A 55,625-nucleotide genomic window follows, 5' to 3' on the forward strand; every position below is an offset into this window, starting at 1 on the left:
GCGCAGCAATGCGCTGAGCTGACCAGTACTAATCGCTCGATCGAGCTTGATCGTCTCTCATGATCCGTGTCCGGGCAGTCCGGAGCGGCACGCACAAAGACCAGACAACGCCGAACGCACGCACCGAATGCCGAGAGGCCGGGCGACGGGGGAGACACCCCCATTCGCCACTCGCCGCTCGCCATTCGCCCCCTGATCTTGGCCGGTCTGGTGGTCGATGCGGAGGAAGCTCCACCCGATCCCATCTCGAACTCGGCCGTGAAAGCCTCCAGCGCCCATGGTACTGTGTCCTAAGGCACGGGAGAGTCGGTCACCGCCAGACCTGCCAAGATCAGGTCAGCGAGCCCCAAGCGCTCGCCACGCAGTCCCTCGTCACGATCAGCGACCGCACCGGCCTCAGCCCCGGTGCCCGTCGCGGGGTGGAGCAGCCCGGTAGCTCGTCAGGCTCATAACCTGAAGGTCACAGGTTCAAATCCTGTCCCCGCAACCAGTTCACGAAGCCCCCGCCCTCGCAAGAGGGCGGGGGCTTCGTCGTTCGGGGCCCTTAATAGCCGAGGGCGCCGCCGTCCTTGCGCGGGTCCGATCCGGCGCAGAGCACGCCGCGGTCGTGGTCGATCCAGATCGCCTGCCCGCCCCCGAGCGGCACCGTCGCGCGGATCACCGGATGGCCGCGCGCCGCCAGCGCCGCCGCGGTGGCATCGGAGAAGCCTTCCTCCAGTTCGAGCCCGCCGCCATAGGCGAAACTGCGCGGCGCATCGAGGGCCTCCTGCACGTCGAGGCCGCGGTCGATCAGGCCGGTGAGCAGTTCGACATGGCCCATCGCCTGGTAGTGGCCGCCCATCACGCCGAAGGGCGCCACCGCCCTGCCGTCGCGCATCAGCATGCCGGGAATGATCGTGTGCAGCGGGCGCTTGCGCGGACCGATCGTGTTCGGGTGACCAGGTTCGATCCGGAAGGAGAACCCGCGATTGTGCAGGAGGATGCCGCTGTCCGGCGCCACGATCCCGCTGCCGAAGCCCTGGAAGATCGAGTTGATCAGCGAGATCGCGTTGCCGTCGCGGTCCACGACACAAAGATAGACCGTGTCCTTGTGGGCGACCTCCGGCCACAGGATGGGCGCCTGCGCGCGCGTCATGTCGATCGCGCCGCGGGCGCGCGCGCGCCACGCCTCCGACAGGAGATGCTCGACCGGGACGCGGGCCGTGACCGGGTCCGCGAACAGCGCGTCCCGGTGATGGTAGGCCTGCTTGCAGGCCTCCGCAAAGAGATGGACCCGGTCGGCCTCTCCGAGCGCGCCGATGTCGTCGCCCGACAGCACGTTCAGCATCATCAGGACGGCGAGCCCCTGCCCGCTCGGCGGACACTCGTAGACGTCGTAGCCCCGATACCGGGTCGTGACCGGCACCACCTCCTCGGGCGCGGCCTGCGCGAAGTCGTCGAGCGTGTGCAGCCCGCCGAGCGCGCGCAGCTTGGCGACGATGTCCTCCGCCACCGGCCCCTCGTAGAAGCCCCGGGGCCCCTCGGCCGCGATGCGGCGCAGCGTGCGGGCCAGGGCCGGGTGCCGCACGATCGTGCCCGGGGCGGGCGCCTCGCCGTCCACCAGGTAGGCGGCGGCCGATGCGGGATCGCCCGCCACGCGGTCCCGGTTGCGCGCCCAGTCCCACGCGACCCGCGACTGCACCGGGTAGCCGTTCTCCGCGTAGGCGATGGCCGGCAGCAGCATCTCACCGAGGGACCGGGTGCCGTGGTGCCGGAGGAGCCAATCCCAAGCGGCCACCGCGCCCGGCACCGTCACGGCGTGCGGGGAGGTCGGCGTGAGGGCGATTCCGCGCTCCAGGTACCACGCGTCCTCGGCCGCCGCGGGGCTCCGCCCAGACCCGTCGAGGGCGATCGGCCGCGTCGCCCCTTTCGGCAGGTAGAGCGCGAAGCAATCGCCGCCGATGCCGGTCATCAGCGGATCGACGACCCCCTGCACCGCCACGGCGGCGATGGCCGCGTCGACCGCGTTACCGCCTGAGCGGAGCACCTCGAGCGCCGCCGCCGTCGAGAGCGGATGCGAGGTCGCCACCGCAGCCTGCGACGCGTAGACCGGGGAACGACCGGGCCGCGAGAAATTCCTCATGAAGGTCCAACTCCTTGCGCCGCGCGGGTGTGGTGCCGGCAACGCACCGACCGGCATCAAACATGCCGGAATGGGGTATGCCAACCCTGTTCCACGAGCCCGGGAAGACACATGCCCATGGACGACATCGACACCGCCGCCTTCCTGCGCGACCTGCACGCCTTGCGGGCGATCGGCCGCTTCAAGACCGGCGTCCACCGACCGACCTACTCGGCGGCGGACATGCAGGCGCGAGGCTGGCTGATGGCGCAGCTGGAGGCGTGCGGCCTCGACGCGACGATCGACGGCGTCGGCACGGTGCTCGGCCGGCACAGCGGTGCCGGCCCCCACCTGCTGGTGGGCAGCCACATCGAGAGCCAGAACGAGGCCGGCTGGCTCGACGGCGCGCTCGGCGTGGTGGCGGGCCTCGCCCTCGCGCGCGCGGGGTTGCCGGTCGACGTCTGCGCCTTCGCGGACGAGGAGGGCCACTTCGCGGTCGGATTCCTCGGCAGCCGCTCGGCGATCGGCGAGGTGAGCGACGCGGAGATCGCCGCCGCCCGCAACGAGACCGACGGAACGCCCCTGCCGGAGGCGCTGCGCACCGCCGGGCTCATCGGCAAGCCGCGCTGGCGGGTCGATCCGGACCGCTACCGCGGCTTCCTGGAACTGCACATCGAGCAGGGCACGCAGCTGGAGGCCGCGGGCCTGCATCTCGGGATCGTCACCGGCATCGTGGCGATCTGGCAGTACCGGATCGTGATCGAGGGGCGCCAGGACCACGCGGGCGGCACCACCATGGCGGAGCGCCGCGACGCGGGCCTCACCGCGGTGCGCCCGCTCGCCGCCATCGACGACGCCTTCCCGCAGGTCTGCGGCGATCGCAGCACGTGGACGACGGGCCGGATCGCCCTCGACCCGGGGGCGTCGAGCATCATCCCCGGGCGGGCCGAGGTGCTGTTTCAGTTCCGCGACGTCGATGTGGCTGTGCTGGAGCGAATGGAGGCGACGCTGCGCGCCCTGGTGCGCGAGAGCAACCGGCGCGAGCGTTGCCCGGCGGAACTCGTCACCCTGTCGCGCCCCGCGCCGGCCCTCTGCGACCCGGAGTTGATGCGCGCGCTGTCGGACGCCGCCGAGGCGCTCTGTCCGGGCGGATGGCAGGCCATGCCCTCCGGCGCCGGTCACGACGCGCAGACCATGGCCCGGGTGATGCCGGCCGCCATGCTGTTCGTGCCCTCGATCGGCGGGATCAGCCATCACTGGGCCGAGGACACGGACGAGGCGGATCTCACCATGGGCGTGCGCGTGCTCGCGCAGGCGGCGCGCCGGATCCTCGCCGCCTGAGCCCGCGAGGGGCCTACTTGCGCCAGACGCCCAGCTTCTCCGTGCGGGCGTGGCGCTCCGCCTCCACGAGGTCGGAGGTCGCGTCCGAGGTGGCGCGGCCGCCGCCGTTGTAGAGGACGACCTCCGAGAGGTCGTGACCATCCACGTTGCAGAGGTAGCCCGCCCCCGCGGTGGACGGCTGGCAGGCCACCGGCCGGCCGGCCAGGTAGGTCGAGAGGTCGGTCGGCTGCGCGCCCTTGGCGGTCTCCACGCCGAACAGGCGGACCGTCCTCCCGCCGAGCCGCAGGGTTGCGGTGTCCACGACCTCGGCGACGCCCGCCAGGGATGTCGGCGCCGCTTTCGCCGCCGCCTCGCTCGGGACCAGGGTTCCGGTCTCGACCGGCTCCCGCCGCGGGTTGGCGGCGTTCTTCGCCTCCGTCGTCGTGCGCTTGGCGGCCGCCGCGGGGGCGGCCTCCGTCCGCTGCGGGGCCTTGTCCTCGCCGCCCGACAGCAGCCAGGCCCCGCCCCCCACCAGCAGCACGAGGCCGAGCGCCGCGTAGACCGGGCGGAGCGACCGCGGCCGGCGCAGCCGCACGCGCGGGCGGGTGATCGCGGGCTTCAGCCCGTCGCCCGGAACCGTAGCGGGGGTCGGTGCCGCGGCGGGCGCGGCCGGGACGCGGGTCGGCCGGTGGAGGACGCGGCGGACCTCCGCCAGGCGACCGCCCAGGAGCCCCGCCAAGTGCCCGGCCAAGCGCCCGGCCACGAGCCCGGCGCTGCGCCCCGCTCCGGCCCGCACCGTCGCCGGAGAGGGGGACGCCGCCGCGGGGCCGGACGCCGCCGCTGGGGAATCCGCCTGATCCGGCGCACCCTCGCTCCCGTCGGACAGCCGGATCCAGTCGCGGCTGACCGCCGGCGGCAGGCGGGGATCCGGCGCGGCGGCCGGCTCGGGCGCGGCGGCCGGCGCCGATGGGGGCAGAAACAGCGACGGATGCTGGGCGCGCAGTTCCGAGAAGAGGTCGGCGAGGGTGAAGGGCCGTGGTTCCGCGCCATCGCCATGCGTCCGGGGCGCCCCGTCGCGGCCCACGATCTCGTAGCCCGGCGGCGCCTCGATCGCGCGCACCGACGAGGCGGCCAGCAATTCGAGCGTGCGCCGGGCCACGTCGACCGGCCGCTGCCGGTCGATCTCGGCGCGGATCAGGGCCTGCACCTTCTCGCGGGACGTCATGTCTCTTCGTCTACCCCGGCAACCGATCGCACCCGATCCGTCCCCCCTACCCTTGTCCGACGGACCTGCGCGATCCTACCGCATCGGGCGCGGGCCGACAGGGGACCTGCGCCGGACGGGACGCCGCGGCGTCACGGGGCCGAGCTGGCGACCCGCTCGCGGGAGATGACGCGGCTCGTCTCGGACACGATCACCGGCCGGCCATCCGCGAAGCTGACGCCGAGCCGCACGGCGACGGTGCCCTGCGAGCGCGCGCCGCGCTCCGGGTTCATGGCGACGAAATCGACCGTGCTGTCCACCTGGCAGGTCGCGATGCCGCTGTTGCAGGCGGTGCGGATCGAGTCGGGCCGGGCCCGGTAGCGCCGTTCCGGCCAGCGCGCGAAGAAGCGGCGCTTCTCGGCGAGGAGGGCCGCCAGGGTCATGGGCTGACCGTGGAAAACCACTCGCTGCGCGTAGAAGCGCGGCTGCGTCGCGAAGGAGACGCCGTTCGGCTGCGAGAAGGTGGAGAAGTAGTCCCGCGTGAGATCCTGCGCGGCCACGGCCCAGCCGACCACGCGCTCGTTGGAGACGGGCGCCGGTGCGGGCAGGGCCGGCTGCGGCGCCGGGCGGATGGCGAGGCGGACCGGGCGGTGCGGCGTCTCGCGGCGCGCGACGCTCGCGGCCGGATGACGGGCCGCCTTCTCCGTGCGCGCGACGGTCTCGAGCTTGCGCGGGCTCGCGGCGGGATGCGCGGCGAGGTCCGGCTTGGGCCCATCCTTGCCCGGGGCGTCCCTGGCAACCTTGGCCGAATCCGGCTTCGCCGTCACCGCGGCGGGGGCCGCCACCTTGCTCGGGGGATCGACCCAGCCCGGCTTCGCCTCCTCGGCCACGGCGGGCACCGCGGCGCAGGCCGCGGTCAGGAGGAGGCCGGCGAGGGCGGCCGGAATGCGAGGGGCAGGCATGGCGGGACCCGGGAATGGGAGATCGATCAGGAAACGTCGACGGGTACGGTGACGGTTCCCACCCGGTCGCGCCAGCCGCTCAAGCGTGACGTTGGGGCTTGTCAACGCGATGCACAACCCCACCTGTGGATGAACCCGGGTCCGGGCCCCTCTGGCGGTCGAGGCGTCGACCGTGATGTCGGACCCCTTCCTCGCCATTGTGCTGACGCGGCACGATCGCACGGGAGGGCGCTCGCATGAGCGGTCCCGAACTCGCCGGCCCCGGCACGCCGCCGCGCGGAGGCGCCGATGTCCGCGGCTGACCGCCCGCGCCGGGCGCTGCTGGTCGTGAACCCGAAGGCCCGCAACGGGCGTGTCGACCTCGCCGCCGTCCGGGATGAGCTGCGCCGCGGCGGGATCGAGGCGGTGGATCCGCCCTCGCCCGAGCAGGAATGCAGCGCCCTGATCCGGGAGGCGGCCGATTCCGTGGACCTCGTGATCCTGGGCGGGGGTGACGGCACGCTCAACGCGGCGGCGCAGGCCCTGGCCGAGCGCAAGCTGCCCTTCGGCATCCTGCCGCTCGGCACGGCGAACGACCTCGCCCGCAGCCTCGCCCTGCCCGTGGATCCGGTCGCCGCCGCCCGGGTGATCGCGACCCTTCCGGCCCGGGCGATCGATCTCGGCTGCGTCAACGGCCACTATTTCTTCAACGTGGCGAGCGTCGGCTTCTCGGCCGATCTCGCGGGCGCGCTCACGGCGGATCTGAAGCGCCGCTTCGGCACGCTCGGCTACGGGCTCGCGGCATTCCGGCTGCTGCGCCGCTCGCGGCCCTTCACGGTGATCCTCGAGCACGACGGCATCCGCGAGACCCTGCGCACGGTGCAGGTCTCGGTCGGCAACGGCCGCCACTACGGCGGCGGCATGACCGTCGAGGAGAATGCCAGCATCGACGACGGGATGCTCAACGTCTACAGCCTCGAAGTCGCGCATTGGTGGCGTCTGCTGGCGCTGCTGCCGGCCCTGCGCCGCGGGACGCAGGGGAAGGCGGCGGATGTGCGCGCCTTCCGCACCACGGAGGTGGTGCTCACCACCCGCAAGCCCCGTCCCGTCAACACCGACGGGGAGATCGCCACGCAGACCCCGGCCCGCATCCACGTGGTGCCCCGCGCCGTGCTGATCCACGCGCCGGAGCCGGTGCGGCGGGCCGTGGCCTCCCTCCTTCCCTAGATCTGACCGAGCCTGCGAGACCGACCGTGGATTCCCTCCTCAGCCTCGCCGCGGACCCTTCTGCCTGGGCGGCCCTGGCGACCCTCGTCGTCATGGAAGTGGTGCTCGGGATCGACAACCTGATCTTCATCTCGATCCTGACGAACAAGCTGCCGCCCGAGCGGCAGGACTCGGCGCGCCGGATCGGCATCGGGCTCGCGCTCGTGCTGCGGCTCGCCCTGCTCGGCACCGTGGCCTGGATCGTCCATCTCACCCAGCCCGTCATCACCCTGTTCGGCCAGGCCCTGTCGTGGCGCGACCTCATCCTGATCGCGGGCGGCCTGTTCTTGCTCTGGAAGGCCACGAAGGAGATCCACCACACCCTCGACCCGGATCCGAGCGGAGACGCGGGCGGGGGCGCGACGCTGAGCTTCCCGGCGGCGGTCGGCCAGATCCTGCTCCTCGACCTCGTCTTCTCGATCGACAGCATCATCACGGCGGTCGGCATGACGGAGCACGTCGCCATCATGGTGATCGCCGTCCTCGCCGCGGTGAGCGTGATGCTGCTCGCGGCCGATCCGCTCTCGCGCTTCATCGCCGCCAACCCGACCGTGGTGATGCTGGCGCTAGGCTTCCTCATCATGATCGGCATGACGCTGATCGCCGAGGGGTTCGGCGCCCACGTGCCGAAGGGCTACGTCTACACCGCCATGGCCTTCTCGGCCGCGGTCGAGGCGCTCAACATCCTCCGGCGTCGCGCCCGGGACCGGCGGGCGCGCCCGCCCGGCGGAACGCTGGCCTGACCGGCTACGGCAGCGGCGCGGCGGCGGCGGCCTCCTCCAGCGCGCAGGCCGCTCCGTCCGGTGCCACTGTCGCCGCCGCGGCGATCTCGCCGCGGGCCCGGTCGAGGTCCGCCCGGAACTCCGCGCTCCCGAGCAGGCCGGCGACCACGGCCGCGCCGGTGGTGCGTCCCGCCTCGACGTCGCTGCGCCAGTGGACGCCGCAGACGAGGCGGCTCTCCCCGTAGATGCGCCCGCGGCGCAGGATGGCGGTCGCGTGGTCCGGCGCCGCGGCCGCCAGGATCAGCGCGAAGGTCCAGCCCTCCGTGGCGTGGCCGGACGGGTAGGACGGGCTCCTGGCCAGGGCCTCCGTCCGCGCCACGCAGATCGGCAGGTCGTTGCCGACCTGCGGTCGCACGCGCCCGAAATGCCCCTTCGGCCGTTCGACCGCCCGCACCACGTCGAGCCGCGCGCGCTCGAGGAGGGTCATCGTGGCGGGGAGCCGGGCCGGGTCGAGGCGCGTGCCGAGCGCGCAGGCGAAATCCGCCAGGAGGTGGACGGCGCCGCCCGCCACGTCCGCGGTGGCGAGCGTCCAGCGCGGGCTGCCGGCGAGCGCGCGGGTCGCCGCGTAGGTGAGCCGATCGGCGGCGGCGGCCTCGCTCCCGGCCTGGGGCGGCGGCGGCAGGAACCCGACCGGGTCGAGGGCGCCGGGCGCGAGGTAGGGTCGGCTGGCCGCGGCCGGGGCCGGCACCGGGTCGGCCGCGACCGGCGGCGCGCTCTCCTGCGCGGGGGCGGCGCCCGCGAGGAGGAGCGGCGCAAGGGCAAGCAGGCGACGGATCATCGGGGGGCGTTCCACAGGAATCCGCGCTGTCTAGCCGACGCGCCCGCCCGCGCCCAACCGCAACCTCGTGCCGTTCCCCCGGTTGGACCGGAGATCCCTGGAGCGACCGATGACGATGATCGACAACGCGGAGGCGTCGCGCTTCGAACTGGCGCAGGACGGGCAGATCGTGTTCGCGGATTACACCCGCCGCGACGGCGCGCTGGCCATCCGCCACGTCTACGCGCCCCCGTCCCTGCGCGGCACCGGGGCGGCGGGCCGGCTGATGGCGGACATCGCCGCCCATGCCCGACGGAACTCCCTGCGGATCGTTCCCCTGTGCGGCTACGCGGCGGCTTGGCTGCGCCGCCACGCCGAGCACCGCGACCTCCTGGGCTGAGCGGGCGCACCCTGGCGCGCCGCCCACTTCGCCGCCATGATGCGCGACGCCGCCGCGGGCCGGCGCCCCGCGACGCGCGGCGGACCGAGACCGCGGCCGAACGACGGCGCCCGCGAGGCGCCGCGCTCTGGGAGGAGGTCGGGCCGTGAGTCTTCATCTGACGCTGCGCGCGCGCGCCGAGGCCGGCAGGCCGGTTCGGGTGGCGCTGATCGGGGCCGGCAAGTTCGGCTCGATGTTCCTGTCGCAGGCCCCGCGGACACCGGGCCTCCACGTCCTCGGCATCGCCGACCTGCGGCCCGACCGGGCGCGCGCGGCGACGGAACGGGTCGGCTGGGCTCCCGAGCAGACCGCCGCGCGCTCCGCCGCGGAGGCGCTGGCGAGCGGCGGGACCTGGGTCACCGACGATTCCGAGGCGCTGATCGCGGCCGAGGGCGTCGACGTGGTGATCGAGGCCACCGGGCATCCGGGCGCCGGCATCCGCCACGCGCTCCTGTGCTGCCGGCACAAGCGCCACGTGGTCATGGTCAACGTCGAGGCCGATGCGCTCGCCGGGCCGCTGCTGGCGCGCCGCGCCGCGGAGGCCGGGATCCTCTACTCCTTCGCCTACGGCGACCAGCCGGCCCTGATCGCCGAATTGGTGGATTGGGCGCGCACGGCGGGATTCCGGGTCGTCTGCGCCGGCAAGGGCACCAAGTACCTGCCGGCCTACCACGCCTCGACCCCCGACACGGTCTGGGGCCATTACGGGTTCACGCCAGAGCAGGTCGCGGGGGGCGACTTCAACCCGCAGATGTTCAACTCCTTCCTCGACGGGACGAAATCCGCGCTCGAGATGGCCGCCGTGGCCAATGCCTGCGGGCTCGACCCGGCGCCGGACGGCCTCGCCTTCCCGCCCTGCGGGGTCGACGACTTGCCGCGCGTCCTGCGCCCGCGCGAGGAGGGCGGCGCCCTGCCCTTCCCGGGCACCGTGGAGGTGGTGTCGTCCGTAGAGAGGGACGGGCGCCCGGTCTTCCGCGACCTGCGCTGGGGCGTCTACGTGGTGATCGAGGCGCCGTCGGACTACGTGCGCCGCTGCTTCTCGGAATACGGCCTGCACACGGACCCGAGCGGGCGCTACGCCGCGATGTACAAGCCCTACCACCTGATCGGGCTCGAACTCGGCCTGTCCGTGGCCAGCCTGATGGTGCGGGGCGAGCCGACCGGGGCGACGCGGGAGTTCCGCGGCGACGTGGTGGCCACGGCCAAGCGCGACCTGCGGGCCGGCGAGCGCCTCGACGGCGAGGGCGGCCACACCGTCTACGGCCGCCTGATGCCGGCCGCCGCTTCACTCGCGGCCGGGGGCCTGCCGATCGGCCTCGCCCACGGCCTGCCCCTCACCCGCGACGTGAAGGCCGGCAGCCCGGTCCGCTGGGAGGACGTCGCCTTCGACGGGCAGGACCCGGCGATCGGCCTGCGGCGGGAGATGGAGGCGCTGTTCTCCCGCGAGATCGGCGTCAGGACCTGACATTCGCGGCGACCGGGCGCGGCGTCGCCCGGTCGAGGTCGTTGAACACCGCCTGGCAGCCGGTGCTGAGGTTCGCCCGCTCCCGCCGCAGGCAGGCCTTGATGCGATCGACGTTGGGGATCTCGCCGCTGCACAGCCGAAACACGTCCGGCGTGCAGGCGGCCCGCTGCGCGGCGGTGCCCTCGGCGTGACCGGCGCTCGCCGTGACGGCCGTGAGGAGGATGGCGCAGATTCCGATGACCGACTTGCTCATGGTTCGTCCCCGTCTCCGCAAAGCAGCGCCCAGACGTTCGATCGCTTGATCGAACGAGGAAACCTGTCGGGCCGCCCTTTCGTGTGAGGAAAGACTATGCTTGGTCGCCGAGGACGGTCAAGCGATCGAAATACGGATCCACCTGAACTTCGCCCGCCACGTGTGAAGAAGCACAAGAACAGACTTCCTTCGCCGCCCGGCGGTGTCGTCCCGACGATGTTCCGACGGTCAGGGGTGCTTCGAGGCCGCCTTCGGCGGCGCCTCGGCATGAGGGGCGTCGCCTCCTCGGGAAGCGCTCAGCCTCATCGAACGCCATCGCAAGGCACGGCCGTTGCTGCGAGATGTGAGGCAAGCCGTTGTGACGGTCATAGCGCAGGAAACCCCTCTCCCGAGTGGGCTACCGTGTGCACACAACTCCGAAAAAATCCATCTCTGTCAGTACGATAGATGAAGCCGTCGCAAGGCTTCCGACGAGCGCATCGGAGCCGATCCGCGAGCATGCCCTGACCACCTGACCGACAGTGCGGGACAAATTCTCCGCCGTACATCCTGGATACGCAGCAGATTTACTACAGCAATAAGAACGCAAAACAGAGCATAATATCCCATCAGTGGCAACAAACCCACCTCCTCATGCTGAGGTGCGAGCGGAGCGAGCCTCGAAGCACCCCAGAGCGTCTCATCCAAGGCGCCTTTTCTGTTGGATGAACGTTCTGGGTGCTTCGAGGCCGCTGCGCGGCACCTCAGCATGAGGATTGTCGCGCACTCGAGGCACGGTCATTTGATGAGCCGGCGATCAAGATGTGTGGACACGCTAGCCCGAGTGGGAGAGGGGATCCCGCGCCAGTCTTGATGTCCCGTCATGAAAGATGGGATGTCTTCGCCGCAAACCCGATCACTTGTCCGTCCGCAAGGGACGGCGAAGCCGATGAGGAACGGAGCCAGCGGTCAATTCGAATGACCGCTGGCTCCGTTCTCGAGCGGCCTCCCACTACTTCGGCAACGCGTAGATGTTCACCTCGAGGCCGGTATCGGTGGCGCTCTTGAGGTCGGTCAAATATTCCTCGACGAACTCGTCCTGCACGACGATGCCCTTGGCGTCGAGATAGGCCGTGACCGTCTCGTAGGTCTGATCGATCTCGTCGTAGGCGCCCTTGTGCACGAAGCGCAGCGCCTTGCCGCTCGGCGTCGTGCCGAAGCGCAGATCGGCCGGGAGGCCGGCGGGCTTGGGATCCGGCACCTGCTCGATCGGGATCATCGCGTCGAACTGGAAGCCGTCATCGTCGGTCCGGTTGAACACCGCGAGCGGCCGCCCCGTGGCCTTGATGCCGGCCTTGGCGAGGTCGCTCTCCATCCGCGCGAAGGCGTCCCGCAGCGAGGGGACCGCCGCGTCCCACTTGGCGCTGCCCGACAGGATGATGGTGGGTTTGGCCGGAAGCGTCACCTCGTCCACGTCGGAGGGGTCGCCCGGATTGGGCACGAGGGTCTGGCGCGGCCCGGCGAGGGCCGGCCCCGGCGGCACCGCCTTGTCGGACAGGGGCGGCTGCGGCGCCTCGCCGGGACCCGGGCCGGGTCCCGGCTGGGTGGTGGTCGGGAGCGGAGCCGTCTGCGCGGGGGGCTGCTGGGCGCGCAGCGCGCCGGCCCCCGCGGTCACGGCGAGCACGAGGCCGATCACGGTCAACGCGGGACGGGGGAGGATCACGGGGGGAGCGCTCCGGTCGGAAACGGGGTCGGGCCGGCGAGACGCGGCGCCCGCCGAACCGTCGAGACCGTAATCCGGTTCCGGCGCCCCGGCGAGAGCGGCGCTCGCCTGCGCGGGCGTTTGGGGCCATATACGGGCGACCTGAAGACGAGCCGCCACACCCGATGTCCCCCCTCGCGAACCGCCGCTTCCTGAAGATGAACGGTCTCGGCAACGAGATCGTCGTGCTCGACCTGCGCGGCAGCCCGCACGTCGTGCGGCCCGAGGAGGCGCGGGCGATCGCGGCCGATCCGCGCTCGCATTTCGACCAGTTGATGGTCCTGCACGATCCGGGCACGCCCGGCGCCGACGCGTCGCTGCGCATCTACAACACCGACGGGTCGGAGGCCGGCGCCTGCGGCAACGGCACGCGCTGCGTCGCCTGGGCGATGCTCGCCGACCCGGTGATGGGCCGGCCGGGCGACCGCCTCACGCTGGAGAGCCGGGCGGGCCTCCTCGCCGTGCGCCGGATCGGCGAGACGGAGTTCGAGGTCGACATGGGAGCGCCGCGCCTGCGGTGGGACGAGATCCCCCTGGCCGAGCCGTTCCCGGACACGCGCCGCATCGAGCTGCAGGTCGGCCCGATCGACGACCCGGTGCTGCATTCGCCCGGCGCGGTCAGCATGGGCAACCCGCACGCGGTGTTCTTCGTCGACCGCGACCCGGACAGCTACGACCTCGCCCGGGTCGGACCCCTCCTCGAGGCCCACCCGATCTTCCCCGACCGCGCCAACATCTCGCTGGCCCAGGTGCTGGACCCGGAGCACATCCGGCTGCGGGTGTGGGAGCGGGGCGCCGGCCTCACGCGGGCCTGCGGCTCGGCCGCCTGCGCGGCCCTTGTGGCGGGGGCGCGCCTGCGCCTCACGGCGCGGCGGGCGGTGGTGAGCCTGCCGGGCGGCGACCTCGTCATCGCCTGGGGGCCCGACGACCACGTGCTGATGACCGGGCCGACGGAGTGCGAGTGGGAGGGCAGCCTGTCCCCGGCGCTGTTCGCCGGGGCGGCCTGATGCCCGTGGAGGTGCTGAGCTTCGGCTGCCGCCTCAACGCGGTCGAGGGCGAGGCCGTGCGCCGCGCGGCCGAGGGCGCGCCCGGCACCGGCGACCTCGTCGTCGTCAACACCTGCGCGGTGACCGCGGAGGCCTCCCGGCAGGCCCGCAAGGCGATCCGCGGGATCGCGCGGTCGCGGCCGGGGGCGCGGATCGTAATCACGGGCTGCGGCGCCGAGGTGGAGGGCGCTGCCTACGCGGCGATGCCGGAGGTCGCCAGCCTCGTCGGGAACCACGCCAAGCTGCTCGCCGCGTCCTGGGCGCCGGGCGGGGCGCGCGAGCCGCCCGCGGACATCATGGCGGTGCGCGAGGCCGCGCCGATCCCGGTGCCGCGCCTGACCGGCCGCACCCGCGCGTTCCTGCCGGTGCAGAACGGCTGCGACCACCGCTGCACCTTCTGCATCATCCCGTTCGGCCGGGGCCACTCGCGCTCCCTGCCGCGCGACGCGGTGCTCGCCCAGGCCCGCGCCCTGCGGGAGGACGGGGCGCGCGAGATCGTGCTCACCGGAATCGACCTCACGGCCTATGGCCGCGACCTCGCCGAGGGCATCGGCCTCGGCGGGCTCGTCAAGGCGATCCTGCGCGCCCTCCCCGATCTCGACCGGCTGCGGCTGTCCTCGATCGATTCCGTCGAGGCGGACCGCGACCTCCTCGACGCCCTGGCCTGCGAAGAGCGCCTGATGCCGCACCTGCATCTCTCGCTCCAGTCCGGCGACGACCTCGTCCTCAAGCGGATGAAGCGGCGCCACGGCCGCGCCGACGCCATCGCCTTCTGCGAGACGGTGCGGCGCCTGCGGCCCGGGACGGTGTTCGGGGCCGACCTGATCGCCGGCTTCCCGACCGAGACGGAGGCGCAATTCGCCCGCTCCCTCGCCCTCGTCGAGGAATGCGGGCTGACGCAGCTCCACGTCTTCCCCTACTCGGCCCGACCCGAGACGCCCGCGGCGCGGATGCCGCCGGTGCCGCAGCCGGTGATCCGCGAGCGGGCGGCCCGCCTGCGCGCGGCCGGCGCGGCGGCGCTGGGCCGGACGCTCGACCGGGAGGTCGGGCAGGTCCGCACCGTGCTGGCCGAGCAGGGCGGCCTCGGCCGCACGGAGGGTTTCCTGCCGGTGCGGCTGCCGCCGGGCGTCGCCCCGGGGCACTTGGCGCCGGTCGCGATCGCCGGGCATGACGGACGGGTGCTGGTGGCGGCCTGAGCGCGGCCGCGAGAAGGGTCAGCGCGGTGCCGGGACCGCCCCGAAGCTGCGGATCACCTCCCCGGCCGCCGGCTCCCGCGCGAAGGCGATGAACCGCGCCGCATCCGGCGACAGCTGGCCCTCCATGTGCACGAGGGCGAGTTCCCCGGCGCTCGGGTAGCCCGGGTCGGTGGGGCGTCGGCCGTCCACCGCCAGGACCTGGGTCCCGACCTCCAGGGAGCGGCTGTAGGGGCCGAAGCCGATCGCGCCCTCGACCGACCGCACCGTTTCCACCGCCTCCTGGGTCGAGACCGCGGTCTTCGACCGCTCGGTCAGGGCGAGGTCGCGCCATCCGGGCATGCTCGCCCGCAGGATCCGCAGGGTGCTGTCGGCATCCTCGCGCCGCACGACACGGATGCGGAGATCCGCGCCGCCGACCTCCTTCCAGTTCGCCACCCGTCCCGCGTAGATCGCGGCCACCTGGTCGGCGGTGAGCGCCGTCACGCCGGTCCCCGGATGCACGAAGAAGGCCGAGGGCAGGCGGGCGATGGGCGTGTACACGAGCCCGCGCGCCACCTCGCCCTCCGTGAGCCGGCGCGCCACCCGGGCGAGCGCCGACTTGCCCGCTCCCACCGCCGCGATCCCGCCGTCCGAGCCGATGCTCGCCGGCACCACGACGTCGAGGTCCGGGGCCGCCTCGTGGGCCCGCGTGCCGAGCGCCCGCATCAGGTCGATGGCGTCCCCGGTCCCGACGATCGCCAGTTCCCCCGCGCCGGCCGGCGCCGTGAGCGCGAGGAAGCCCGTAGCGGTGAGGATGCGGAGCGTGGATCGCATGACGGTCGCAGCCGAAAGAAGCGTGGGCGATGAAGATGTCAGCACATCGGTGAAGAATCCTTGACCGTCCGGCCTCGCAATCGCCGTTTCACCGCGCCGACGACTGCGCAGTCGTGCAATTCGATTGCCGGCATCGCGATACGGGTGCCGCGTTACGCGAAGCGGGCGAGGCGGAACGGCGCGAGATCGATCCCGCTGCGCCCCGTCGCGAGGCGCTCCGCGACCGCCGCGCCGAGGCCGGCGGAGTGTTTGAAGCCGTGTCCCGAACAGGCGGAGACGACCAGGACGCGGTCGCAGGCCGGGTGCTCGTCGATGAGGAAGCCGCGGTCCGGCGTCACCGTGTAGAGGCAGGCCACGGATGCCAGCGCGCGGGGCGCGACGCCCGCGAGGCGCCCGGCCACGTGCTGCGCGTGGAAGGCGGCGGCCTCGCCGGGCGCCGCGTCGCGCGCGACCGCGTCCGCGCGCGTCGGCAGCGCGAACTGCTCGGTCCCGAGCTTCACCCGCGCCTCGCCCGGCATCGGCGGGAAACCGTAGAGGAAATCCGCCCCGCTGCGCTCCGACATCCAGATGAAGACCGGCGCGTCCTCGGGGATCGGGTCGGTGGGGTCGGTGGCGAACCAGTGCAGCACCTGCCGGTTCACAATCAGCAGCCGATCGAAGGGCGGCCCGAGCAGCGGCCCCGCCCAGGCCCCCGCCGCCACGACCGCCCGGTCGGCCCGCAGGGGACCCTCGGGCGTCTCGACCACCACGCCGCCGGATCCCGGCCGCAGCGCCAGGGCCGGGCAGTCGGGGCGAAGGACCGCCCCGCGCGCGACGGCCCGGGCGAGCTGAGCGGCGATGCAGCGCTCGGGCGCGACGAAGCCGCCGCCCGGCTCGTAATAGGCGCGCTCGCTGCCGTCGAGCCCGACCAGATGGGGGAGGAGACGGGCCGCGCCGCTTGCGTCGAGGACCTCGTGCGGGACGCTGCCGGAGCGGGCGGTGGCGGCGGAGCGGCCGACGAAATCCGTGCGGCCATGCGCCAGCGCCCGGTCGCCGTCCGGGGCCACCACCAGGACGCCGCAGGCCGTCAGCAGCCGCTCGCCGGTCTCCTCCTCCAGCGCGCGCCAGATGCGGTGGGACTCCCGGACGAAGGGGGCGTAGATCTCCCCCTCCCCGACGCCCTCCCGGGTGATGCGCGTCTCGCCGTGGCTCGATCCCATCGCGTGGGGCGGCGCGAAGCGGTCGAGGCCGACGACGCGCAGGCCGCGCCCGGCGAGCTGATCGAGAATGGCGGCGCCCACCGCGCCGAGGCCGATCACCGCGACGTCGATGGGAGGCGGGCTGTGCGTCATGACGGGGACGGCTCTCGGAAGGGATCACTCCCGCCCTGTTACGCCAGGGCCGACGCTCCGGCGAGCGTCGCGGCTCCCCGAGGAGCGTCCGCGCGGTGCCTAATGCCCGCGCCCGGTCCCGTCCGCCCCCTGGTCCTCGGGAGCGGTCTCGCTCTCCTGGTACGGGAAGCCGGCGAGGGGGCCGAGCGGCCGGAGGTCGCGGCGAAAGAGCACCTCGCTCTGCAGGTAGAGGCAGGAGAGTTCGGCGAGCGATCGCAGCGCGTTGACGTGGGTGCGCTCGTAGCCGTGCGAGGAATCGACGCCGAAGCAGATCAGCGCCGTGCGCAGGTCGTTGCCCGCCTCCAGCGCAGAGGCACTGTCGCTGCGGTAGAAGCGAAAGACGTCGCGCTCGTAGCGGATGTCGTGCGCCTCGCACAGCGCGATCAGCCGGCGCGTCAGGTGGAAGTCGAAGGGGCCGGCGGAATCCGCCATGCTGATCGTGACGCCGGATTCGCGGCTGCCCTGGCCCGGCGCCACGGTGCCGTTGTCGATCGTCACCATCTCGGCGATGTCGCCGTGCAGCACCGAGGAGGCGCCCACCCCGACCTCCTCGGCGATCGTGAACAGCATGTAGGTGTCGACGGTGGGCCGCGCGCCCGCATCCGCCATCGCCTTCATGGCGGCGAACATCACGGCGACGCCGGCCTTGTCGTCGAGGTGGCGCGAATTGATGTAGCCGCGCGGCGAGATCTCGGGGTTGGGGTCGATCGCCACGAAGTCGCCGACGTTGAACCCGAGCCGCCGCAGATCCTCCATCCGATAGGCGAAGGCGTCGACCCGCAGCTCGACATGGGTCCAGTCGACCGGCTGGGTGTCGACCTCCTCGTTGTAGGTGTGGCCCGAGGCCTTGAGCGGCAGGATCGTGCCCCTGTAGCTGCCCCGGTCGGTGAAGATCGTGCAGCGGGCGCCCTCCGCGAAGCGCGACGACCACGTTCCGATCGGCACGACGGCGAGGCGCCCGTTCTCCTTCAGCTGGCGGACCATGGCGCCCAGCGTGTCGAGATGCGCGACGATCGCCCGGGCCGGGCCGGGGCCGGCGCCCTTCAGCGTCGCCCGGATCGCGCCCCGTCGGGTCAGTTCGAAGGGGACGCCGAGCCGCTCCAGCTCGGCCCCGCAAAAATGCACCGCCTGGTCCGTGTAGCCGGTCGGGCTCGGGATCTCGATCAGGCGCCGCAGGACGTCCAGCATGTAGTCGATGTCGATCCGCACGGCGGCGGGCGAGGTCGAGACGGGCTTGTTCACGCTCAGGGCCTCCGGGTCCGCGCGGTGGCGATCGTCTGGGGGAAGAGCATGTCCACGAAACGCTCGGCGGTCGGCTGCGGTTCGTGATTGGCGAGGCCGGGCCGCTCATTGGCCTCGATGAACCAGTGCCGCGGTCCGCGCAGGTCCGGCACCATCAGGTCGAGCCCGGTGACCGGGATGTCGATCACGCGGGCCGCCTTGACGCAGGCGGCGACGATCTCGGGGTGGATCTCGTCGGTGACGTCGTGGATGGTGCCGCCGGTGTGGAGGTTGGCGGTCCGCCGCACCGCGAGCGTCTGCCCCTCCGCCAGCACGGCGTCGAGGGCGTGTCCGGCGCGCTCGACGCAGCGCCGCGTCTCGTCGTCGAGCGGGATGCGGGATTCGCCGCCGGTCGCCGCCGCCCGCCGGCGGCTCTGGCGCTCGATCAGGGCGCGGACGGTGTGGCGGCCCGTCCCAACCACCTGCGCGGGCCGCCGCACGGCCGCGGCCACCACCTTGAAGTCGATCACGATCACCCGCAGGTCACTGCCCTCCACGAATTCCTCGATCAGGACCGTGTCGCAGACCTTGCGCGCCTCCGCGATCGCCGCCGCGACCTCCTCGGGCGTCGTCAAGTTCACCGCGATGCCGCGCCCCTGCTCGCCGCGGGCGGGCTTCACCACCACTGCCCCGTGCCGGTCCAGGAAGGCGGCGGCCGCCTCGTCCGTCGCGACGGCCTGATCGGGGACGCGCAGGCCCGCCCCGGCCAGCAGGCGCCGGGTTAGGGCCTTGTCGTCGCAGATCGTCATCGCGGCGGCTGAGGTCGCCGAGGACAGGCTCTCCCGGCAGACGAAGCTGCGCCCGCCATGGCTCAGGCGGAACATCGAGGTCGGCTCGTCCAGCACCTCGACCGTGATGCCGCGGCGACGCGCCTCGTCGGTGATGATCCGCGCGTAGGGGTTCAGCGCCGCCTCCGGCGAGGGGCCGATATAGAGGCGCTCGTTGAAGGAGTTCTTGGTCTTGATCGTGAAGGTCGGCAGGCGCGTGAAGCCGAGCTTCTCGTAGAGTGCGATCGCCTGCGCGTTGTCGTGCATGACCGAGAGGTCCATCAGGGCGCGGCCGCGCTCCCGGAAATGGCCCGCGAGCGCCCGCACCAGCGCCTCGCCGACCCCCGGATGCGGCGTCTGCGGATCGACCGCCAGCGACCACAGGGACGAACCGTTCTCCGGATCGCGGAAGGCGACCGCGTGGTCGATACCGGTCGCCGCCCCCAGGATCGCGCCGGTCCCGGTCTCCTCCGCCACGAGGTGGGTGAGGATCCCGTCCGGACCCGGGGGCCAGGCGAGGGAGGCGTCGAGTTGCACCATGTGGCGGGCGCGGCAGATCCGGTTGATCTCCTCGATGTCGCCGGGACCCTCGACCGCGCGCACCCGGAATCCCGGCCGGGGCTCGGCCGCGGCGGCGAGGTCCGCGAGGACGAGCCGATAGGCGTGGGAGGGGTCGAGGAACAGATCCGTCGGCGCGAGGGCCAGGACGACGTGCGGTTCCGCCACGTAGAAGGCGACGTCGCGGTGGCCCGGCTCCTCCTGGAGCAGGCAGTCGACGAGGTCGGCCGGGTCCGAGAAGGTCTGGCCGAAGATCAGCCGACCCCAGCCGCAGGACACGGCGACGTTCGGCAAGGGCGGCTTGGCCGCATCGAGGCGGGCGGGCCGCGCGGGAGGTGGGGTCATGGGTCAGATCGCGTGGGTCTGGAGCCAGAATTCCAGCAGCGCCACCTGCCAGAGCTTCGACCCGCGCAGGGGGGTCATGTGCGCCTCCGGCTCGGCCAGCAGCCGGTCGACGTAGTCGCGCCGGAACAGGCCCCGCTCCCGGGCGGCCGGCGCGTTGAGGACGCCGCGCACGAGGTCGAGGAACGGGCCGCGCAGATACTTCAGCGCCGGGACCGGGAAGTAGCCCTTGGGGCGGTCGATAACCGCGGAAGGCACCACCAGACGGCCCGCCTCCTTGAGGATGTACTTGCCGCCGTCCCGGATCTTGAGCGCGGCCGGGACGCGGCCGGCGAGTTCGACGAGGTCGTGGTCGAGGAACGGCACCCGCGCCTCGAGGCCCCAGGCCATGGTCATGTTGTCGACCCGCTTCACCGGGTCGTCGACCAGCATGATCTCCGTGTCGATCCGCAGCGCCTTGTCGATCGGGCGGTCCGCCCCGGGACGGGCGAAATGCGCGGCCACGAAGGCGCGGCTCGCATCCGCGCCGAGGAGGTCGGGATTGAGCGCCTGCGCCATCTCGCCGTGGTCGCGGTCGAAGAACACGCGGGCGTAATCCGCGACCGCGTCGCGGGACTCCATCATCGGCGGGTACCAGTGGTAGCCGCCAAAGATCTCGTCGGCCCCCTGCCCGCTCTGGACCACCTTCACGTGCTTGGCCACCTCCTCGGACAGCAGGTAGAAGCCGATCGCGTCGTGACTGACCATCGGCTCGGACATCGCCGCCACCGCGCCGTGAAGGGCCGGCAGGGCGCGCGAGGAATCGATCCGGATCCGGTGATGGTCGGTGGCGAAGCGCTCGGCGATGATGTCCGAGTACTTGAACTCGTCGCCCTCCTCGTCCCCGACACTCTCGAAGCCGATCGAGAAGGTCTTGAGGCCCCGCTGGCCGGCCTCCGCCAGGAGCGCCACCACGATCGAGCTGTCGAGCCCGCCCGAGAGGAGGACGCCCACCGGCACGTCGGCGACGAGCCGGCGCTCCACCGCCTTGCGCAGGGTGGCGAGCACCGCGTCCCGCCAATCCGCCTCCGACAGGCCCCCATCCTCGGCCCGTTCGCCGACCGCCGCCTGCCAGTAGGTCCGCTCCCGCCGCGTCCCGTCGGGGGCGATGGTGATCGTCGTGGCGGGCGGCACCTTGCGCACGCCGCCCAGGATGGTGAGGGGCGCCGGCACCACGGCATGAAAGCTCATGTAGTGATGCAGGGCGGTCGGATCGATCGCCGTGTCGACATCCCCGGCGGCGAGGAGGGCCGGGAGGCTCGACGCGAAGCGCAGCCGGCCGCTTCTCTCCGTGAAGTAGAGAGGCTTGATGCCGAGGCGGTCACGGGCGATAAGTATCTGTCCGCTGTCGCGCTCCCACAGCACGAAGGCGAACATCCCGTAAAACCGGTCGACACAGCGTTCCCCCCAGGCATGGTACGCCTTGAGGATCACCTCGGTGTCTCCCTCGGAGAAGAAGACGTAACCCTTGTCTCGCAGTTCCTGACGCAGATCGCGGAAGTTGTAGATGCAGCCGTTGAACACGACGGCGAGGCCGAGGACCGGGTCGACCATCGGCTGCTGCGAGGCCGGGCTGAGATCGAGGATGCTCAGGCGCCGATGACCGAACGCGACGCTCCCCTGGGAGAAGCTGCCCCCGGCATCCGGCCCGCGCGGCCTCAGGGGCGCCGCCATGGCGGCCACGGCCGCCGCGTCGGGCGGCGCGCCGTCGAGCCGGATTTCGCCGCAGATTCCGCACATCCGATCGATCCTCCTGCCGCCGCTCCGGGTGCCGCCCACGGGGAGGCGCCCGGCGGGGCCGCCGCGACGCGCTCCGCCGGAGCCACGGGGCCCCGACGCTGCGGGCCAATGCGCTTCCGCGGACAAGGTTCCGCGTACGCAGGGTCCGGACGTCGGGGAAGCTCCTCCGCCAGCATTCGCCCTGTCGTCCGCAAGGAATCGGATGCGGGGACCGGGCGCGGGCCCGATCCTCGTGCGCCTCACGGACCGGCAGACCTCAGGTGACGTGACATGCTCGACTTCGTCGACCGGCTGCTCGAGACGGGGAGCCTTTCGCCCCACGGGATCTGCCTGCTCTGGCGTCCGGAGCTGATCTGGACCCACATCGTCTCGGACCTTTCGATCGGACTCGCCTACTTCTCGATCCCGGTCGCCCTCGCGACGTTCGTGACGCAGCGGCGCGACCTGGCGTTCGGCTGGATGTTCTGGTGCTTCGCCGTGTTCATCCTGGCCTGCGGCACCACGCACTTCATGTCGATCTGGACGCTCTTCGTCCCGGATTACGGCGCCGAGGCTCTGGTCAAGGTCGTGACCGCGGCCGCCTCCGTCACCACCGCCGCCGCGCTCTGGCCCCTGCTGCCGCGCGCCCTCGCGCTGCCCTCGCCGGCCGAGCTGCGCGCCGTCAACGACGCGCTGACCGCGCGGATCGCCGAGCGGGACGCCGCCCTCGCGGCCCTGCAGGCGGCGGTGGCGGAGCGCGAGAAGGCGGAGACGATGCTCCGGCAGATCCAGAAGCTGGAGGCGATCGGCAGCCTGACCGGCAGCCTCGCCCACGACTTCAACAACCTGCTCGGCATCATCGTCGGGAATCTGGAGCGGCTGCAGCGCTTCGTGCCGGAGCGCAGCGCAGGCGAGCGGCCTTTGCAGGCCGCCATGCAGGCGAGCGAGCGGGCGGCCGGGCTCGTGAGCGATCTCCTCGCCTTCGCGCGCCGGCAACCGCTGATCCCGGAGACGATCGACGCGAACGCACTCGTCCGGGACGTTTCCGACCTCGTCGCCGGGATCCTCGCCCCGACGGCGCGGGCGGTACAGGATCTCGGCGAAGACCTGTGGCCGACCAGCGTGGACCGAAATCAGCTCCAGAGCGCCGTCCTCAACCTCGCGGTCAATGCGCGCGACGCCATGGCCGAGGGCGGCACCTTCGTGATCGCCACGCGCAACCTGCCGCGCGAGGAGGCCTGGGCGGTGCCGCACCTGCGGGACGAGGACTACGTCCGCCTGACTTTCACCGATACGGGCTGCGGCATGAGCCCGGAGGTGGCCGAGCGCGCCGTGGAGCCCTTCTTCACGACCAAGCCGCAGGGCAAGGGGACGGGCCTCGGCCTCTCCCAGGTCTTCGGCTTCGTGAAGCAGTCGGGCGGCCACTTCGCCCTGCGAAGCGAGGTGGGCGCGGGGACCACCGTGGAGATGTATCTCCCGCGTGCAACACCCGCCGCGCAGGTTGTGGAGACACCTTTCCTCGCCGGGGCCGTGCCGCTAGCATCGCCCCTCGCCGGATAGGAGAGGCCCTGACATGGACCCGAGCGGGATCGCGAGCGTCCTCGTCGTCGAGGACGAGCTTCTGCTTCTCGATCTCGTGGCCGCCGAGCTGGAGGATGCGGGCCTGAGCGTGCTGCAGGCCTCCACGGCCGAGGAGGCCCTGGCGGTGCTGGGAGGGGCGGCGCGGATCGACCTCCTCTTCACCGACATCAGGCTGCCCGGCGGGATGGACGGGTGGCGCCTCGCCGAGGAGGCGCTGCGGCTGCGTCCGGCCTTGCGGGTGATCTACGCGACCGGTTTCTCGGGTGCCGCCCCGCGGCTCGCCCCCGGGAGCCTGTTCTTCACAAAACCCTACCGCCCGTCGGCCATCATCGCGGCGATCCGGTCCCTGCGGGAGGCCGCGCCCGGCTGAGCGCGGCCTCCGGACCGGACGCGCCCCCGACGTTTTGATCGGTCCCGCCCCGGCTGCTATCGTGGTGTGCCCCGCCGAGCGCAGGCGCCTCGGCACGGCGGTGGGCGTTCGATCGTGCGCAATCGACCGCATTGACAGGGGCATCGCCGTTGCGTCAAGTGGCGGACGGGACGCCACCGGCCGGCCTGGCGCGGCGGAGGGGGCGCCTGGGCGGCGCCGGGATGGTCAGGTTGGACGCAGACATGGCGCAGGCCGGCACCGGGGCCGAGGGGAGGACGCCGTACTCTCCCGTGAGCCGTCCGCGCGGCAGCCTTCCCGAGGCCGTCCCGGCTGGAGCCGGGCGCCGGTGGCCGGGATTCGGCGCCCTGGCGGCGGCGGTGAGGGCCCTGCTGCATTGGGGCGGGCCGGGACGGGGCGCGCCGGACCGCTCCGCCGAGCCGCGCAACGACGTCTCTCAGGACGCCGGGCGCCAGGCCGCGCTGCTCGGAAAGACCCTCGACTGCATGGACCAGGGCGTCATCCTGGTCGGCCCGGACCGGACCGTGCAGGTCGCCAACCGCCGCGCCCGCGAGTGGCTCGGCCTCTCCGAAGCCTACATCGCCGCGCGGCCGAGCTACCGGGATCTGCGGGCGCGGGCGCGCCTCAGCGCCAGCTGGGGGGTGCTCGTCGCGGACACGCCGCTGCAGCTCTCGGAGGAGGATCCGGACACGGCCCACACGGTCTCGGAGCGGCGCAACGCCGAGGGGCTGGTGCTGGAGATCCGCACCGTCCGGACGGAGGATGGCGGCCTCATCCAGACGCTCACGGACATCACGGACCGCCGCAGCGCCGAGGACCGCTACCGGCTCCTCGCCGAGAACGCGACCGACCTCATCGTGCTGCGCCCCCGCGGCGGCGGCGGCCGGGTCTACGTGTCGCCCTCCTCGCGCGCCGTGGTCGGGTGGGAGCCCGAGGAATTCGCGCAGCTCTCCTCCCATCAGCGCCTCCATCCCGACGACGTCGCGCCGCTGCGGCGGGCGGTGGCGGCGCTGACGCCGGAGGCGCCGCGGCGAACGAGCGAGCACCGCCTGCGCCACAAGGCCGGCCACTACGTGTGGGTCGAGGCGACGCTGCTGCTCACCAAGCCCGGCACGCCGGACGAGGCGGTGATCATCGCCTCGCGCGACGTCACCGCCCGCCGCGCCGCGGACGACGCCCTGCGGGAGAGCGAGGCCCGCCACCGGCTGCTGGCGGAGCGGACCGGCGACATCATCGCGCGGGCCGATCTCAACGGCCGGCTCCGCTACCTGTCCCCCGCGGTCGAGCGCGTGATCGGCCACTCGGCGGATCACCTCCTCGGCGGCTCGGCCCTCGCCCATGTCCACCCGGACGACCGGCCGATGGTGGTGCGCCGCTACGGCGCCCTGGTGGCGGCGGGGCCGGGGGCACGCGCCAAGTTCGAGTACCGGGTGCGCCATCGTGCGGGGCACGATGTCTGGCTCGAAGTCAACCCGACCGTCCTCTACGACGAGGCGTCCTCGGTGCCCCTGGGCTTCGTCGACGTCGCCCGGGACGTCACCTCCCGCAAGGCCGTCGACGCCGAACTGGCGGCCGCCCGCGAGCAGGCGGAGGCGGCAAGGATCCAGGCCGAGCAGGCGAGTCAGGCGAAGACCGACTTCCTCGCCTCCATGAGCCACGAGATCCGCACCCCGCTCAGCAGCGTGATCGGCTACACCGAGATGCTCCTCGACGACGCGGATCTGACCGGCCGCCACAGGCTCCAGGCGTCGCGGATCCGCTCGGCCGGCGCGGCGCTGCTCACGGTCGTCGACGACATCCTGGACTTCTCGAAGATCGAGGCGGGACAGGTCGATCTCGACCTCGTGCCCTTCGCCCTGGACGGCTTGATCGAGAACGCGGTGGCGATCGTGCGGCAGCTCGCCGACCGCAAGGGCCTCCAGATCCGGGTCGATCTCGATCCCGCCCTGCCCCGCACCCTGATCGGCGACCAGAACCGCCTGCGGCAGATCCTCCTCAACTTCCTGAACAACGCCCTCAAGTTCACGCGGCGCGGCCGCGTCGTGCTGACGGTGGAGAGGGCCGGCGAGGCGGTCTCCGGCTGGCCGATCCGCGTCTCGGTGACCGATACGGGGATCGGCATCGCTCCCGAGCAGCAGGCGCGGCTCTTCAAGCGCTTCAGCCAGGTGGACGGCTCGATCCGGCGCGAATTCGGCGGCACCGGGCTCGGCCTCGCCATCTCCAAGACCCTGGTCGAGCTCATGGGCGGCACCGTGGGCGTGCGCAGCAGCCCGGGCGAGGGTTCCACCTTCTGGTTCGAGGTGGTGCTGCCCGAGGCGCGCGAGGCTCCGCCCGCCGCGGCGGCGACGCCCCTGACGGCGATGCGGCCGGCGCGGATCCTCCTCGTCGAGGATCTCGTCGTGAACCAGGACCTCGCGCGGGCGGTGCTGGAGAAGGCGGGCCACAGCGTCGACGTGGCCAACGACGGCCTGGAGGCGATCGCGGCCGTCCAGGCCGCGTCCTACGACCTCGTCCTCATGGACGTGCAGATGCCCGGGATGGACGGGGTCACGGCGACCCGCCACATCCGAGCCCTGAGCCCGCCGGTGTCCCGCATCCCGATCATCGCCATGACGGCGAACGTCCTGCCCACGCAGGTGAGCGAGTTCCGCGCCGCCGGCATGAACGACCATCTCGGCAAGCCCTTCCGGCGGGAGGAGCTGCACGCGCTGATCGAGCGCTGGATCGGCCGCGGCGACGGAGCGCTGCACGACGCGGTGGACCGCACCGTGTACGACGACGTGGTCGGGCTGCTCGGCGAAGATCGGCTCGGCTACTTCCTCGACGAGCTCCGCCGCGAGATCCACGAGCGGCTGAGCGACGCCAACCTCGCGCAGGGCAATCCGGAGGGCCTCGCGCGGGACGCGCATGTCCTCATCGCCACCGCCGGGACCCTGGGCTTCGCCGAACTGTCGGGCCTGTGCAAGCGGCTCGAACTCGCCTGCCGCGTCGGCGGCGTCGAGCCGCTGCTGGCCGAGGTGCGCGCCGGCCGCGACCGGGCGCTGGGCGAGATCGACCGCCTCACCCGGGCCGCCTGAGCGGCGCGGGGCGGGACCTCATACCAACGGCCCAGGATGCTGACGCATCGGGCCGTTGACCATCTCGAATTTTCGACGCCAAGCCAGAGGCTTGGCGAAAATTCGAGAGCGCAACCAGCGGTCATTGGAAATGACCGCTGGTCTCAGCCCGCCTCCCCCGCGGGCGGCGCGGCCTTCAGCCCGTAATCCGCGAAGCGCAGGAGCACCGCGTCGATCTCGGCCCGGGACAGGATCACCGGACCGCCGTCGAGCTGCAGGCTGACCACGTACTGCCTCGCCAGGGCCTCGAGCTCGACGGCGCGCCACATCGCCTTGTCGAGGCTGTCGCCGACGGCGATGATGCCGTGGTTGGCCAGCAGGCAGGCGGTGCGGCCGTCGAGCGCTGCCAGCGCCGCGCGCGAGAGCGCCTCCGTGCCGTAGAGCGCGTAGGGTGCGCAGCGCACGTCGTGACCGCCGAAGGCCGCCACCATGTAGTGGCAGGCCGGGATGGACCTCCGGGTGATCGCGACCGCCGTGGCGTAGGTCGGGTGCGCGTGGACCACCGCCTCGGTGTCGGGCCGGCTGGTGAGGATGTCCCGGTGGAAGCGCCACTCCGTCGAGGGCTTGATCGGTCCCGTCCAGGCGTCGCCGTCGCCGTCGAGGGGCAGGGCGACGATCATCTCGGGCGTCATGCGGTCGTAGGGCGTGGCACTCGGCGTGAGGAGCATCCGGTCGCCGTGGCGCGCCGAGATGTTGCCGGAGGTGCCCTGGTTGAGGCCGCTGCTGTTCATCTCGCGGCAGAGCGCGACGATCCGCTCGCGTAGCCTTTGCTCCTGCGCGTCCATCGCCCCCCTCCGTCACCCGGTCGGCTTACCACGGGGGCCGGGCGACGGTCACCGGGCGTGGCGCGCCCGACACGGTGGAGGGTTTTTCTCGCGATCGTGTAGTATTGAGCCGGCTCATATCCTAGTGTCGCCCGATGATCTCCGGGGGCAGCGCCGTGATGGTACCGCCTCGCCGCTGTTTCCGGCGCTGAGGGAGGGCGGCTTCCGGCCCCGGATCTTGTGAAAGTTCGATGACGGTTTGCGGCGATCATGTGACGGCTTGAAGTCGTCATGTTTCTGTTAAGGACATCCACTACCGCTCTCAGCGCACGAGGGGGGAAGCGGCGGAGTTCCGGAACGGTGCGCCCACCTCGCCGCGCACCGCGTCCGCCGTGCGCGGGGCAACTCCCTCCCCATCCGGAGAGCCGATCGAATGTCCTCCATGCCGAACAGTCACGCCGCCACGGCGGATGAGATGCCCGGGCGCGACCTCGACACCGACGCGGTGGCGAAGGCCTACGGGCGCTGGGCGCCGATCTACGACGTGGTGTTCGGCCGCGTCTTCGCGCGCGGGCGCAGCCTCTCGATCGAGGCGGCCGAGCGCGTGGGCGGACGGGTGCTCGAGGTCGGCGTCGGCACGGGCATTTCTCTCCCGGCCTATCGCCGCTCCACCCGGCTGTTCGGCGTCGATATCTCCGATCCGATGCTGGAGAAGGCCCGGGAGCGCGTCCGCGACCTGCGCCTTCAGAACGTCGAGGGGCTCGCCGTCATGGACGCCGAGCACCTGGATTTCGAGGACGGCGCCTTCGACGTGGTCGTCGCGCAGTACGTGGTCACCGCCGTGCCGAACCCGGAGGCGGCCCTCGACGAGTTCGCCCGCGTGGTGCGTCCGGGCGGCGAGATCGTGATCACCACCCGCATCGGCGCCGAGGGCGGCCTGCGCGGCGTCCTGGAGAAGGCCTTCTCCCCCGTGGCCAACCGGCTCGGCTGGCGCACCGAATTCTCCTGGAGCCGCTACGCCCGCTGGGCCGAGGGCCATGGCGGCGTGTCGATCGTGGAGCGGCGCCCGCTGCCGCCGCTCGGCCATTTCTGCCTGATCCGGATCCAGAAGACCGCCCGCTGAGGCGACGATCCCGAGACGAGACCCCCGAGAGGAGACAGGTTCGATGACGAGCTTCCTGGAGACGCTGCGGGTGCAGCGCTGGGACGACCACCGCTACTACCACCACAGCCGGATCAACCAGGCGCTCCACCTCGTGAGCGCGATCAGCTTCCTCGTCGCCTACGCGGTCGCCTTCAAGGACCCGGCGACGGCGGCGCTGATCGGCTGGCTGATCTCGATGACCACGCGCCAGGCCGGCCACTTCTTCTTCGAGCCGCACGGCTACGACGAGGTCAACCAGGCCACCCACGAGCACAAGGAAGAGATCAAGGTCGGCTACAACCTGCAGCGCAAGGTCGTGCTGATGATGCTCTGGGCGCTGTCGCCGCTGCCGCTCTACTTCGACCCGACCTTCTTCGGCCTGTTCGCGGCGCCCGAGGGCATGGCGGACGTGGTGCGTCACGTCGGCCTGATCTGGCTGGTGATCGCGGTGGGCGGGCTGCTGTTCCGGGTGGGCCAGCTCTTCGTGCAGCAGAGCGTGCAGACCGGCCTCGTCTGGGCGACGAAGATCCTGACCGACCCCTTCCACGACATCAAGCTCTACTACAAGGCGCCGCTCTTCCTGCTGCAGGGCGAGCTGATCGATCGAAGCAGCCACATGGTGCACAAGCCGCACTGATCGCGGACCGAAGGCGAGAGCGGCCCCGGCCCGCGGCGGGCCGGGGCCGCTTTGCGTTGCGGGGCGCAATCTCTGCCCTCGGGACGGCACCATCCCGGCTGGGACGGATGTGGAGAGCGCCCCGCTCGTCATGCTGGGGTGCCGCCATCGGCGGCCTCGAAGCCACCCCTGGACGGGGCTCCGGGGCGCTCATTCTTCAGGATCTGCGGTCCGGGGTGCTTCGAGGCCGCTGCGCGGCACCTCAGCATGAGGAGCGTCGTGCCACCCCGGCCCCGTTCAGCCGCCGAAAGGGGCGCTCACACCCGCCGACCGCGCCGCCGCCGGCGCCTGCGTCCCGCGGGCGGGCTCACCCGCCTCGCGCTTGCCGAACCACTCGGCCCGCCGGGCCGCGAAGACCTCCCGCAGGATGCCCCGGCGGATCTGCTTGTCGGTGTGAGGGATCGGGTGCCACCAGCCGTCCGCCTCCATGGCCTTCGCCGCCGCCACGAAGCGGTCGGCGACGGCCGCGAACTCGGCCTCGCCGTAATTCAGGCTGAAGATCAGCCGGCCCGTCCCCACCCAGGACAGGGCCAGCCCCTCGGCGCGCAGGTAGTACTGGAGCATCCAGTTGTAGCGCGAGGGCCGCGTGTAGAGCACCGTCCAGATCGTCGAGAGATTGGCGACCCGCACCGGCAGGCCCTCCGCCTCCAGGCGCCGGTTCAGGGCCGCGGCGCGGCCGGTCCAGCGCTCCTCCAGCCCCTCGTAGAGCGCCTGCGCCTCCGCCCCGTCGAGGTAGTCGAAGAAGGCGTCCATCGCACCCATCACGTAGGGATGCGAGTTGAAGGTGCCGCGGGCAAAGCAGATGTCGACCGGGCGGTCGTCCCGGTAGCGGCGCATCAGGTCCCGGGTCCCGCAGAGCACGCCGATCGGCAATCCGCCGCCGATGGTCTTGCCGTAGGTGACCATGTCGGCCTTGACGCCGAAATACTCCTGCGCACCGCCTCGGGCGAGGCGGAAGCCGACGAAGACCTCGTCGAAGATCAGCACGATGCCGCGCTCCGTGCAGACCTCGCGCAGCCGCCGCAGCCACTCCGCGTAGGCGGCGCGGTCGGCACCGGCCTTGCGGGCGCTGTCGACGAGGGCGGAATCCGACGGGGCGCCGACATTCGGGTGCAGCGCCTGGAGGGGGTTCACGAGGACGCAGGCGATGTCGCGCCGGCTGCGCAGGACCGCGAGCGTCTTCTCGGACATCTCGCTCAGCGTGTAGGTGTCGCGGGCGGGGATTGGGTTGCCGATGCCCGGCTGCACGTCGCCCCACCAGCCGTGATAGGCACCGCAGAAGCGCACGAGGTGAGTGCGCTTGGTGTGGTAGCGGGCGAGGCGCACCGCCTGCATCACCGCCTCGGTGCCCGACATGTGGAACGAGACCTCGTCGAGGCCCGAGAGCGCCCGCAGGCGCGCGACGTTGCGGACGACGACCGGGTGAAAGGCGCCGAGCACGGGCCCGAGCGCCGCCACCTGCGCGGCGCCCTTGGCGAGGCACTCCTTGTAGACGTCGTAGCCGAACAGGTTGACGCCGTAGGAGCCGGTGAGGTCGTAGAGGGTGTTGCCGTCGAGGTCGGTGACGGTGACGCCGGACGAGGCGGCGAGGACGCTGCCGGCCCCGAGATTCTCCCGCGCCATCCGGGCGAACTGGAACGGCACCCGGTAGAGGCTGGTGAATTGCAGGTCGGAGAGGCCGTCGCGCAGCTGCGCGGTGACGCGGCGGGTCTCGGCGAAGCGGTCGCGGTAGAGGGCGGCGAGGCGCTCGAAGGCCGCGCGGCGGCGCTCGGCCACGTCGTCCGGCGCGCCGTCGGCCCGGAAGTAGCGCGCCGGCCCGTACTCGTAGAACGGGATCAGCCCGGCGACGCGGCGGGACATCCGCGCGTGGCCGGTCAGCGAGCGGTGCTTGGCCCGCGACAGCTGCAGGCGGCGGCGGACCTTCAGGGCCGCGCCGGTGGCGGCGGCGGCACCCAGAGGAGCGAGAGCGAGGAGGGACCAATGCGTCATCATGACCGGGCGGCGTACCGGGGCGAGTTCACGAGATGATGACACTGCGCTCGACACTGGCGCGCATCGCCGCGCAGGAGGATCTCAACTTCCTCCTGACGAACCGCATCCCGCGGCGCCTTGCCACGCGCTTCATCGGCTGGTTCAGCCAGATCGAGAACCCGCTGGTGCGCGACGCCTCGATCGGGATCTGGCGCCTGTTCTCGGATCTCGACCTGTCGGAGGCGAAGGAAACGCGGTTCCGCAGCATGCACGACTGCTTCATCCGCGAACTCAAGGACGGGGCGCGGCCGGTCGACCCGGATCCCGCTGTGCTGACGAGCCCCTGCGACGCCATCGTCGGGGCGAGCGGGCCGATCGAGGGCACCCGCGTCTTCCAGGTCAAAGGATTCCCGTATTCGCTGACGGACCTTGTGCCCGACGCGGCGACGGTGGCGCAGGTTCGGGACGGGAGCTACGTCACGCTGCGGCTCACCTCGAGCATGTATCACCGCTTCCACGCACCGCACGACTGCCGGGTCGAGTCCGTGACCTACATCGCGGGCGACACGTGGAACGTGAACCCGATCGCCCTCAAGCGGGTGGAGGCCCTGTTCTGCAAGAACGAGCGGGCGGTGATCCGCGCGCGGCTGACCGCGACGGGGCACCCGATCGCCCTGGTGCCGGTGGCGGCGATCCTGGTGGCCTCGCTGCGCCTGCGCTTCCTCGATATCGGCCTCGACCTGCGCCGGGCCGGCCCGCGCACGCTCGCTTGCGACGCGACGCTCGCGAAGGGCGAGGAGATGGGCTGGTTCCAGCACGGATCGACGATCATCGTGCTGGCGCCGCCGGGCTTCGCGCTGTGCGAGGGGGTCGCGGAGGGCAGCCGGATCCGGATGGGAGAGCCGCTGATGCGGGTGCCCGGGACGTAGCGACCACCCTCCCCCCTTTGCGGGGGAGGGTGCCCCACGAAGTGGGGCGGGAGAGGGGAACCACGCTTCCGGAGAGGTCGCGAGCGTCATGAAGGGCGCCAGACCTAGCAGCGTCGCGCCGGCCCCTCTCGGCGGGACTTCGTCCCGCTGCGCTCACTCCGTTCGCTACCCTCCCCCGCAGAGGGGGGAGGGTGAGCGCGCCCTGTTCGGCTGCGCCGCGAGGGTCAGCGGGTCCAGCTCACAACGAGACCGCATCCCCCTTGAGCGCCGCGACCAGCGCCCTCGCCTTCCCGGCCACCACCTCGGGCGTGTCGCCCGGCTTGTAGAGCGACGAGCCGCAGCCGTAGCCCGCCGCCCCGGCCGCGCGCCAGGCCGGCACGCTCCCCGCATCGACCCCGCCCACCGGCAGGAGCGGCACCTCCGGCGGCAGCACGGCCCGCAGCGCCCGCAGCATCGCCGGCCCGCCGGCCTCGGCCGGAAACAGCTTCAGCGCGTCGGTGCCGGCGTCGATCAGCGCGAAGGCCTCGGCCGGCGTGAGGAAGCCCGGCATGGTGATCATGCCGCGCGCCTTGGCCTCGCGCACGAGGTCCGGCGCCGCGTGCGGCGTCACCAGCAGACGCCCGCCCGCCTCGGCCAGGGCCGCGACCTCCGCGACCCGCCGCACCGTGCCCGCCCCGATGAGCGCCCGGTCGCCGTAGCGGCGGGCGAGCCGCGCGATGCTGACGAACGGGTCGGGGGAGTTCAGCGGCACCTCGATGATCGCGACGCCGGCCGCGATCAGCGCCTCGGCGATACCCTCGACCTCGTCCGGCCGCACGCCCCGCAGGATCGCCACCAGCGGGCAGCGCCCGAGCCACTCCGTCACGCCCATGCGATCAACTCCCCGATCTGCGCCAAGCCCCGCGCCGCGGCATCGGGGTCGCCGGCGCGCGCCGTCCCGCCGCAGGCCGCGATCGCCGGCCCGTAGAGATCCATCAGCGGCCCCGACCCGACGAGGTCGATGACCGCGCCGTCCGGCAGGTTCGCCCGCACGTCGTGCCCAATCAGCAGCCCCGACAGGTAGCTCGCCGACTCCGCGGCCGAGAGCCGGCCGAACAGGCCGAGCGCGCGGGTGCCGAACAGGTGGTGCAGCAGCCCTCCGGGCTCACCGGACCGCGCGACGCCCGCGTCGAAGGCGGCGCCGGGCGCGGGCGCACCCTCCATCATCCGGCCGAGGATGGTGTGGCCCTTGAGCGCCGCGTAGGCCTCGCCCGTGAGGCTGGTCGTGAAGGCGGCGATGCGTCCGCCCGCCACCCGCACCCACTTGCTGTGGCTGCCCGGCAGGCACAGGAGCCCCTCCGCGCGCCCGTCGAGGGTGCCGAAGACCTGCACCTCCTCGCCCCGCATCACCTCGGGCACGCCCGACGCATCGAGGGCGCTGAGACCCGGCACGACGCGGATCGCCAGGCCCGGGACGGGCACCGCGTCGACCCCCGCCGCAAGGTCGGCGAGGCTCGCCGGACACGCCCGGTAGGGGACCTCCCGCCAGCCCTGCCGGCTGCCGACCATGCCGGAGAGAAGCACCCGCCCCTCGCCCGCCTCGATCCAGTCGCCGGCCAGATCGCGCAGGGCCTCCGGGAACCCGCCCTCCGGCACCTGCAGGATGCCCTTGCCGGCCTCGCGCCGCGCCAGGACGGCGCCGTCCGGCGCCAGCCGGTACGCGCGGGCGCTGCTCGTTCCCCAATCGATCGCTATCATGGCCGGCACGCTGCACGCTCGCGCGTCGCAGCGCAACCGACAGGGCCGAACTTCTCCACGACGTCCTGACCCCTGGTCAATCCGCCACCGCGCGAGGTCCCCGCCATGATCCGAGCCACCGCCCCGACCATCGCCGTCATCGCGCCGGGCGCCATGGGCAGCGCCGTGGCGCATCGCCTGTGCGAGAGGGGCGCCCGGATCCTGACCTCGCTCGCCGGCCGCGGCGAGGCGACGGTCGCGCGGGCGCGGGCGGCCGGGATGCGGGACGCCTCCGACGCGGAGATCGCCGCGGAGGCGGAGATCCTGCTCTCGATCGTGCCGCCCGCGGAGGCGGCCGCCCTCGCGGCGCGGTTCGCGCCCGCGATCGCCGCCGCCGGGCGCCCGCTCGTCTTCGCCGATTGCAACGCGATCGGCGTCGAGACGGTGCGGGAGATCGGCGGGACGATCGCGGGTGCGGGCGGGCGCTTCGCGGATGGCGGCATCATCGGCCTGCCGCCGAAGCCCGGCGAGGCGGGACCGGTCCTGTATCTCTCCGGCCCGGCCGCGCCCGACCTCGCGCTCCTGTCGGATCTCGGCCTGCGCGTGCGGATCATGGACGCCCCGATCGGCGCCGCCTCGGCCCTGAAGCTCTCCTACGCGGGCATCACCAAGGGGCTCACCGCGGTGGCGAGCGCCATGGTGCTGGCGGCCGAGCGGGCCGGGGCCGGGCCGGCGCTGCGCGCCGAACTCGCCGAGAGTCAGCCGCAGCTCCTCACGCGGTTCACGAAGGCCCTGCCCGACATGGTGCCGAAGGCCTATCGCTGGGTTGCCGAGATGGAGGCGATCCGCGGCTTCATCGGCGAGGAGCGGCCCGAGGCCGCGATCTTCACGGGGGCGGCCGGGCTCTACGAGCGCCTCGCCCGCGATCACCGCGAGGGCGGGGTCGAGATCGCCGCGATCGACGCCTTCCTCAACCGGGACGGGTAGGTCGACGCAGGGCTGACATGTGGTCGACCTTGGCCTGAGTCTTGCGGACGTCGCGGCGGTGCCATGCCCTCGGGAAGATGCTCGCGATGATCAGGTCCCGCCTCCTCCCCGCTGCTATTTTCGCCCTCGCGGCGTCGTCCGCCCCGGCGCGCGCCGAGAGCGTGCTGCGGATCGCCATGACGGCCTCCGACGTGCCCACCGCGACCGGGATGCCGAACAACGGCTTCGAGGGCATGCGCTTCCTCGGCTACCCGGTCTTCGAGGGGCTGGTGCTCTGGGACCTCACCCGCACCGACCGGCTCGCTCCCCTGCGGCCGGGCCTCGCGGAAAGCTGGGAGCAGGCGCCGGACGACACGCGCACCTGGATCTTCCACCTGCGCCAGGGCGTGACCTTCCACGACGGCACGCCCTTCGGGGCCGACGCGGTGATCTGGAACCTCGACCGCTACTTCAAGGCGGACAGCCCGCAATACGAACTCCCCGCCGCGGGGATCAGCCGCGCGCGGGTGCCGCTGCTGGAGAGCTATCGCAAGATCGACGACCGCACCGTCGCCCTCACCACGACGAGCCCCGCCTCGTACTTCCCCTACATGGCGGTCTACCTGCTCTTCACCTCGCCGGCCTCGTTCGAGAAGGCCGGGCGGGACTGGGCGAAGGTGGCGTCCCTGCCGGCCGCCGGGACCGGGCCGTTCCGCATCACGAAGGTCACGCCGCGCGAGGCGGTCGAACTCGCCCGCCACGACGGCTACTGGGACGCGGCGCGCCGGGCGAAGGTCGACCGCGTGCGGCTGATGCCGATCCCGGAGGCGAATGCCCGCATCGCGGCCCTGCGGTCCGGCCAAGTCGACTGGATCGAGGCGCCGGCCCCGGACGGAATCCCGTCCCTGCGCGCGGCGGGCTTCTCCATCACCACGGGCTCCTACCCGCATGTCTGGCCGTGGTTCTACAACATCGGCGCGACGAACAGCCCGGTGAAGGACGTGCGGGTGCGCCGCGCGCTCAACTACTGCATCGATCGCGAGGCGCTGGTGGGGTTCCTCAACGGCACCGCCGAGCCGGCCGTGGGCTGGCTCAAGGCCTCCGACCCGAATTTCGGCGCGCCCGAGAACCGCTACCGGCTGGACCCGCAGAGGGGGAAGGCGCTGCTCGCGGAGGCCGGCTACACCGCGCAGACGCCGCTCTCCCTCAAGGTCATGATCTCGACCTCGGGCTCGGGCCAGATGCAGCCCCTGCCGATGAATGAGTTCCTGCAGGAGAACCTCAAGCAGAATTGCAACGTCGAGGTCACGTTCCAGGTGGTCGAGTGGCAGGTGCTGCTCAACGCCGCCCGGGCGACGCCGGACGCCCCCTCCCTCCAGGGCGCGACCGCGCTCAACGTCAGTTCCCCCTCCTCCGACGTCGGCGTGATGGCGCGCTACTTCTCGTCCGCGAATGTCTCTCCGAAGGGCTTCAACTTCGAGCAGTGGAAGGACGAGCGCTTCGACGCGGCCCTGCGGACCCTCGCCGAGGCCAGCGACCCGGACACGATCGCCGCGGCGACCCGGGCCGCCCACGAGCGCCTCGTCGACGACCCGCCCTGGCTCTACATCGTGCACGACCTCAACGCCCGCGCGCTGTCGCCGAAGGTGAAGGGGTTCGTCTCGCCGCAATCCTGGTTCGTCGACCTCACCCTCGTCAGCCTTCCGTGAGCCGGAGACCGCGCCCCCGATGATTGATGCCCTCCCGACGGACACCGATCCCGCCCTGATGTCCGCCGCCGGCCTCGCGCGGGCGATCGCGGCGCGGCGCCTCTCGCCCGTCGACGCGGTTGAGGCGCTGCTCGCGCGCATCGATCGGCTCGATCCGAGGCTCCGCGCCTTCGTGGAGGTCTACGCCGACGACGCGCGGCTCGCCGCCGAGGGCGCCGACCGGGCGATCCGCTCGGGCCACGCCGTCGGCCCGCTCCACGGCGTGCCGGTGGCGCTCAAGGACCTGATCGACGTCGAGGGCCGGGTCACCACCGGCGGGTCCATGACGATGCGCGAGCGGCGCGCCACCGCCACCGCAACGGTGGCCCGGCGCATGATCGCGCAGGGCATGATCCTGCTCGGCAAGACCCACACGGTGGAGTTCGCCTACGGGGGCTGGGGCACCAACCAGCGCATGGGCACGCCGCACAACCCGTGGGACCCGGCGGTGCCGCGCACGCCCGGCGGGTCGAGCAGCGGCTCGGGCGTCGCGGTGGCGAGCCGGATGGCGCCCTGGGCGATCGGCACCGACACCGGCGGCTCCGTGCGGCTGCCGGCCTCGTTCTGCGGCATCACCGGGCTCAAGGTCACGGTCGGGCGGGTGAGCACGGCGGGCGTGCTGCCGCTCTCCACCACTCTCGACACGCCGGGGCCGATGGCCCGCAGCGTCGAGGACGTGGCGCTCCTCTACAACGTGCTACAGGGGCCCGACCCCCTCGACCCGAACACCCGCGGCATCGCGCCCGTCGACCCTGTCCCGACCCTCGACCGCGGGGTGCGCGGCCTGCGCCTCGGCCGCATGCCGGCGGCCGAGCGCGAGGGCTGCGCCCCGGAGGTGCTCGCCGCCTACGACCGCGCCCTCGACGTCCTCGACCGGCTCGGGGCCGAGATCGTCGACATCACCCTTCCCTTCCGCTTCGCGGATTTCCTCAACACGTCGAGCATCGTCAACGCGGAGGCGTATTTCCACAACGGCGCGCTGGCGGAGGATTTCGCCGCCCCCCTCGACGAGGACGTGCGAGCGCGCATCCTGGCCGGGGCCGCGGTCTCGGCGCGCGACTACCTGCGCACGCGCCGCCTGCAGCAGGACATGAAGCGCAGCTTCGACCGGGCGATGGCGGATCTCGACGCGCTCCTCACGCCGACCACCGCCACCGCGGCCCTGCCCCTCGCCACGATCGACCAGGCGGTGATGCCCTCGCGCTTCACCCGCTTCGGCAACTTCCTCGAACTCTGCGCCCTCGCCCTGCCGAACGGCGTCACGGCGGAGGGGCTACCCCTGTCCTTGCAGGTGGTCTGCCGGGGCTACGACGAGGCCATGGCCTTGCGGATCGGACAAGCCTACCAGCAGGCGACCGACTGGCACGCGGCGGTACCGCCGGTGTGAGGAGGCGACCGGCTTTCGTTGTCGCTCAAGCTCCCCTTTCCCGGACGGCTGAAGCTACAGCGGAAGGAGATCCGGGAACCAGCGCAAGGACTCGCCGCGAAGCGGCTCCGGATTCCAGCACCGTTGCTGAAGTCAGTCGCTTCGCGTCTTCTTGTGCTGGTTTCCGGGTCGCATTCCGCTGGCGCTGCATCCGCCCGGAAAAGGGGTGGAACCGGGACAGGAAACTCCGGCGCCTCCCTCAACGCCCCGCGGCCCGCGCGGCGGCCTGGGCGGCCTTGGCGGCCTCCTCGGCCGCGTCCGCGGCGTCGACGGCCCGCGTCGCCCAGGCCCGGGCCTCGCAGCGCTCCCGCAGCTGCGTCAGTTCCTCCTCGGTCAGCTGCTCGATGCCGATATAGGCGTTCTGCGCGGCGCTCACGCGGATCAGCTCGTCGAGCTTCGCCTGGATCGCCGCCCCGTCCCGGTTCTGGGTGTTCTGGATCAGGAACACCATCAGGAAGGTGATGATGGTGGTGCCGGTGTTGATGATCAGCTGCCACGTGTCGGAATAGTGGAAGAATGGTCCGCAGACGGCCCAGACCGCGATCAGCACGAGGCTGATCGCGAAGGTGGCGGGTTTGCCGGCCGCCCGGGCGACGGCGGCGGCGAAGTCCGAGAAGCGACGGCCGGGTGCGATCCGAGCAGCCATCCGAGGCCCTCCGTGAAGCGGGATTGTTGCACCCGCGCGCAGGTTCAAAAATGATCGGTCGCCGAGGCGGTTCCCCCACTTGACGGAACGGTCGCCCGGGCGCAGGGAGCGTCGCGCCCGGCGGCGCGTCTCGCGCACCGCCGGCCCACCCCGAGATTCCCCACCCCATGCCGAGCGACAGTCACAGTCGACCGCCCGTGCCGTCCCCTGCCCGTGGGCTGACCGCTCGTTCCTGATGCGGCTCGCCGCGACCGGCCGGGGACGGCGGGTCGACAGGAAGGTGAGCCATGATCGATACCCCGACCCTCGACGGCACCGTCGAGCCGGCGGCACTGGCTGCGCGCCTCGCCGAGGAGAGCGCCCCGGACATCGTCGAAGCCCTGAACGAGGAGGCCCCGGAGGTCTCCGCGGCGATCCTGCTGAGCCTGCCGCACGACCGGGCGGTGGAGGTGCTCGACCAGCCCGCGCTCGACTGCGCGGCCGACATCATCGAGATGCTGCCCCGCGACCGGGTCGCCTCCTACCTCTCGGGCATGTCCGCCGACCGGGTGGCCGACATCCTGCTGGAGGTCGAGGAGCCGGGCCTGTCCGACCTGCGCGCGCGCCTCGATGCGGAGACCCGCGGCGCCGTCGACAAGCTGATGGCCTATCCGGAGGAGAGCGTCGGCTCGATCATGACGACGGAGTTCGTCTCGGTCCCGGCGACCTGGACGATCCGGCGCACGCTCGAGCACATCCGCGAGGTCGAGCGCACCCGGGAGACGGTCTACTCGATCTTCGTGCTCGACCCGCGCACGCGGGCGCTGACCAAGGCGGTCCCCCTGCGCCGCCTGCTCTCGGGGGAGCCCGGCGACAACATCCTGTCGGTGGCCCCGAGCCGGCGGCCGATCGTGGTGAGCGCGGATGCGAGCCGCGACGAGGCCGCGCGCCTGATCTCCAAGTACGACCTGCTGGCGATCCCGGTGGTGGACGAGTCGAACCACGTCATCGGCATCGTCACGGTGGACGACGTCATCGACGCCATGGTCCAGCGCCAGACCGAGCAGGTGCAGCGCTTCGGCGGCATGGAGGCGCTCGACGAGCCCTACATGGACATCTCGTTCTGGGAGATGATCCGCAAGCGGGCCGGCTGGCTCTGCGTGCTGTTCCTGTCCGAGATGCTGACCGCGAGCGCCATGCAGGGTTTCGAGGGGGAACTCGAGAAGGCGATCGTGCTGACGCTGTTCATCCCGCTGATCATGAGTTCGGGCGGCAATTCGGGCAGCCAGGCGACCTCGCTGCTGATCCGGGCACTCGCCCTGCACCAGGTCGCGCTGCGGGACTGGTGGCGGGTGGCCTTGCGCGAGGTGCCGGCCGGGATCACGCTCGGGGCGATCCTCGGCGCGCTCGGCATGGTGCGGATCATCGTCTGGCAGAAGACCGGGCTCTACGATTACGGCGAGCACTGGCTGCTCGTGGCGCTGACGGTCGGCTCGGCCCTGATCGGAATCGTGCTGTTCGGCTCGCTCACCGGCTCGATGCTGCCCTTCGTCCTGCAGCGCCTCGGCTTCGACCCGGCCACCGCCTCCGCGCCGTTCGTGGCCACCCTCGTCGACGTGTCGGGGCTCGTGATCTACTTCTCGGTGGCGCTGGTGATCCTGAGGGGGACGCTGTTGTGACCGTGTGCGGGGCGGTGTGCCAGCTTCGATCTTAAGCGCCCCTTGTCCCGGGCGAATGAGGCGGGAGCAGAGGGAGATACGGCAGACGCTACCTCCTGGTGAGCGGCACGGCCGTGATGAGCCGCCAAGCCAGACCCTCTTGCAACTGCCACACGGTCCTGATGCGCGGATTACGGCCGTCGGGCGTCCGCATGGGCGCCTCGACGATGAGCCGGTGCGTGCCGGCCGCCGCCTGCGCCCGGAGCATCCGATCGCCATCCGTGAAGTGCGTGATCAGAGCTTCAGCCATCACCTCGGGCCGAGCACGATCGAAGCCGAACGCCAGGAAGAAGCGCGCTTTCGGACCACCTTTCGGATGATCAACGTTCAATAGGTAATCCGCAAGCTTGCTGGCAGGAACCTCAACGGCAGGTTCCTCGCCTCCGTCGTTCAAGGCGCCGAGCGCCCGATACGCACGAGCTTGGCGGCCTCGATGGTTGAGAGAGCGCCCATGGGTTCGGGGAACTCGACGTCGTAGGCCGCGCCGCGGGGCCAGACCGCAACCACTGTTCCTTCGGTTCCGGCCGGGATCGTGTCGCCATCGTCGGTCATCACGTCGACGAGCACGCGGACGTCATCGAGCTCCCGGAGCGCGGCCCCGGGTTCGTCCTTCCGCAGCGTGTAGAGGACATCGATCGACATGGCGCGAGGGTAACGCAGGACGGTGGTCGAACGCCACCCTCACCATGCACCGCGTCAACCGCAGTGATGGCGGCCTTGGCGTCAGCGTCCCCCTCGGCGGCTTTTCGCCCGCTCGACCCGATCGGGTTTGGACCTACCCCCGCCCCCACCGCTCCCGCGCCCGCCGGTAGAGGTCGCCATCCGAGGCGTTGAGCCGCTCGATATAGACCCGCAGGGCCGGGTTCAGCGGTGGGGCCGGCGGCTCCTCCCGGTGGAGCACCTGGAAGGCGAGGCCGAATCGTCGGTTCAGAGCCGCCACGAAGGCCGCGTATTCCTCCGCGACGCCGACGAGCGCGAGCCGGTCGAGGTCGGCGCAGCCGAAGGCGCGGGTCTGGGTGTTCTGGTGGGCCTTGTCCTCGATGAAGGCCTCCAGGCTCTCGGCCCCGCTCTCTCCCCAGGCCGCCAGCACCTGCGCGACCGGCTCCCGGACCAGCGTGAAGGCCCGGTCCGGATCAAATCCCGGCAGGTAGGCGGCGCTGAGGTGGCTCGCGAAGACCGCGATCCCCGCCCGGGCGATGTGGTCCGCGATCAGCCGCAGCTTCTCCGGCGTCGGCAGGTCGGACCGCTCGTAGACGATCTCCCGGGCCACGGGATGCGTCTCGGGATCATCCCGGCCGTACAGGGTGAGGACGCGCCCGGGGAAGGCCGCGCGGGCCGCGTCGCGCAGGGCCGCGCCGCCGGTCCTCGGGAGGTGCAGGAAGTAGAGCGGCGCCATCGCCGGGATCCCTCGCGGACCGAGACCCACCCGCCTCTGGCGCCCCTTGATGGTCTTGGTGTGGCAGGTCGCGCGGCAAGGTTGTCCACAGCCGTCCACAGACGCCCAGGGTGAACCGCCTCACGGACTCGCGCATTGACCCGCCGCGGAGCTAGAACAAAGTAAGAACATCGACGGTCGGTTCGGTGATGGGCACGGGATGCATGAGACCGGACGAGAGCAACGGCTCGCGGCCCTGCGCGAGCGGATCGGCGGCCAGGACCGGCGCGCGGGCGCAGGCCCGGTCCTGGCCTTCGGTATCCCGGAGATCGACGGGCACCTGCCCGGCGGGGGCCTGCGCCGGGGGGCGCTGCACGAGGTGGTGGAGACCGGGGCGAGCGCCGGCCACGCGGCGCTGGCCGCCCTGTTCGTGGGCGGCCTCCTCGCCCGGCTCCCGGGGCCGGTCCTGTGGTGCCTCGCCGGCCGCGACCTCTTCGCGCCGGGCCTCGCAGCGGTGGGGCTGCATCCCGACCGGGTGCTCTACGCCGAGACGCATCGCGAGCCGGAGGTGCTGCCCGCCATGGAGGAGGGGCTGCGGCACGGCAGCCTCGCGGCGGTGGTGGGCGAGGCCGCGCGCCTGGGGCTCACCGCCTCGCGGCGGCTGCAGCTCGCCGCGGAGGGCAGCGGCACCCTCGCGCTGGTGATTCGCCGCTGGCGCGCGGGCGCCGGCACCGAGCCCAGCGCCGCCGCCACCCGCTGGGGCGTGGCGCCCGCGCCCTCCCCGCCCGCCGCCGCGCCCGGACTGACCCGGGCGCGCTGGTCCCTGGCGCTCCTGCGCGCCCGGGGCGCCGAACCCCGGACATGGCTCGTCGAGGCTCCCGATGCGAAGGGTCGTCTGCATCTTCCTGCCGACCTGGTCGACCGACCGCGTGCGGCGCCGGAGCGGGCGCGGGCCGGAGGGCGTGCCGCCGGATAGGCCCCTCGTCACCGTGACGACGCAGGGGCCGCGCCGGGTGGTGGCCGCCGCCGACGAGGCCGCCCGCCGCCTCGGCCTGCGGCCCGGCCTACCGGTGGCGCAGGCGCAGGGGATGGTGGCGGACCTCGCCCTGGTCGAGGCGGATCCGGAGGACGATGCGGCGGGCCTCGCCCGGCTCGCGGGCTGGTGCCTCTCCTATTCGCCCCTGGTCGCGCCCGACCCGCCGGACGGGATCTTCATCGAGAGCGCGGGCGCCGCGCATCTGCGGGGCGGCGAGGCGGACCTGCTCGCGGATCTGGCGCGCCGGATCCGCGGGGGCGGGTTCCGCGTGCGGCTCGGCCTCGCCGACACGCCGGGCGCCGCCTGGGCGGTGGCGCGGCACGCCCCGCGCGACCCCGTCGTGGCGCCGGGCGCGCAGGGCGCGGCCCTGGATCCGCTGCCGGTCCGGGCGCTGCGCCTGCCGGCGGAGACCGCCGCCGGGCTGGAGCAGCTCGGGATCGCCCGCATCGGGGACCTCCGCGCCCTGCCCCGCGCGCCCCTGCGCCTGCGCTTCGGCGAGGCGGTGACGGCGCGCCTCGACCAGGCGCTCGGCGCCGCGCCCGAGCCCCTCGCCTACCTGACGCTCCCCGAGACGCCGCAGGCCCGGCTCGCCTTCGCGGAGCCGGTCGGCGCGCCCGAGACCCTGGCGCGGGTGGTCGCGCGGCTCACCGCCCTCCTCGCCGGCGATCTGGAGCGGCGGGGGCTCGGGGCGCGCCGGCTCGACCTCGTCTTCCGGCGCGTCGACGGGCTGCCCCAGGCCCTGCGCATCGGCACCGCGCGGGCGAGCCGCGACCCGGCCCACCTCGCGCGGCTCTTCGGCGAGCGGCTCGGCACGGTGGATCCGGGCTTCGGCATCGAGGAGGCGTGGCTCGCGGCCAGCCGCACCGAGCGCCTGTCGGCCCGGCAGGTCGCGGCCTTCCGGGCGGCGGGAGAGCCCGACCCGGAGGCGATGGGCGAACTCGTCGACCGGCTCGCCTTGCGGCTCGGGCCGGGCCGGCTGTTCCGGGCCGCCCCGGTCGAGAGCGAGTGGCCGGAGCGGAGCGTGGCCCGGATCGCCCCCCTGGCTCCGGGAAGCGGCCTCACCTGGCCGCCCGACCTGCCGCGGCCGGGCCGGCTCGTCGACCCGCCCGAGCGCGTCGCGGCGATCGCGGCCCTGCCCGACGCCCCGCCGGCCCTGTTCACCTGGCGCGGCCGCCGCTGCCGGGTGGCGCGGGCCGACGGGCCGGAGCGGGTCTTCGGCGAGTGGTGGCGCAGCGACGCGGAGGTCTCGGCGCAGCGGGACTACTACCGGGTCGAGGACCCGGAGGGCGCCCGCTACTGGCTGTTCCGCGACGCGCCCGCGGCGGAGGGCGGGCGCTGGTGGCTGCACGGGCTGGGGGAGGCGTGAGGTGGCGTGGTTCGGCCGAACACCGGTGGTGGAGACGGGCGCCAGATCGATTTTTGTAAGCTTATCCTCAGATTTTTATCATAACATTTTGCAAATTGAATTTGATGTCAAAATATTAGATCAGCATCATCGTGCGCGCCAATTCGTCAATCGTGGCGCGGGATCCCCTCTCCCGAGTGGGAGAGGGGTAGGGGTGGCTCGGGTTCAGGATGAGTCTCTGAAGGTCGAGCTGCCAGCGGCACCGTTCAGTCCTCTTGCGGAAGCGTCCGTCCCTCACCCCTACCCCTCTCCCACCCGGGAGAGGGGATCCCGCGCCAATCCTACGGAGGCACCATCACTTCGATGGACCCTGGATGAACGGCCTGGGGTGCATCGAGGCTGCTGTGCGATGGCCCAGCGGGAGGCATTCAGCGGTGTCCAGGATCCTTCAGCCCGGGAGCTGAGCGCGGAAGCGTGCGCGAACGGCCTCCTCTTCAGCGACACCGTTGCCCGCTCAATGCGCCGCCCGGGCCAGGGCGACGATCGCCCCTACGATGACGATCGACTGGAACCCGATCGCCGAGAGCACCCACTTGATGATCTCGGCCTTTGTCGCCTCGATCCTCCCCTCCAGTCGAAGCTCGGTCTCGCGCAGATCTGCCTTCGTCGCTTCGAACCTGCTCTCGATGCGCAACTCGGCCTCGCGCAGATCCGCCTTCGTCGCTTCGAACCTGCTCTCGATGCGCAGCTCGGTCTCGCGCAGATCCGCCTTCGTCGCGAGCGCCTCCAGACCGGCATCGCGGCTGTCCTTCAGGACGCCGGTGATCGCCTCGGCCTGATCCTCGGAGAAGCCGGAAGCGCGAAGCTTGCGCAGGATCGCGAGGGTATCGAGGGCCAAGGCCATCATGGGAGGTCCCGAGAGCGCCGCGCGACGCCGGAAGCGATGCCGCCAGTCTTGCTCACGACGGCTTCGGGAACAAGCCATTCCTCAAGGGAATGCGACGTCACCGACCCGCGAGGCTGTGCCCGTCCCTTCGCGGCGCAACCGCTCTCCGCCCGGCCCGGTGCGCCATGACCGTCGAGCTCCAGGTCACCACCCACTACTCCTTCCTGCAGGGCGCCTCCTCGCCGGAGGAGCTGTTCGCGAGCGCCGCCCTCCTCGGCCTCACCGCGCTCGGGGTCACCGACCGCCACTCCGTGGCCGGGCTCGTGAAGGCGCACGAGGCCGCGCGGGCGACGGGCTGCCGGCTGGTGGCGGGCTGCCGGCTCGACCTGTCGGGGCCGGACGCGGGCACCGCCCTCCTGGTCTACCCCACCGATCGCGCCGCCTACGGGCGGCTCTGCCGCCTGCTCACCATCGGCAAGGGGCGGGCCGGCAAGGGCGGCTGCACCCTCGATTTCGGCGACGTGGCGGCGTGGAGCGAGGGGCTGATCGCGATCCTCCTCACGCACGACCCCGACGACTCGCTGTCCCGGCGGCTCGGGCGCCTGAAGGAGGTGTTCGGTCGGCGCGCCCATTGCGCCCTCACCCGCCGCTTCGGCGTGAACGATCACCTGCGGCTCGACCGGATCGCGGGGATCGCCCGCGCCGCGCGGGTGCCGACCGTGGCCACGGGGGACGTGCTCTACCACGTCCCCGAGCGCCGCCTGATGCAGGACGTGGTGACCTGCATCCGCCTCGGCACCACCATCGAGGCCGCGGGCTTCGCCCGGGAGCGCCACGCGGGGCGCCACCTGCAGCCGCCGGCCGAGACCGCGCGGCTCTTCGCCCGCCACCCCGAGGCGGTGGAGCGGGCGGCCGCCATCGCGCAGGACTGCCGCTTCTCCCTCGACGACCTCACCTACACCTACCCGGACGAGGTCGGGGAGGACGGCCGCTCGGCCCAGGAGCGGCTGGAGGCCCTGACCCTGGAGGGCGCAGCCCGGCGCTACCCCAACGGCGTTTCCGACGGCGTCCACCGGCAGATCCGGCACGAATTCGACCTCATCGCCCGCAAGGGCTACGCGCCGTACTTCCTCACCGTCGAGGCGATCGTGCGCTACGCCCGGTCCCAGGACATCCTCTGCCAGGGGCGCGGCTCGGCGGCGAACTCGGTGGTCTGCTACTGCCTCGGCATCACCGCCATCGACCCGGTGCAGCAGAACCTCCTCTTCGAGCGCTTCATCTCGGACAACCGCGACGAGCCGCCCGACATCGACGTCGATTTCGAGCACGAGCGGCGCGAGGAGGTGATCCAGTGGATCTACGCCACCTACGGCCTGCACCGCGCCGCGCTCACCGCGACGGTGATCCGCTACGGCGCCCGCGGCGCGGTGCGCGAGGTCGGCAAGGTGCTGGGCGTGCCCGAGGACGTGACCGGGTCGCTGGCCCGCCTCGTCTGGGGCTGGTCGCGGGAGGGCGTCGGCGAGCGGGAGGCGCAGACCCTCAACCTCAATCTCGCGGACCGGCGGCTGCGCCTCACCCTCGACATCGCCAGGGCCCTGATCGGCACGCCGCGCCACCTCGGCCAGCACCCGGGCGGCTTCGTGCTCACCCTCGACCGCCTCGACGAGCTCTGCCCGATCACCCCCGCCACGATGGAGAACCGCCAGACCATCGAGTGGGACAAGGACGACATCGAGATCCTGAAGTTCATGAAGGTCGACGTGCTCGGGCTCGGCATGCTGGGCTGCCTGCGCCGGGCCTTCGCGCTGCTGACCGAGCACCGCCCCGCCCCGGAGCCGCCCCGGGACATCGCCGGGATCCCGCACGACGATCCGGACACCTACGCGATGATCCGGCGGGCCGACACGCTCGGCGTCTTCCAGATCGAGAGCCGCGCCCAGATGGCGATGCTGCCGCGCATGCAGCCGCGGAACCTCTACGACCTCACCATCGAGGTCGCGGTGGTGCGGCCCGGCCCGATCCAGGGCGACATGGTCCACCCCTATCTGCGCCGCCGCCGCGGCCTCGAGACCCCCGAATATCCGAGCGAGGCCCTGAAGGGCGTGCTGCAGCGGACGCTCGGCGTGCCGCTGTTCCAGGAGCAGGCGATGCAGGTCGCCATCGTGGCGGCGGGCTTCACGGCGGCGGAGGCCGACGGGCTGCGCCGCGCCATGGCGACCTTCAAGGCCAACGGCAAGATCGGCTTCTACCGGGATCGGCTGATCGCCGGGATGATCCGCAACGGCTACGCGCCGGACTTCGCCGAGCGCACCTTCCGGCAGCTCGAAGGCTTCGGCTCCTACGGCTTCCCGGAGAGCCACGCGGCCTCCTTCGCGCTCATCGCCTACGCCTCGTCCTGGATGAAGTGCCACCACCCGGACGTGTTCTGCTGCGCGCTGCTCAACGCGCAGCCGATGGGCTTCTACGCGCCGGCCCAGATCGTCCGCGACGCGCGGCAGCACGGCGTGCCGGTGCGGCCCATCGACGTGAACGCCTCGCGCTGGGACTGCACGCTGGAGCCGGCCGAGGGGCGGTGGATGGCGGTGCGGCTCGGCCTGCGCATGGTCCGCTCCTTGGGCAACGCCGAGGGTGCGCGCATCGCCACGGTGCGGGAGGCCGACCTTTTTCGCTCGGTGGAGGATCTCTGGCGCCGCGCCGCGGTGCCGCTGAAGGCCCTGGAGAGCCTCGCGGCGGCGGATGCCTTCCAGTCGCTGGGCCTCGGGCGCCGGGAGGCGCTCTGGGCGATCCGGGGCCTCGCCCCGGTGCCGCTCCCGCTCTTCGCGGCGGCGGATGGCCGCGAGGCGATCCGGCCGGAGCGCGACGAGCCCGCGGTGGCGCTGGCGCCGATGCCGGAGGGTGCCCGGGTGGTGGCGGATTACCGGGCCGCGGGAGTGAGCCTCGGCCGCCACCCGGTCGCCTTCCTGCGCGCCGATCTCGCCCGGGACGGGATGAGCCCCTGCGCGGCCCTGCGGCGCCTGCGCGACGGGGCGCGGATCACCGTGGCGGGGCTGGTGCTGGTGCGCCAGAAGCCCGGCTCGGCCAAGGGCGTGATGTTCATCACGCTGGAGGACGAGACCGAGGTGGCGAACCTCGTGATCTGGCCTTCGCTCTTCGCCCGCCAGCGCGGCCTGATCCTCTCGGCCGGAATGATGGCGGCCCGCGGCCGGGTGCAGCGGGAGGGCGACGTGATCCACCTCGTGGCCGAGCACCTGATCGACCTCTCGGACCTGCTGGCGGAGGTGGGCGGGCGCGGCGCCGTCCTGCCGCCGCCGGGCGGGCGCGGGGACGAGGTGCGGACCGGGAGCGGCGACGCGCGCGGCCTCGCCCGCCCCGGCCTGAGGATCAGGACGCGGGACTTCCGGTGAAGGGCCTCGCCTCCGACCGACGCCGGACCTCGCGAGCCTCACCGGACGAGCCGGCACCGTTCTCCACGCCCGATATCCTGCTTCCTGGCCCGCATCAGCTCATTCGATAGAAACTCGCTATGCCCGCGTGAAAACCCTGATTGCGTGCACGCTCAGGTATCGTTCGCCAGGGTCCGCCGCGCCGGCGAGAAAACTCGCACCAAATCCGCGTGATCCCTCGGAGATTGCTGTCGCCATCGCCGAGGGATGGCGGTTTGTGATACGGGATCCACTTTGATCAAGTGGATCCCGTATCAAGCGGTCATTTCATCGACCTCGACGCCATGCGGCTCTTGTCCTTTCGTCATCGCTCGATATTCTCTCAATGACAATCCGAATGTCTCTAGAGCAGCAAGAATAGGCTGCAAACCCTCCCCTTGAATACTCAGCGAATATTCGACACGGACGGGCATCTCGGCGAATGTCCCTCGCACTACTAATGCGTTTTCCTCTAAAATTCTCAGCTCAGATGTTAATATTCTTTTTGATAATCCTGGTATTTCTCTAGCGATTTGCCCGAATCTCCGCGGACCACCCGATAAGGACAGCACGATCAACATCCTCCATCGCCCGCCAATTAGGTGCATGACTTCTCCTATGAGGCATCCAGAGACGTTTTTCTTCACGGCAAGACGCGATCCCGATCTTCTCAATCCCTAGGTTACAAAAAAATCCATACTTTACAAGCCAGTTCCAGGATGCAACATGCAGCCGGCTGCGAGATCAAACATAAATTATCTCTGTCATACTGTGCTTATTTAAGCATCAAAGACACATATTCTCACTTTATAACCACAAATATATTTATGACACATCACATATGAAGATATAATAATCTATTTATACACAGAATTTTGCGCTGATAGTAATTCATCATGTATGTAAAAAAATCACTCAACAAATCTATATGAATTAAATACGAGATACTTGACTGCCTTAAAACAATAAATATCTTACTTTATATATTAAACCCATCGATCCGCGACGGTGATTTCACTCTCATATACCGAAGGAAAATCGACATGAACACGGCCATCAAATTTAACACATCAACCGTGATTATGCTCGGCATCATCTACGTGTCTTTGTTCTTAATAGGCACAGAAACATACATCATATCACCTCTGCTTCCGGATATCGCCACGGATCTATCCACGACGATCCCGGTTGCGGCTCACGCGATCACATCCTACGTGCTGGTGTACGCGGTCTCGGCACCACTGCTCGGCTTCCTGGCCGATCGCCTCGATCGGCGGCACGTCCTGATGGCGGGGCTCGTGCTGTTCGCGGCGGGAAACGCCCTTGCCGCGCGGAGCTCCACCGTCGAAATCCTCATCGTCGCCCGCGCCCTGGGGGGGCTCGGCGGCGCTCTCGCAGGCCCGTCGATCTGGGCGGCGATCGTCGATGCGGTCCCTGTGGAGGCGCGCGGCCGAGCGGTCGGCTTGGGAATGGCGGCGTTCTCGCTGGGCCAAGTCGCCGGCGTCCCGATCGGAGCCGTGCTCGCTTCTGCCTTCGGCTGGCGGGCGCTGTTCCTCGCGCTCGCGGGGGCGACCGTCCTGGTGCTGGCCGGCGCTGCTCCGACTTGGCTTGGGACCCGCGAGCGGGCCGCCGCGGCCTCCCCGCGCCGGAGCGCGCCCGGGATCCTCCTGCCCTGGCGCATCCCGGAATCGGCCCGCATTCTCGCAGCCACCGGGATCTTCCACGCCGGCAATCTCGGCGCCTACGCGTATCTCGGCGCGATGCTGCACACCCGTTTCTCCTTCGGCGTGACGATGCTCGGCGCGGTCGGCGTCGCCGTCGGGATCGGCAGCATCGCCGGCGCGGTGCTGGCCGGCCATCTCAGCGACCGTGCCCGCCGCGCAGGCTCCTCGGAGGCCGGGCGCTTGCCGCTCTGGTGCGCCCTGCTCGCCGCCGCCCTGGTCGCGGTCGGCGTCGCACCGACCTCCCTCTCGGCGGTCCTGATCGTCGGCGTCTGGTTCGTCGCGAGCGGGGCCTATGTGACCGACAGCCAAGCCATCATCACCGGCGTCGTCGCTGATGCCCGCGCCCTGGCGAGCGCGTGGACGACGACGTCGATGTACGCCGGAACGGCGATCGGCGTGCTGACCCTCGGGACATCGACCGACGATTTGCGCCTGCTCTACGGTGCGGCTTCGGCCTTTCCGCTGACGGCCTTGTTCATCTGCCTGCCGTGGGGCGGGCGCTTCCCGGCGCCGTAGGATCGACGAGATGCAACGGTCGCCCGGCGGGACCGGCGGCGCGATCCCGAGGGACGTGTTCGTCGGGATCGCGCCCCGTCCGATCCATCGGGTCCCGCCAGCGCCCCGGCCTGAGGATCAGGACGCGGGACTTCCGATGAAGGGCTTGGAGCCGGCGAAGCGGGCCTGGTCGAAGGGCCGCAGCAATTCGGGGGTGCGGAAATCCTTGGGCGCCTCGAAGTCGCGACGGGCCACGCCCCGCATCGCCTGCGGCGGGCGCGGGAAGCCGCTGCGGTCGCCGAAGTCGCGGAACGGGCCGCGATGGGTCTCGCGCTGCTCCTCGAACGCCTTGGCGCAGAGCACGTCCGCAACCGTGACGCCGGCCACCGCCGCGAAGGCCACGAGGACGTGGGACTTCCGGGCGTTGTCGTCGTCGAGGCCGGTGGCGAGCGTGGCGAGATCGAGGGCGTCGCCCCCGACCCGGGTCCACAGCCAGGGCGCCGGGTCGTGCGTGACGAGGAGCGCGACTCCGTTCGCGATCTCGCGCACGCCGTAAGCCTGCACCACGCCCTCGAAGCCCGGCATGCCGAGGGTCCGGGTCAGCCGGCGCGGGGCCAGGAGTTCGACGAGGCCGAGCCCGATCGAGAACAGGCCGAGCCCCTTGGCGAGGGTGTCGGCCGTGCGGCGGGAGAGCAGAGTCTGGTCGGGGCGGGTGGCGGGCATGGGGCTCCTCGCGATCTGCGGGATGTCGCACCGGTTCCGCAGCGTTTCGGCACCGGCAGCTTTGGAAGGCGTCACGATCCTCATGCTGAGGTGCCGCCGGAGGCGGCCTCGAAGCACCGCGAACAGTTGATCCAGGCCAAAGATACGGGAGGACCGGACAGGGGTGCTTCGAGGCTCCCTAACGGTCGCACCTCAGCATGAGGGGCGGTGTGACCGCCGGAAACCGATGCGCCGCGAAGCTGCTCGCTTCCTACGGCTTCAGCACCACCTTGATGCAGTTGTCCTTCTTGTCCCGGAAGGTCCGGTACATCTCCGGGCCCTGCTCCAGACCGACCGTGTGGGTGATCACGAAGGACGGGTCGATCTGGCCCTCCTCGATCCGCCGCAGCAGGTCGTCGGTCCAGCGGTTGACGTGGGTCTGGCCGGTGCGGAGCGTCAGGCCCTTGTTCATCAGGGCGCCGAACGGGATCTTGTCGAGGAGCCCGCCATAGACGCCGGGCACCGACAGGATGCCGGCCGGGCGGCAGACGTAGATCATCTCCCGCAGCACGTGCGGCCGGTCGGTCTCCAGCATCGCCGCCTGCTTGGCGCGGTCGTATAGCGAGTCGAGCGTCGCCGTCGCGTGGGCCTCCAGGCCGACCGCGTCGATGCACTTCTCCGGCCCCTTGCCGTTCGTGAGGTCGTTCAGCCGGGAGACCACGCTCTCCTTGCGGAAGTCGATCGTGGTGGCGCCGCCCGCCCGCGCCATGCTCAAGCGCTCGGGCACGCAGTCGATGGCGATGACCTGGCGGGCGCCCAGCAGGATGGCCGAGCGGATCGCCATCTGGCCGACCGGGCCGCAGCCCCAGATCGCCACCGTGTCGGTCGGCTCGATGTCGCACTGCACGGCCGCCTGCCAGCCGGTCGGGAAGATGTCGCTCAGGAACAGGAGCTGCTCGTCGGTGAACGTCGAGGGCACCTTGATGTGGGTCTTGTCCGCGAAGGGCACCCGCAGGTACTCGGCCTGCCCGCCCGGATAGCCGCCGGTGAGGTGCGTGTAGCCGAACAACCCCGCCGTGGTGTGGCCGAAGACCTTGTCGGCGACCGACTTGTTGCGGTTCGAGCGCTCGCAGACGGAGAAGTTCCCGCGGCGGCACTGGTCGCACTCGCCGCAGAAGATCGTGAAGGGGATGACCACGCGGTCGCCGACCTTGAGCGCCGATTTCGCCCCCCGGCCCACCTCGACCACCTCGCCCATGGTCTCGTGGCCCATGATGTCGCCCTTCTCCATGCCGGGCATGAAGTGGTCGTAGAGGTGGAGGTCGGAGCCGCAGATCGCGCAGGTCGTCACCCGGATGATGGCGTCGCGATCATCCTCGATCCGCGGATCCGGGACCGTCTCGCAACGAATGTCCTGGGTTCCGTGCCAGACCAGAGCCCTCATGCCGGCACCTCCTTGTCCGCGCGCCGCGGGAAGGTCCGGGGCGTCGCGGACCAACGCGCGCCGTGCGGTCGGAGCCATGTCCTGCATACCTGGGGGGAGTTCCAAGCCCCGCGCTGGGGTCAGACCTCCCCGGGTGCGCCCCGGCGGCCGCCACGGCCGGTCCGCGCGCGGCGCCGGGGTCGCGCGCGTCCGCGACGCGCCTCCGTCAGGCCGCGAGCTTCGGGGGTTCGCCGGACAGGATCGTCACCAGCCGCCCCATCACGCTCTCGGCCTCGTCGTTCGGCACCTGGCAGGTGCCCGCCGCCCGGTGGCCGCCGCCTCCGAAGGACAGGCAGACCGCCCCGACATCCACCGGCGAGCCGCGGTCGAGGATCGACTTGCCGATCGCGAAGACGGTGTTCTGCTTCCTGAGGCCCCACATCACGTGGGCGGAGATATCGCAGTCCGGGAACAGCGCGTAGACCATGAAGCGGTTGCCCGCGTAGATCGTCTCCTCGCCGCGCAGGTCGATCAGCGCGAGCTTGCCGTGCCTGCGCGTGCAGCGGCGCAGCTGAGCCAGGAACGGCTCGCGGTGCGCCTCGTAGAGGTCGACCCGCTCGCGCACGTCCGGCAGCGCCAACACCTCCGCGACGGTGAGATCGCGGCAGCGCTCGATCAGCTGCATCATCAGGTCGTAGTTCGAGATCCGGAAGTCGCGGAAGCGGCCGAGGCCGGTGCGCGAATCCATCATGAAGTTCAGCAGCACCCAGCCCTGCGGATCCAGGATCTCCTCGCGGCTGAACTGCGCCGAATCGGCCTTGTCGACCGCCGCCATCAGGTCGGCGCCGATGCCCGGGAAGGCGGCGGCGCCGCCGTAATAATCGTAGACGACGCGCGCCGCCGAGGGCGCGGCGGGATCGATGATGTGGTTCTGCCGGCCCTGCCCGGCCCCGCGCGTCACCTCGCTCGCGTGGTGGTCGAAGGCGAGGTGGCAGCCCGGCACGTAGGGCAGGTTCGTGATGATGTCGCGGTCGGTGATCGGCACGATCCCGTCCTGCATGTCCTTCGGGTGCACGAACTTGACATCGTCGATCAGGCCGCGCTCCCGCAGGAGCATGCCGCAGACCAGACCGTCGAAGTCGCTGCGGGTCACGAGCCGGAATTTCTGGGACGTCATGGCCGGTCCATCCAGAGGCGATCGGGGGCGGAGCCTAGGAAGCAGAGTCTAAGGCTCTCTTATCGGCGCCCCCCGAACGGGACGATATCCCCAGATCGATCCCGCCCGGGAAAGGGTCTTCCCCTTCGCGTCGTTCTTCAAAAAGAACGTTTCGGTTGACAAGTCGGTCCCAGCGCGGTTCTGTCCGCGCCGTTTCGCGCTCGACGGATGACGATGCAGATCCCCTTCCCCCTCGCTCCGGGAGGCCGCCCGTGACGGCGCCCGTCCGCGTCCCCGCGCCGGCGGATCTCGGGATTCCGGCCTCCGACGCGCTGGTGCGCCTCGAAGGCGTCGCCAAGACCTACCCGGCCCGCCGCGGCGCCGTCCCGGTCGCCGCCCTCGACGGCATCGACCTCACGGTCCGGCGCGGCGCGGTACTGGGCGTGATCGGCCGCTCGGGGGCCGGCAAGTCGACGCTGATCCGCCTCGTGAACGGTCTGGAACGGCCGGACCGGGGCCGGGTGATCGTCGACGGGGCCGAGATCTCCGCTCTCTCGGAGGCCGCCCTGCGCCGCGAGCGGCGCGGCATCGGGATGATCTTCCAACACTTCAACCTGCTCTCGTCGCGCACGGTCGCGGGCAACATCGCCTTCCCGCTCGAGATCGCCGGCTACGACCGGGCGGCGATCCGCGCCCGCGTGGCGGACCTCGTCGCCCTGGTGGGCCTGGAGCAGCAGCGCGACCGCTACCCCGCCGAACTGTCGGGCGGCCAGAAGCAGCGGGTCGGCATCGCCCGGGCGCTCGCCACCAACCCGAAGGTGCTGCTCTCCGACGAGGCGACCTCGGCCCTCGACCCGGAGACGACCCGCTCGATCCTCGACCTCCTGGCGCGCATCAACCGCGACCTCGGGCTGACCATCCTGCTCATCACCCACGAGATGTCGGTGATCCGCGCCATCGCCCACGAGGTGGCGGTGCTCGATGCCGGCCGCGTCGCGGAGAGGGGCGAGGTCTTCGAGATCTTCACCCGGCCCAGGGCTGCCGTCACCCGCACCTTCCTCGACCGCGAGACCGGCCGCGCCCTGCCCCCGGTCCTGGCGGCCCAGCTGCGGCCCGAGGGCGAGGGCGACACCACCGTGCTGCGCATCACCTTCCGGGGCCCGCACGCCAAGGACGCGGTGCTGGCCCAGCTCGCCCACGAGGCGGGGATCGAGGCCTGCATCCTGTCCGGCACCGTCGACGAGATCGCCGGGCGCCCCTTCGGCATCTTGGTCGTCGGCGTGGCGGCGAGGCCGGGCCTCGTCGGGCGCACGCGGGAATTCCTCGCCGACCGCGGCCTCGACGTGGAGGTGCTGGGCGCGCTGCCCGCCTCCGCCTGGCCCGTTCCCCAATCCGCTCTGCACCTCTCCGGTCCGTCGCATGTCGCCTGAACTCCTGCGCCTCCTCGTCGCCGCCACCGCGGACACGCTGCGGATGGTCGCCGTCGCGGCCTCCCTCGCCACCCTGTTCGGGCTGCCGCTGGGGGTCTTCCTCGCCACCAGCGGGCGGGGCGAACTCTTCGCCGCGCCGCGCCTCAACCGGGCGCTCGGCCTCCTCGTCAACGCCACCCGCTCGACGCCCTTCATCATTCTGGTCGTGGCGATCATCCCGTTCACCCGTCTCGTCGCCGGCACCTCGATCGGGACCTCGGCGGCGACCGTGCCGCTCACCGTCGCGGCGACCCCCTTCATCGCGCGCCTCGTCGAGGGGGCGATCCGCGAGGTCGACGGGGGCCTCGTCGAGGCGGCCCGCGCCTTCGGGGCGAGCCCGCTCCAGATCGTCATCAAGGTGCTGATCCCCGAGGCGCTGCCGGGCATCGTGCTCGCGCTCACCCTCGCGGTCGTCTCGCTGATC

47 protein-coding genes, 1 tRNA gene and 1 rRNA gene (1 of these 49 running past the window's edge) are annotated in these 55,625 nt (G+C 71.9%); 25 read left to right on the forward strand and 24 right to left on the reverse strand.

The features are described from left to right. Window positions 1–206 precede the first annotated feature (206 nt). Both rrf and ACW9J6_RS05615 read left to right on the forward strand, forming a co-directional pair. A 5S ribosomal RNA gene (rrf, locus tag ACW9J6_RS05610) occupies window positions 207–322 on the forward strand. 91 nt (window positions 323–413) lie between these two features. Further along, window positions 414–490: transfer RNA gene (locus ACW9J6_RS05615), tRNA-Met, on the forward strand. 54 nt (window positions 491–544) lie between these two features. Here the strand turns inward: ACW9J6_RS05615 and ggt are convergent. Then, complete coding sequence (gene ggt, locus ACW9J6_RS05620) at window positions 545–2,122, reverse strand: gamma-glutamyltransferase (protein WP_457115463.1); 1,578 nt, start codon at window positions 2,120–2,122, stop codon at window positions 545–547. A gap of 117 nt (window positions 2,123–2,239) precedes the next feature. On the opposite strand from ggt, the gene ACW9J6_RS05625 reads away from it, so the two are divergent. Beyond that, the gene (locus tag ACW9J6_RS05625) at window positions 2,240–3,442 is read left to right on the forward strand and encodes a hydantoinase/carbamoylase family amidase (RefSeq protein ID WP_457115760.1); all 1,203 of its coding nucleotides are present in this window, start codon (window positions 2,240–2,242) and stop codon (window positions 3,440–3,442) included. A gap of 13 nt (window positions 3,443–3,455) precedes the next feature. On the opposite strand, the gene ACW9J6_RS05630 is transcribed toward ACW9J6_RS05625, so the two are convergent. Together ACW9J6_RS05630 and ACW9J6_RS05635 are read right to left on the reverse strand one after the other, a co-directional pair. Further along, complete coding sequence (locus tag ACW9J6_RS05630; RefSeq protein ID WP_457115464.1) at window positions 3,456–4,646, reverse strand: thermonuclease family protein; 1,191 nt, start codon at window positions 4,644–4,646, stop codon at window positions 3,456–3,458. 131 nt (window positions 4,647–4,777) lie between these two features. Then, the gene (locus tag ACW9J6_RS05635) at window positions 4,778–5,587 is read right to left on the reverse strand and encodes a hypothetical protein (RefSeq protein WP_457115465.1); all 810 of its coding nucleotides are present in this window, start codon (window positions 5,585–5,587) and stop codon (window positions 4,778–4,780) included. A 288-nt stretch (window positions 5,588–5,875) separates the two neighbouring features. Here ACW9J6_RS05635 and ACW9J6_RS05640 point away from each other — a divergent pair, with 288 nt between their 5' ends. After that, on the forward strand, window positions 5,876–6,793 hold the full coding sequence (locus ACW9J6_RS05640; RefSeq protein ID WP_457115466.1) for a lipid kinase: 918 nt from the start codon (window positions 5,876–5,878) through the stop codon (window positions 6,791–6,793). A gap of 26 nt (window positions 6,794–6,819) precedes the next feature. After that, window positions 6,820–7,575, forward strand: a complete 756-nt coding sequence (locus ACW9J6_RS05645; RefSeq protein WP_457115467.1) for a TerC family protein — start codon at window positions 6,820–6,822, stop codon at window positions 7,573–7,575. Window positions 7,576–7,579: 4 nt separating this feature from the next. On the opposite strand, the gene ACW9J6_RS05650 is transcribed toward ACW9J6_RS05645, so the two are convergent. After that, complete coding sequence (locus tag ACW9J6_RS05650; protein ID WP_457115468.1) at window positions 7,580–8,392, reverse strand: acid phosphatase; 813 nt, start codon at window positions 8,390–8,392, stop codon at window positions 7,580–7,582. 109 nt (window positions 8,393–8,501) lie between these two features. Here ACW9J6_RS05650 and ACW9J6_RS05655 point away from each other — a divergent pair, with 109 nt between their 5' ends. Together ACW9J6_RS05655 and ACW9J6_RS05660 are read left to right on the forward strand one after the other, a co-directional pair. Then, entirely contained in the window at window positions 8,502–8,771 is a 270-nt protein-coding gene (locus ACW9J6_RS05655) for a GNAT family N-acetyltransferase (protein ID WP_457115469.1), read from the forward strand. Window positions 8,772–8,916: 145 nt separating this feature from the next. Beyond that, window positions 8,917–10,275, forward strand: a complete 1,359-nt coding sequence (locus ACW9J6_RS05660; protein WP_457115470.1) for an NAD(P)H-dependent oxidoreductase — start codon at window positions 8,917–8,919, stop codon at window positions 10,273–10,275. Here ACW9J6_RS05660 and ACW9J6_RS05665 read toward each other — a convergent pair. Then, the gene (locus tag ACW9J6_RS05665; protein WP_457115471.1) at window positions 10,265–10,528 is read right to left on the reverse strand and encodes a hypothetical protein; all 264 of its coding nucleotides are present in this window, start codon (window positions 10,526–10,528) and stop codon (window positions 10,265–10,267) included. The two genes, ACW9J6_RS05660 and ACW9J6_RS05665, sit on opposite strands and share 11 nt — an antisense overlap. Before the next feature lie 991 nt (window positions 10,529–11,519). Next, window positions 11,520–12,230, reverse strand: a complete 711-nt coding sequence (locus ACW9J6_RS05670; protein ID WP_457115472.1) for a GyrI-like domain-containing protein — start codon at window positions 12,228–12,230, stop codon at window positions 11,520–11,522. 164 nt (window positions 12,231–12,394) lie between these two features. Between ACW9J6_RS05670 and dapF the strand changes: the two genes are divergently transcribed. Beyond that, the gene (gene dapF, locus ACW9J6_RS05675; protein ID WP_457115473.1) at window positions 12,395–13,276 is read left to right on the forward strand and encodes a diaminopimelate epimerase; all 882 of its coding nucleotides are present in this window, start codon (window positions 12,395–12,397) and stop codon (window positions 13,274–13,276) included. After that, window positions 13,276–14,511 (forward strand): tRNA (N(6)-L-threonylcarbamoyladenosine(37)-C(2))-methylthiotransferase MtaB, encoded by a 1,236-nt coding sequence (mtaB, locus tag ACW9J6_RS05680; protein ID WP_457115474.1) that lies wholly within the window; start codon window positions 13,276–13,278, stop codon window positions 14,509–14,511. Before dapF ends, mtaB begins: the two co-directional genes overlap by 1 nt. Window positions 14,512–14,529: 18 nt before the next feature. Here mtaB and ACW9J6_RS05685 read toward each other — a convergent pair whose 3' ends face one another. The 5 genes from ACW9J6_RS05685 to ACW9J6_RS05705 form a co-directional block, all read right to left on the reverse strand. Next, on the reverse strand, window positions 14,530–15,324 hold the full coding sequence (locus tag ACW9J6_RS05685) for a PstS family phosphate ABC transporter substrate-binding protein (RefSeq protein ID WP_457115475.1): 795 nt from the start codon (window positions 15,322–15,324) through the stop codon (window positions 14,530–14,532). 152 nt (window positions 15,325–15,476) lie between these two features. Continuing rightward, on the reverse strand, window positions 15,477–16,655 hold the full coding sequence (gene solA / locus ACW9J6_RS05690; protein ID WP_457115476.1) for an N-methyl-L-tryptophan oxidase: 1,179 nt from the start codon (window positions 16,653–16,655) through the stop codon (window positions 15,477–15,479). 99 nt (window positions 16,656–16,754) lie between these two features. Further along, window positions 16,755–17,882, reverse strand: a complete 1,128-nt coding sequence (locus ACW9J6_RS05695) for an osmoprotectant NAGGN system M42 family peptidase (protein WP_457115761.1) — start codon at window positions 17,880–17,882, stop codon at window positions 16,755–16,757. A 56-nt stretch (window positions 17,883–17,938) separates the two neighbouring features. Next, window positions 17,939–19,645 (reverse strand): N-acetylglutaminylglutamine synthetase, encoded by a 1,707-nt coding sequence (ngg, locus tag ACW9J6_RS05700; RefSeq protein WP_457115477.1) that lies wholly within the window; start codon window positions 19,643–19,645, stop codon window positions 17,939–17,941. A gap of 3 nt (window positions 19,646–19,648) precedes the next feature. Next, window positions 19,649–21,421, reverse strand: coding sequence for an N-acetylglutaminylglutamine amidotransferase (locus tag ACW9J6_RS05705; RefSeq protein WP_457115478.1), 1,773 nt, complete (start codon window positions 21,419–21,421; stop codon window positions 19,649–19,651). Window positions 21,422–21,691: 270 nt separating this feature from the next. Here ACW9J6_RS05705 and ACW9J6_RS05710 point away from each other — a divergent pair, with 270 nt between their 5' ends. From ACW9J6_RS05710 to ACW9J6_RS05720, 3 genes are all read left to right on the forward strand, one after another. Then, window positions 21,692–22,960 carry an ATP-binding protein gene (locus tag ACW9J6_RS05710; RefSeq protein WP_457115479.1) on the forward strand — a complete coding sequence of 423 codons (1,269 nt, stop codon included), beginning with the start codon at window positions 21,692–21,694 and terminating at the stop codon, window positions 22,958–22,960. A 13-nt stretch (window positions 22,961–22,973) separates the two neighbouring features. Further along, entirely contained in the window at window positions 22,974–23,351 is a 378-nt protein-coding gene (locus tag ACW9J6_RS05715) for a response regulator (protein WP_457115480.1), read from the forward strand. Between the two features lie 290 nt (window positions 23,352–23,641). Beyond that, a complete protein-coding gene (locus tag ACW9J6_RS05720; protein ID WP_457115481.1) occupies window positions 23,642–26,446 on the forward strand; it encodes a PAS domain S-box protein in 2,805 nt (934 codons plus the stop codon). Between the two features lie 143 nt (window positions 26,447–26,589). Here the strand turns inward: ACW9J6_RS05720 and ACW9J6_RS05725 are convergent, their stop codons facing one another. Next, window positions 26,590–27,270, reverse strand: a complete 681-nt coding sequence (locus ACW9J6_RS05725; RefSeq protein ID WP_457115482.1) for a class II aldolase/adducin family protein — start codon at window positions 27,268–27,270, stop codon at window positions 26,590–26,592. Between the two features lie 412 nt (window positions 27,271–27,682). On the opposite strand from ACW9J6_RS05725, the gene ACW9J6_RS05730 reads away from it, so the two are divergent. Next, window positions 27,683–28,372, forward strand: coding sequence for a class I SAM-dependent methyltransferase (locus ACW9J6_RS05730; protein ID WP_457115483.1), 690 nt, complete (start codon window positions 27,683–27,685; stop codon window positions 28,370–28,372). Window positions 28,373–28,415: 43 nt separating this feature from the next. Continuing rightward, window positions 28,416–29,030, forward strand: coding sequence for a hypothetical protein (locus ACW9J6_RS05735; RefSeq protein WP_457115484.1), 615 nt, complete (start codon window positions 28,416–28,418; stop codon window positions 29,028–29,030). A 276-nt stretch (window positions 29,031–29,306) separates the two neighbouring features. On the opposite strand, the gene ACW9J6_RS05740 is transcribed toward ACW9J6_RS05735, so the two are convergent. After that, window positions 29,307–31,061 (reverse strand): aminotransferase class III-fold pyridoxal phosphate-dependent enzyme, encoded by a 1,755-nt coding sequence (locus tag ACW9J6_RS05740; protein ID WP_457115485.1) that lies wholly within the window; start codon window positions 31,059–31,061, stop codon window positions 29,307–29,309. Window positions 31,062–31,096: 35 nt separating this feature from the next. Between ACW9J6_RS05740 and asd the strand changes: the two genes are divergently transcribed. Beyond that, window positions 31,097–31,969 (forward strand): archaetidylserine decarboxylase, encoded by an 873-nt coding sequence (gene asd, locus ACW9J6_RS05745; protein WP_457115762.1) that lies wholly within the window; start codon window positions 31,097–31,099, stop codon window positions 31,967–31,969. Between the two features lie 238 nt (window positions 31,970–32,207). On the opposite strand, the gene ACW9J6_RS05750 is transcribed toward asd, so the two are convergent. Together ACW9J6_RS05750 and ACW9J6_RS05755 are read right to left on the reverse strand one after the other, a co-directional pair. Next, on the reverse strand, window positions 32,208–32,840 hold the full coding sequence (locus ACW9J6_RS05750; protein ID WP_457115486.1) for a 2-dehydro-3-deoxy-6-phosphogalactonate aldolase: 633 nt from the start codon (window positions 32,838–32,840) through the stop codon (window positions 32,208–32,210). Further along, the gene (locus ACW9J6_RS05755) at window positions 32,831–33,706 is read right to left on the reverse strand and encodes a 2-dehydro-3-deoxygalactonokinase (RefSeq protein WP_457115487.1); all 876 of its coding nucleotides are present in this window, start codon (window positions 33,704–33,706) and stop codon (window positions 32,831–32,833) included. Before ACW9J6_RS05755 ends, ACW9J6_RS05750 begins: the two co-directional genes overlap by 10 nt. A 105-nt stretch (window positions 33,707–33,811) precedes the next feature. Between ACW9J6_RS05755 and ACW9J6_RS05760 the strand changes: the two genes are divergently transcribed. From ACW9J6_RS05760 to ACW9J6_RS05770, 3 genes are all read left to right on the forward strand, one after another. Then, on the forward strand, window positions 33,812–34,672 hold the full coding sequence (locus ACW9J6_RS05760) for a DUF1932 domain-containing protein (RefSeq protein WP_457115488.1): 861 nt from the start codon (window positions 33,812–33,814) through the stop codon (window positions 34,670–34,672). Between the two features lie 86 nt (window positions 34,673–34,758). Then, a complete protein-coding gene (locus ACW9J6_RS05765; RefSeq protein WP_457115489.1) occupies window positions 34,759–36,360 on the forward strand; it encodes an ABC transporter substrate-binding protein in 1,602 nt (533 codons plus the stop codon). Window positions 36,361–36,379: 19 nt separating this feature from the next. Then, a complete protein-coding gene (locus ACW9J6_RS05770) occupies window positions 36,380–37,786 on the forward strand; it encodes an amidase (RefSeq protein ID WP_457115490.1) in 1,407 nt (468 codons plus the stop codon). A 238-nt stretch (window positions 37,787–38,024) separates the two neighbouring features. On the opposite strand, the gene ACW9J6_RS05775 is transcribed toward ACW9J6_RS05770, so the two are convergent. Next, complete coding sequence (locus ACW9J6_RS05775; RefSeq protein WP_457115491.1) at window positions 38,025–38,471, reverse strand: low affinity iron permease family protein; 447 nt, start codon at window positions 38,469–38,471, stop codon at window positions 38,025–38,027. Window positions 38,472–38,758: 287 nt separating this feature from the next. On the opposite strand from ACW9J6_RS05775, the gene mgtE reads away from it, so the two are divergent. After that, window positions 38,759–40,129 carry a magnesium transporter gene (gene mgtE, locus ACW9J6_RS05780; RefSeq protein WP_457115492.1) on the forward strand — a complete coding sequence of 457 codons (1,371 nt, stop codon included), beginning with the start codon at window positions 38,759–38,761 and terminating at the stop codon, window positions 40,127–40,129. A gap of 88 nt (window positions 40,130–40,217) precedes the next feature. Here the strand turns inward: mgtE and ACW9J6_RS05785 are convergent, their stop codons facing one another. The 3 genes from ACW9J6_RS05785 to ACW9J6_RS05795 all read right to left on the reverse strand — a co-directional run bounded on the left by ACW9J6_RS05785 (window position 40,218) and on the right by ACW9J6_RS05795 (window position 41,564). Beyond that, entirely contained in the window at window positions 40,218–40,562 is a 345-nt protein-coding gene (locus ACW9J6_RS05785; RefSeq protein ID WP_457115493.1) for a DUF6883 domain-containing protein, read from the reverse strand. Further along, on the reverse strand, window positions 40,559–40,810 hold the full coding sequence (locus ACW9J6_RS05790) for a DUF4926 domain-containing protein (protein WP_457115494.1): 252 nt from the start codon (window positions 40,808–40,810) through the stop codon (window positions 40,559–40,561). The genes ACW9J6_RS05785 and ACW9J6_RS05790 overlap by 4 nt, the downstream gene beginning before the upstream one ends. A 133-nt stretch (window positions 40,811–40,943) precedes the next feature. Then, a complete protein-coding gene (locus tag ACW9J6_RS05795; protein ID WP_457115495.1) occupies window positions 40,944–41,564 on the reverse strand; it encodes a hypothetical protein in 621 nt (206 codons plus the stop codon). Window positions 41,565–41,763: 199 nt separating this feature from the next. Here ACW9J6_RS05795 and ACW9J6_RS05800 point away from each other — a divergent pair, with 199 nt between their 5' ends. Both ACW9J6_RS05800 and ACW9J6_RS05805 read left to right on the forward strand, forming a co-directional pair. Then, complete coding sequence (locus ACW9J6_RS05800) at window positions 41,764–42,519, forward strand: ImuA family protein (RefSeq protein ID WP_457115496.1); 756 nt, start codon at window positions 41,764–41,766, stop codon at window positions 42,517–42,519. After that, window positions 42,425–43,945 (forward strand): DUF6504 family protein, encoded by a 1,521-nt coding sequence (locus tag ACW9J6_RS05805; protein WP_457115497.1) that lies wholly within the window; start codon window positions 42,425–42,427, stop codon window positions 43,943–43,945. Before ACW9J6_RS05800 ends, ACW9J6_RS05805 begins: the two co-directional genes overlap by 95 nt. Before the next feature lie 493 nt (window positions 43,946–44,438). On the opposite strand, the gene ACW9J6_RS05810 is transcribed toward ACW9J6_RS05805, so the two are convergent. Beyond that, window positions 44,439–44,831 (reverse strand): DUF1640 domain-containing protein, encoded by a 393-nt coding sequence (locus ACW9J6_RS05810; protein WP_457115498.1) that lies wholly within the window; start codon window positions 44,829–44,831, stop codon window positions 44,439–44,441. Window positions 44,832–44,995: 164 nt separating this feature from the next. Here ACW9J6_RS05810 and ACW9J6_RS05815 point away from each other — a divergent pair, with 164 nt between their 5' ends. Next, window positions 44,996–48,214, forward strand: coding sequence for an error-prone DNA polymerase (locus ACW9J6_RS05815; protein WP_457115499.1), 3,219 nt, complete (start codon window positions 44,996–44,998; stop codon window positions 48,212–48,214). A gap of 293 nt (window positions 48,215–48,507) precedes the next feature. Here the strand turns inward: ACW9J6_RS05815 and ACW9J6_RS05820 are convergent, their stop codons facing one another. After that, window positions 48,508–48,840 carry a winged helix-turn-helix transcriptional regulator gene (locus ACW9J6_RS05820; protein ID WP_457115500.1) on the reverse strand — a complete coding sequence of 111 codons (333 nt, stop codon included), beginning with the start codon at window positions 48,838–48,840 and terminating at the stop codon, window positions 48,508–48,510. Between the two features lie 435 nt (window positions 48,841–49,275). Between ACW9J6_RS05820 and ACW9J6_RS05825 the strand changes: the two genes are divergently transcribed. Further along, a complete protein-coding gene (locus ACW9J6_RS05825; RefSeq protein ID WP_457115501.1) occupies window positions 49,276–50,472 on the forward strand; it encodes an MFS transporter in 1,197 nt (398 codons plus the stop codon). A 117-nt stretch (window positions 50,473–50,589) separates the two neighbouring features. Here ACW9J6_RS05825 and ACW9J6_RS05830 read toward each other — a convergent pair whose 3' ends face one another. From ACW9J6_RS05830 to ACW9J6_RS05840, 3 genes are all read right to left on the reverse strand, one after another. Next, the gene (locus ACW9J6_RS05830) at window positions 50,590–51,174 is read right to left on the reverse strand and encodes a DUF4267 domain-containing protein (protein ID WP_457115502.1); all 585 of its coding nucleotides are present in this window, start codon (window positions 51,172–51,174) and stop codon (window positions 50,590–50,592) included. Window positions 51,175–51,424: 250 nt separating this feature from the next. After that, entirely contained in the window at window positions 51,425–52,597 is a 1,173-nt protein-coding gene (locus ACW9J6_RS05835) for a zinc-dependent alcohol dehydrogenase (protein ID WP_457115503.1), read from the reverse strand. 205 nt (window positions 52,598–52,802) lie between these two features. Continuing rightward, window positions 52,803–53,753: an exopolyphosphatase gene (locus ACW9J6_RS05840; RefSeq protein ID WP_457115504.1), complete on the reverse strand. Its 951-nt coding sequence runs from the start codon at window positions 53,751–53,753 to the stop codon at window positions 52,803–52,805. A 251-nt stretch (window positions 53,754–54,004) separates the two neighbouring features. On the opposite strand from ACW9J6_RS05840, the gene ACW9J6_RS05845 reads away from it, so the two are divergent. Then, a complete protein-coding gene (locus ACW9J6_RS05845; RefSeq protein WP_457115505.1) occupies window positions 54,005–55,162 on the forward strand; it encodes a methionine ABC transporter ATP-binding protein in 1,158 nt (385 codons plus the stop codon). Further along, a protein-coding gene (locus ACW9J6_RS05850) for a methionine ABC transporter permease (protein WP_457115506.1) crosses the window boundary here: on the forward strand, window positions 55,152–55,625 show its 5' portion. It continues 192 nt past the right edge of the window; the window shows 474 of its 666 coding nt (coding positions 1–474); the start codon lies at window positions 55,152–55,154; its stop codon lies off the right edge, out of view. Before ACW9J6_RS05845 ends, ACW9J6_RS05850 begins: the two co-directional genes overlap by 11 nt.

Source organism: Methylobacterium sp. JK268 (assembly GCF_054052225.1).

Excerpts from the sequence above, each read along its gene's own strand:
- ACW9J6_RS05695 (WP_457115761.1), bottom strand. The coding sequence starts at position 17,882 with ATGCTGGACGTCCTGCGGCGCCTGATCGAGATCCCGAGCCCGACCGGC.
- mtaB (WP_457115474.1), top strand. The coding sequence starts at position 13,276 with ATGCCCGTGGAGGTGCTGAGCTTCGGCTGCCGCCTCAACGCGGTCGAG.
- asd (WP_457115762.1), top strand. The coding sequence starts at position 31,097 with ATGACACTGCGCTCGACACTGGCGCGCATCGCCGCGCAGGAGGATCTC.
- ACW9J6_RS05790 (WP_457115494.1), bottom strand. The coding sequence starts at position 40,810 with ATGTCGATCGATGTCCTCTACACGCTGCGGAAGGACGAACCCGGGGCC.
- ACW9J6_RS05760 (WP_457115488.1), top strand. The coding sequence starts at position 33,812 with ATGATCCGAGCCACCGCCCCGACCATCGCCGTCATCGCGCCGGGCGCC.
- ACW9J6_RS05730 (WP_457115483.1), top strand. The coding sequence starts at position 27,683 with ATGTCCTCCATGCCGAACAGTCACGCCGCCACGGCGGATGAGATGCCC.
- ACW9J6_RS05825 (WP_457115501.1), top strand. The coding sequence starts at position 49,276 with ATGAACACGGCCATCAAATTTAACACATCAACCGTGATTATGCTCGGC.
- ACW9J6_RS05705 (WP_457115478.1), bottom strand. The coding sequence starts at position 21,421 with ATGTGCGGAATCTGCGGCGAAATCCGGCTCGACGGCGCGCCGCCCGAC.
- ACW9J6_RS05765 (WP_457115489.1), top strand. The coding sequence starts at position 34,759 with ATGATCAGGTCCCGCCTCCTCCCCGCTGCTATTTTCGCCCTCGCGGCG.
- ACW9J6_RS05810 (WP_457115498.1), bottom strand. The coding sequence starts at position 44,831 with ATGATGGCCTTGGCCCTCGATACCCTCGCGATCCTGCGCAAGCTTCGC.
- ACW9J6_RS05805 (WP_457115497.1), top strand. The coding sequence starts at position 42,425 with ATGCGAAGGGTCGTCTGCATCTTCCTGCCGACCTGGTCGACCGACCGC.
- ACW9J6_RS05835 (WP_457115503.1), bottom strand. The coding sequence starts at position 52,597 with ATGAGGGCTCTGGTCTGGCACGGAACCCAGGACATTCGTTGCGAGACG.
- solA (WP_457115476.1), bottom strand. The coding sequence starts at position 16,655 with ATGACGCACAGCCCGCCTCCCATCGACGTCGCGGTGATCGGCCTCGGC.
- ACW9J6_RS05630 (WP_457115464.1), bottom strand. The coding sequence starts at position 4,646 with ATGACGTCCCGCGAGAAGGTGCAGGCCCTGATCCGCGCCGAGATCGAC.
- ACW9J6_RS05640 (WP_457115466.1), top strand. The coding sequence starts at position 5,876 with ATGTCCGCGGCTGACCGCCCGCGCCGGGCGCTGCTGGTCGTGAACCCG.
- ACW9J6_RS05685 (WP_457115475.1), bottom strand. The coding sequence starts at position 15,324 with ATGCGATCCACGCTCCGCATCCTCACCGCTACGGGCTTCCTCGCGCTC.
- ACW9J6_RS05735 (WP_457115484.1), top strand. The coding sequence starts at position 28,416 with ATGACGAGCTTCCTGGAGACGCTGCGGGTGCAGCGCTGGGACGACCAC.
- ggt (WP_457115463.1), bottom strand. The coding sequence starts at position 2,122 with ATGAGGAATTTCTCGCGGCCCGGTCGTTCCCCGGTCTACGCGTCGCAG.
- ACW9J6_RS05625 (WP_457115760.1), top strand. The coding sequence starts at position 2,240 with ATGGACGACATCGACACCGCCGCCTTCCTGCGCGACCTGCACGCCTTG.
- ACW9J6_RS05715 (WP_457115480.1), top strand. The coding sequence starts at position 22,974 with ATGGACCCGAGCGGGATCGCGAGCGTCCTCGTCGTCGAGGACGAGCTT.
- mgtE (WP_457115492.1), top strand. The coding sequence starts at position 38,759 with ATGATCGATACCCCGACCCTCGACGGCACCGTCGAGCCGGCGGCACTG.
- ACW9J6_RS05770 (WP_457115490.1), top strand. The coding sequence starts at position 36,380 with ATGATTGATGCCCTCCCGACGGACACCGATCCCGCCCTGATGTCCGCC.
- ACW9J6_RS05635 (WP_457115465.1), bottom strand. The coding sequence starts at position 5,587 with ATGCCTGCCCCTCGCATTCCGGCCGCCCTCGCCGGCCTCCTCCTGACC.
- ACW9J6_RS05800 (WP_457115496.1), top strand. The coding sequence starts at position 41,764 with ATGCATGAGACCGGACGAGAGCAACGGCTCGCGGCCCTGCGCGAGCGG.
- ACW9J6_RS05725 (WP_457115482.1), bottom strand. The coding sequence starts at position 27,270 with ATGGACGCGCAGGAGCAAAGGCTACGCGAGCGGATCGTCGCGCTCTGC.
- ACW9J6_RS05830 (WP_457115502.1), bottom strand. The coding sequence starts at position 51,174 with ATGCCCGCCACCCGCCCCGACCAGACTCTGCTCTCCCGCCGCACGGCC.
- ACW9J6_RS05750 (WP_457115486.1), bottom strand. The coding sequence starts at position 32,840 with ATGGGCGTGACGGAGTGGCTCGGGCGCTGCCCGCTGGTGGCGATCCTG.
- ACW9J6_RS05815 (WP_457115499.1), top strand. The coding sequence starts at position 44,996 with ATGACCGTCGAGCTCCAGGTCACCACCCACTACTCCTTCCTGCAGGGC.
- ACW9J6_RS05840 (WP_457115504.1), bottom strand. The coding sequence starts at position 53,753 with ATGACGTCCCAGAAATTCCGGCTCGTGACCCGCAGCGACTTCGACGGT.
- ACW9J6_RS05795 (WP_457115495.1), bottom strand. The coding sequence starts at position 41,564 with ATGGCGCCGCTCTACTTCCTGCACCTCCCGAGGACCGGCGGCGCGGCC.
- ACW9J6_RS05710 (WP_457115479.1), top strand. The coding sequence starts at position 21,692 with ATGCTCGACTTCGTCGACCGGCTGCTCGAGACGGGGAGCCTTTCGCCC.
- ACW9J6_RS05820 (WP_457115500.1), bottom strand. The coding sequence starts at position 48,840 with ATGCACCTAATTGGCGGGCGATGGAGGATGTTGATCGTGCTGTCCTTA.
- dapF (WP_457115473.1), top strand. The coding sequence starts at position 12,395 with ATGTCCCCCCTCGCGAACCGCCGCTTCCTGAAGATGAACGGTCTCGGC.
- ACW9J6_RS05775 (WP_457115491.1), bottom strand. The coding sequence starts at position 38,471 with ATGGCTGCTCGGATCGCACCCGGCCGTCGCTTCTCGGACTTCGCCGCC.
- ACW9J6_RS05740 (WP_457115485.1), bottom strand. The coding sequence starts at position 31,061 with ATGATGACGCATTGGTCCCTCCTCGCTCTCGCTCCTCTGGGTGCCGCC.
- ACW9J6_RS05655 (WP_457115469.1), top strand. The coding sequence starts at position 8,502 with ATGACGATGATCGACAACGCGGAGGCGTCGCGCTTCGAACTGGCGCAG.
- ACW9J6_RS05665 (WP_457115471.1), bottom strand. The coding sequence starts at position 10,528 with ATGAGCAAGTCGGTCATCGGAATCTGCGCCATCCTCCTCACGGCCGTC.
- ngg (WP_457115477.1), bottom strand. The coding sequence starts at position 19,645 with ATGACCCCACCTCCCGCGCGGCCCGCCCGCCTCGATGCGGCCAAGCCG.
- ACW9J6_RS05650 (WP_457115468.1), bottom strand. The coding sequence starts at position 8,392 with ATGATCCGTCGCCTGCTTGCCCTTGCGCCGCTCCTCCTCGCGGGCGCC.
- ACW9J6_RS05755 (WP_457115487.1), bottom strand. The coding sequence starts at position 33,706 with ATGATAGCGATCGATTGGGGAACGAGCAGCGCCCGCGCGTACCGGCTG.